This is a genomic window from Sinomicrobium halophytocola, from assembly GCF_052983395.1.
Genome location: NZ_JBRKIT010000036.1, coordinates 57,672 through 98,824, shown reverse-complemented (window position 1 = coordinate 98,824; position 41,153 = coordinate 57,672). Strand labels below are relative to the sequence as shown.

Here is a 41,153-nt window from a genome sequence, read left to right as displayed (position 1 = left end):
TGTCTCGTCCTGAAATAGCGTTACACTAAAATGAAAGTGTAATGAAAAAAGAACCACAGACGACTTATGTAAAGCGCACACAGAAAGACTATACGATGTCTTTTAAACTTCGAGTAGTGGGCGAAATAGAGCGCGGAGAGCTTACCCGATCACAAGCGTTAAGCAAATATGGGATTCAGGCTAAATCGACTATAGTGGATTGGTTGAAAAAATATGGTAATTTTGATTGGGATAATCAAAGTTATAACCCCATGCCCAAGAGTCCAGAACAACGAATCATCGAGTTAGAGCAAAAAATAAAGCTCTTAGAAAAACAGAAAGCCCGTGCAGAGCATATCGCCGAACGAGCAGACAAAAAGGCTATTTTGTTCGATATGATGATAGAGCTTGCTGAAAAAGAATATAACATTCCTATCAGAAAAAACTCCAAACCCAAGTAATCGATATGTTTAGGGCATATTATGATGAAAGTATCTCATCGACCTGTGAGTTACTTGGGGTCAGCAGGCAGGTGTATTACAGAGCAATTACATCCAGAAAAAAACGGCAAGCCACGGCCGAAAAAGTCCTCGAACTGGTCAAAGAGGTCCGTATGGAACTTCCTAAGGTTGGAACAAGGAAGCTGTACCATATCTTACAAGACCCCTTACAAGATCTGTCCGTAGGGAGGGATCGTTTATTTGCTATACTTAAGGCTAATCATTTGTTGATAAAGCACAAGCGAAGTTACCATATAACCACCAACTCGCACCATCGCTTCAAAAAGCATAAAAACCTGATCGAAGATAAGGTTATTGATAGACCAGAACAACTATGGGTAGCGGATATTACCTATATAGGAACCAGGCAAAACCCCATGTATTTATCGCTTATCACAGATGCATATTCCAAAAAGATTGTTGGATACTCCCTATCCAATACCTTGGAAACAGATAGCTCTGTTAAAGCATTAAAATTTGCTATTAAAAACAGAAGTTACCCTAAAAAGCGATTAATACATCATTCCGACAGAGGTTTTCAATATTGCAGTAAAGAGTACCAGAAAATATTGGCGAAAAACCACATAAAATGCAGTATGACTGAATCCTATGACCCTTATCAAAATGCTGTTGCCGAACGTATCAATGGTATTTTAAAGCAGGAGTTCTTGATCGATATCCAAAAGTTAGATATCAATACCGTGAAACAAATCGTGAAACAAAGTATCGCTATTTACAACGCAAAAAGACCACATCTGTCATGTGCTATGAACACGCCAGAAGACATGCACAAACAAAATGAAGTAAAAATAAAATCGTACAAAAAGAAAATATCCCATCAAACGATCGTTTGATGGGATATTTAGTATTTTTAATCCTGTTAATCCTGTAACGCTTTTTTAGGACGCTACAATAAGTTTTAACGCTTATATGTCGTCAAAACTCAAATCTGTAAAACTTTCGTTGGCTGAAGCTTCTCCGTTAGACCCGACTTCTTCTTCTTCTTTTTTGAAGTCTTTCTGGTGACGCTCGGAAATTACTTCTTCTCCTTTTTCGTCTATAACGTAATCGGTCATTTCCCCAAGGATATCTCTAAAGGCATCGAAATCTTCCTTGTACAGATAAATTTTGTGCTTTTTGTAGTGGAAAGAACCATCGTCATGTGTGAATTTTTTACTCTCCGTAATGGTTAGGTAGTAATCTCCTGCTTTGGTCTCCCTTACATCAAAGAAATAAGTTCTCCTTCCGGCTCGTAATACTTTTGAGAATATTTCATCTTTCTCTAGTAAATCTTTTTCACTCATAATCCCTCTAATCTTAAAAATTAGTTGTATAGTTAAACAGAACCAAAAATGTGAAAAAAAATGAAATGAAGCAACAAAAAACTCACATTTCTTTTTCCGAAAGCTGGCTCAGATACAGGTCTTTGTAATATCCTTCCGCATTTATAAGTTGATTATGAGTGCCTTGCTGAACAACCGAACCGTTTTCCAGAATAATGATTTTATCGGCATTCCTGGCTGAGGAGATTCTATGGCTTACAATAATGGTTGTTTTTTCTCTTGAAACCTTATGCAGGTGTTTCAAAATCTTTTCTTCGGTTTCGGTATCTACCGCCGAAAGGCAATCGTCAAACAAAAATATTTCCGGGTCTTTAATAAGTGCCCTGGCTATGGATACCCGCTGTTTTTGTCCTCCACTGAGCGTAATACCCCTTTCGCCCAGTACCGTATCGTATTTTTTGGTAAACTTTACAATGTTTTTGTGTACCTCCGCCCGTTTGGCGGCATCGATAATCTGCTCGTCGGTAGCATTTGCCTTACCGAACCTGATATTGTTTTTTATACTGTCCGAAAAGAGGAAAGCTTCCTGGGGTACGGCACCGATGGCTTTTCGCAGGTCGTACAGGTTGAGTGCTCCTATCGGGGTGTCATCAATACGTATTTCTCCTTCGCCCACATCATATAACCTGCCTATAAGGTCCAGTATGGTCGATTTCCCGGACCCCGTTTTGCCGATAATGGCCAGGGTTTCTCCCCTGTCCAGCGTAAAGGACAGGTTGTTCAATGCGGTTATATTGGTATCTTCATAAGTAAAGGATACATTCCGGAATTCGATCCTTCCCCGGATAGGAGTAGGGTCAGGGTTGCTGTTTTGTATTTGAGGTTCCGTGTTCAAAAACTCGTTGATCCGTTTTTGGGATGCTTCCGCCCGCTGTACCGTTGAGGTTACCCAGCCTACAATGGCCACAGGCCAGGTAAGCATAGCAATGTAAATGATGAATTCTGCGATAATCCCTACGGTTTCAATCTCCCCGTTTATGTACTGGTTACCACCCACGTATATGGCAATGGTGCTGCTTATACCGATAAGCAGGGTCATCAACGGCATAAACCATGCCTCTACTCCGGCCAGGTCCATACTTTTTTTCCTTCCGTCTTCTGCCAGGGATTCGGATTCCCGGTTGATCCGGGGTTCTATGTTATAGGCCTTTATTACAAAGATCCCCGAGAAAGTTTCCTGCGAAAATGTAGACAGCGTAGACAGGTATTGCTGCACTACCGTACTTTTCTTATGGATAACCCTGCTGATCCTGTAAATTAAGAAGGAAAGAAAGGGGAGTGGTATCAGGCAGTAAAAAGCCATGGTAGGCGATTTGTAAAACATAATGGGGATCACGCATACAAAAAGGGTCAGGGTCTGTATGCTGTACATAACCGCAGGCCCTGCATACATACGTACCTGGTTGACATCCTCGCTGATACGGTTCATCAGGTCCCCCGTCCGGTTCTTTTTATAAAAATTGAGCGATAACTTTTCATAATGCCGGAATATCTCGTTTTTCAGATCGTACTCGATATAACGGGATATGTTAATGATGGTCTGCCGCATCAGGAATGTGAAAAAAGCCGATAACAGTGTAGAACCTATGATAATGAGAATATAGGTGAGTAAAGTAGACTGCAAAACAGCCTTATCTGCATTTTCGGCAGATAGAAAATCCTCTACAGCGGCGATGGATTTACTGATATAAGGTGGCATGACCAGTGAAAATATCCTGGCTATGATAGTGATAATGACACCGATAAGGAGTTTTACCTTATATTTTTTAAAGTATTTGTTAATGTATTTTAATTCCTTCATAAAATATCGAAAAGAACAGTTGTTTTATTAAATCGTCATTTTTAGATATTCATTTTTAAGATATTGTCAATTTCTATGTATTTTTGTGTGTTGATTTTATCAAATACTCAAAAAAGAAAAACTCTAATACCAAAGAATAATGACGACAGATCTCTTACATCCCGACGAACTTAAAAAAGTTGACCCTGTTTTTGGCCAACTTTCGTTTGACGATCATGAACAGATCGTATTCTGTAATGACAAAGATACAGGATTAAAAGCAATTATCGGTATCCACAACACGGTATTAGGACCGGCGCTTGGCGGAACGCGGATGTGGAACTATAACACGGAATGGGAAGCATTAAACGATGTACTTCGCCTTTCCCGTGGAATGACGTTTAAATCTGCCATAACCGGACTGAACCTGGGCGGGGGAAAAGCGGTTATCATAGGAGATGCCAAAACACAGAAAACACCGGAACTGATGCAGAGGTTCGGTGAATTTGTGAACTCCCTCGGAGGGAAATACATTACGGCAGAGGATGTAGGTATGGAAACTTCCGATATGGACCTCGTAAGGGATGTAACCCCTTATGTGACCGGTGTATCCGAGTCCAGGGGAGGTGCGGGAAATCCTTCGCCGATCACGGCATTTGGTGTTTATATGGGGATGAAAGCTGCGGCGGCATTCAAATTCGGTTCGGATAACCTGGAGGGCAAGCAGGTCCTTGTACAAGGTATAGGGCATGTGGGAGAGTCTCTCGTAGAGCACCTGACCAAAGAAGGCGCTAAAGTATTTATAAGTGACATCAATGAAGACCGTTTGCAGGAAGTGAGCAAAAAGTACGGGGCCGTAGTGTATGCCGGAGATGACCTGTATACTGCCAATGTGGATATTTATGCCCCGTGTGCCCTCGGAGCAACCATAAATGACGATACGGTATATAAGATAAATGCCAAAGTTATTGCCGGTGCGGCCAACAACCAGCTTGCGGACGAAAACAGGCACGGTGCCATACTGCGGGAGAGAGGTATTGCCTACGCCCCCGATTTTCTTATCAATGCAGGTGGTATCATTAACGTTTATGCCGAACTGGAAGGATACGGAAAAGATGAGATCTGGCGAAAAACCGAGAATATCTATCATACTACCGGTGAAATTTTTGCACATTCCGAGAAAAACGGATGTACAACACACCAGTCTGCATTGCGTATGGCACAGGCCAGAATAGACGCAAGAAAGCAGGAAAAAAACGCATAAATCCGATCACGAAGATCAAAATTCCAATTTGGTAACATAAAAAACTTGGAATTTGCGACCGGAAAACCTTATTTTTGCAGGGCGAAAGAATATTTCTTTCGCCTTAATTTTTTTAAAGGCAATAAGTTCTTTTCATATGTTAACAAGACGACATATTCGGGTTAAGGTAATGCAGTCCATCTACGCGCTGACCCAAGCCGAAAAAACCGACCTGGATAAGGAAGAAAAATTCCTGTCCATGAGCATGGAGAATATGTATAATCTATACCTGGTGCTGCTGGGCCTTTTGGTAGAAATGCAGAAAATGGGTGCTTACAGGTTAACTGCTTCCGGAAAAAAATATCTGGCAACGGAAGAAGAAAAAAATCCTAACCGGAAGTTTGTAGACAACAAGGTGCTGGCACTCCTGGGGAGTAATGTGCTTCTTGCGGACGAGCTGAAAAACCGAAAACTCAATAACTGGTACCTGGACGAAGAATATGTGAAAGTCGTGTTTAGAGAAATGGAAGAGAGCGATTTCTATACGAAATACTTGTCTACCCGTACTTCTTCCTTTAAAGAAGACAAAGAATTTTTGCAGGACCTCTACAAGGAAGTAATAGCTCCCAACGACAAACTCTATGATTATATAGAAGATTTTAATCTTACGTGGGTTGACGATCTCCCCTTGGTGAATACCTTTATCCTGAAGTTGATACGCAAAGTAAAACCCGAAGATAACGAACGCTATTTTCTTCCCCGGCTTTTCAAGGACGAAGAAGACCGCATGTTTTCGAAGGACCTTTTCCGTAAAACCGTACTCAATGAAGAAGTACTTCAGAAAGAAATAGCCGGAAAAACCCCCAACTGGGATACCGACCGGATTGCGGAAGTGGACGAGGTTTTACTGAAAATGGCCATCTGCGAATTCCTGAAATTCCCTTCCATTCCCATTAAAGTGACTATCAATGAATATCTAGAGATTGCTAAAGAATACTCCACGCCTAAAAGTAGTATTTTTATAAACGGAATACTAGATAAAATGGTTAAGGATTTCGAATCCAGGAATAAATTGAACAAAGTGGGGAGGGGATTAATGTAATAATCCTTATTTTTATGCCCGTAAACAAAAAAACAATTAGTTAATCTGAAAAATAACAAAGGGATATGAAAAAAATTTTGTTGATCATAGCACTTGTGGCAGCGGTTTTTACCTCCTGTAAAAAAGATGCCGCCAGTAAAGTAAAAGCAGAAAACGTAGCTCAGGCAGCCGAAAGAGATAAAGCTGCAAGTAAACTCCCTGTTCTGGAATTCGACAAAAAAGAGCACGATTTCGGTACTATTCAGCGGGGAACTGCCGTAGAAACCGTATTTGAAATTACCAATACAGGAGATGCGCCCCTGGTGATAACCAATGCAACAAGCAGTTGTGGCTGCACTATTCCGGAATATCCTAAAGATAAGCCCATAGCTCCGGGAGAAACCGCGGAATTACTCGTAAAGTATAATGGCTCCGGAATCAACCAGGTAACCAAAACAGTTACCGTAACCACCAATACCGAAAAAGGAAGTGAGCAGGTAAGGATCAAGGCTTTTGTAGAAGAGCCGGCGAAATAAGAAAATTTTAAATTTATATATGGAATCAATCAGTAGTCTGGCCCCCTTTTTATTAATGTTTGTGGTGATCTATTTTTTTATGATCCGTCCACAGATGAAACGTCAGAAACAGGAAAAGAAATTTGCTGCAGAGCTTAAGAAGGGAGACAAAGTAGTAACTAAAAGCGGTATGCACGGAAAAGTCGTTGAATTGAATGACAGCGATAATTCCTGTGTTATAGAAACGCTTGCGGGAAAGATAAAGTTTGAAAGATCGGCCATTTCCATGGAAATGAGCTCAAAATTAAACACCCCGGTAGCAGACAAAAATACTGCTAAAGACAATAAGAAGTAAGCTTAAGAGCTTTTATAACGTAAAAAGCCACTTTTTTTCGAAGGTGGCTTTTTTTATTTGGGTAAAGTATCTGTTTTTAGGAGATATGGTTTTGGGATGAGGTTGAAGATTAAGACCCTGTAATCTCCCTGTGGTCATTTTGAATTCTATAAATTTTCGCCACTGATACACGAATAATTTTTAGAAAACTAATCTTGTTATCCGTGTATCAGTGGCTATATCTAGACCTTGTATTTCTTCGATGTCAGTTCGGCAATCTTCACAATAACCTCCACGGCTTTCTGCATACTTTGTACGGGTACGTATTCGTATTTGCCGTGAAAATTATGTCCGCCGGCAAATATGTTGGGGCAGGGTAGTCCCATATACGACAGTTGCGAACCGTCCGTGCCACCCCGTATCGGTTTTATAAACGGCTCTATCCCCACATCTTTCATGGCCTGTTCCGCGATATCAACGATGTGGAAAACAGGTTCTATCTTTTCGCGCATGTTGTAGTACTGATCTTTGATCTCCAGTGTTATGGCGTTACCGTGTTTAAAGTTCAGTTCATTGGCAATTTTTTGGAGAAGGTCCTTCCGGGCTTCGAACTTGTCGAAATCATGGTCCCGTACAATACCTTCCAGCACCGTGTTTTCCACATCGCCCTTTATGCTGTAAAAGTGGAAGAAACCCTCCGTGCCTTCCGTACGTTGTGGCACCTCATTGGGTGGTAGCATATTGGCAAACTTGTTGGCCAGGAGCAGGGAATTCACCATTTTTCCCTTTGCATAACCGGGGTGCACACTTTTCCCTTTTATTTTTATGGTAACTCCGGCAGCGTTAAAGTTTTCGTATTCCAGTTCGCCGATCTGGCTGCCATCCATCGTATACGCCCATTCCGCCCCGAATTTTTCTACATTGAATTTGCTTGCTCCCCGGCCAATCTCCTCGTCGGGCGTAAAAGCTATGCGTATTTTTCCGTGTTTTATTTCCGGGTGATTAATCAGGTATTCCATTGCCGTGACAATCTCCGTAATACCGGCCTTATCATCTGCCCCCAGCAGGGAGGTGCCATCCGTTACAATCAACGTCTGGCCCTTGTATTGCAGCAGGTCCTCAAAATAGCGCGGCGACAGTATAATATTTTCCTTTTCGTTCAGCACAATATCTTTCCCGTTGTATTTCTCTATGATCCGCGGTCTTATATTGGTACCGTTAAAATCGGGGGAAGTATCCATGTGTGAAATAAAACCGATTACAGGTACTTCATGATCTGTGTTGGAAGGGAGCGTAGCCATGACATAGCCGCTCTCGTCTACGGAAACGTCCTGCATGCCGATGTCTTTGAGCTCTTCTACAAGCTTGTTTGCCAGGATCCATTGCTTCGCCGTACTCGGCGTGGTATCCGATTTGGGGTCAGATTGCGTGTCTATAGTAATGTAGCTTATAAAGCGGTCTGTAATGTTTTGCATGCGGAAATTTTTTACGAAAGTACTACGAATAGAGGTAATTTTAAAATTTTGTTTCGCACCTTGTAGCACATTTGTTTAACGACAAATTTCCTTGGATGTTTTGTAGGAAATAGAGTATTTTTAAGAAATTATAAAACCCCTGAAAAAAAATGCATCGCGATATTCTTAGCCTTTTAAAGCGAATACAAGCTATAACAGATACAGGACTTTTATACGCCAAAGATGAGTATGACATCGAACGATATGAAGAACTCCGTGAAATTAATACGGAATTATGGCAGCAATATAGCGGCCATAAAGCCGAAGATATCGGCATCATGTTTCCCGTAGTGAAAGATTACCCTACGGCAAAGGTTGACATCCGGGGGCTGGCACTGTCTCCTGAGAAGGAAATACTGTTGGTTCGGGAGAGCGCTGACGGCAGATGGTCATTGCCGGGCGGTTGGGCGGATGTTGGTTTTACTGCTTCAGAAACCATAGTAAAGGAATTTAAAGAAGAGACCGGCCTGAACGTAAAACCTGAACGACTATTGGCGGTCATGGATAAAAAAATGCACCCCCACCCCCCACAGCCCTTTTATGTGTATAAAATGGTATTTCACTGCAAGGTACTGTCCGGTAAAATAACAAAGAGTTTTGATATACTGGATGTGGACTATTTTAAAATAGACCAACTGCCGCAACTGTCGGAAGACCGGATACTGAAAAGCCAGATAGAGATGCTGTATACCAAAGCGACTTCCGGTGATCATGAGCCTTATTTTGATTGAGTTGGGGCGTTATGGAGTTATTTAGGTAACGTGGGATATAGTGATTGGACTAATGAGTTTAGGTTATACATAAAAAATTAATTCAATAAGTTATCAGTCTAAAATCCCCTTATACTTTAACATAGAAACTCATAATAGCACAAAAGGACAAAAGGGCGCAACATCCTGCGATGCTGCGCCCTTTGCAGTTAAAAAAATCCTGTTAACTACATAAGTCCTCCGCCTTCTTTGGTGTTGTCGTCCCGGTTCTTTCGTTGCACCTGCCTGTTCTTTCCACTCCCGAAACGGTAGGAAAGCCCGAGGTAAACCGAGTTGCTTTCCCAGGTAAACCTGCCGGACTGGCTTATCGGGCGGTCACTGTCGAACGCAAAACGCATGGTATTGAATATGTCGTTGATATTCAGGCTTACACTTCCCTTACCGTCAGCAAAGGCATACCGTGCACCCGTGTTTATGAAATACATGGGTTTGGCATCAAACTGTAGCGACTTGTTTCTACCCCGGTAAAATCCGAAGAGGGACAGGGTGAGCTTTTTGGTGACCGTAAAGTTATTACTCATCCTGAAATTGTATGAGGTGTTTTCAACCTCTGCGTATTCCGTGTCAAGGTATCCTTTTTGAGTCTGTGTAAACAGGTCGAAACTGGTGTTGAAATTCCACCATTTTAACGGTTTGTAATTTCCGGACAATTCCAGCCCGTAAGAAGAATTATCATCGAAATTATCAAACGTAAGGATCAGTCTGTTCTCGTCTGTCGGGTCTGCATATAGCGTCTGATTGATCTCATCTTCGATACGGCGGTAAAACACGCCGGCAGTAATGCTTCCCTCTTTGAGACGCCTGGTGTAGTTTACTTCTATGGAATTGGTAAACTGGGGTGTGAGACTTTCATTACCGAACTGGGATACCAGCGGGGTACTCCATTTGCGTATGGGGTTGACCTGTCCTATTCCGGGCCGGTCTACCCTGCGGCTGAAACTTACCTGGTACTGGTTCTTTTCCGAAGGGGAATAGGTGACAAAAGCCGACGGGTATACCTGGGTGTATTTATCCGTAAATGCTCTTACCGTATTGGTGTCGGCCTTAACCTCAACATTTTCAAACCGTGCGCCCAGTTGGTATGACCATTTCTCGAAATTTTGTCCGAATGTGGCGTAGGCCGAGTAGATGTCCATAGTATAATCGAACTTCGTGCTCGGTGTGGGAACGAGCTCCCCTTCTGAATTGAAAGACATCCCGGTGGAGTTGAAATCCAGGTTGGTCTCAAACAATCTTGCTTCTGCCCCTAGCTCGAGTTTGGATTTCTCAGACAAAGGGTTTACATAATCCAGGTTAGCCGTGGTCTGTTGTCTCTTCGTATCCGTATTATCTATAAAGTCCGGCACTTCCGATGGCCCGCGGAAGGTATTGTCCATCATACCGTCATCTGAAAAACGGTTGTGGTCCACCTCCAGTTCTATATTGTGTCCTTCTTTGGCAAAGTCCCTTTTGTAGTCAAAATTGTATTGCTGGCTGTGGTTGGAATTATCCGAAAATATAGATTGCATGAAACTTCTCGTGTCGTCATCGAAATAATTAATATTGGAACCCCCGTCTTCCTTTCCGTCAAAAGTATTTTGGTTGGTGAAGAAAGAGATGGTGTTCTTATCGTTCAGGTAAAAGTCCAGTCCTGCTTTGTAGAGATGCGACTTGTTATTGCTTTTGAACGTGAACCGCTGTTCCATATTTTCTTCGTCCCGGAAAAGCCTCCCTTTATTGTTGTACTTCCCTATGTTGTTACCGTAGCTACCGTATACATTGAATTTTCCGTTCCTGTAGTTCAGGTCAACAGAGGAGTTGAACTTGGCGTTCTCTGCTTCGGTTAATCCCAGGTTGACGTTCCCGTTGAACCCGATATTGGCGTTTTTGTGCAGGACGATATTGATAATACCACTCATACCTTCCGGGTTGTACTTGGCACTGGGATTGGTGATAAGTTCTATCTTTTTGATAGAAGTGGACGGAATTTGTTTCAGCAACTGGGCAATAGGTACGTTAGACAGTTTACCATCTACCATAACCCTGACATTCTGGTTACCGCGGAGCGAGAGGTTACCGTCCTGGTCCACATTTACCGAAGGAATGTTGTTCATGATCTCCGAAGCCGTTGCCCCGGTCGTGGTGAGGTCTTTCCCTACATTAATAACCTTGCGGTCTATTTTCTGTTCTATCGTAGAACGTTCGGCTACCACGTCGACACCTTCCAGTTCGGCCACATTCTCTTCGAGGGTTATGGTCCCCAGGTTTACTTTATGGCTGTCTGAAGGAATGTTTACCTGTTTGTGAAAGGTTTTGTAGCCGATATACTGTACTTCGAAGATCAGCTGTCCGTCGGGAAGGCCTTTCAGTTCAAAGGTCCCGTCGTCGTTCGTAATGCCCCCGGTGATTATTTCGTTGTCTGCGGCAGAACGCGCTACTACCGATGCATATGGTATTGGCTCCTGAAGGCCTTCGTCTATAACCTTCCCTGTAATGATCCCGGTTTTGGAAAAGGTGGTGGGAGCTGTGGATGCTTGTGCGGTGAGTGCATAGGAAATCAGTAATGCACACCATGTAAATACGTGTCTCATTAGTAGTTTTAAGTTTTTTGATTGATGATGATGTATTGCCGTTTTTTATTCCGGCGTTTGTTAAATGGACGACAAAGTGTCTGAAGTGTTACAAGGATCAATTTGTTTTAACAGTTTTTAACAGTTGGAGGGTGGGCCAAAAATGGAGGAAAATATGTTGCTTGCCGGTAGTGAAAATGTTGTGTTCGGGGTGATTAGGTTATCGGATTATTCAGGAAATACAGAAAAAATTTAAACGAGTTCTATAACTGAAAAAACAATTTCTGAATCGTGCCAAACTGGTGCTCGTTTGTAACGAGTACCCATTTTCTCCCGCATTTGCAATGCCACTTTACTATCAATACGTTAATTTCTATACCCTGCTCTCCCGGCGATCGAATAAACGAGCAATCATCCTGTCATGTCTTCTAATTTGAGGTCTTACAGGCCGTGATCTTTCAGTTCGAGCCGCAACCTTGGGATAACAAGCTCGTCAAACCAGGGATTTTTGGCCCTCCAAATGTTATTTCGGGGAGAAGGATGGGGGAGAACAAAGTACTTGGGAAGATATTCTTCGAAGTTTTTTACCGTTTCGGTCAGGGTCTTTTTTCTTTGCTCCTGCAGGTAGTATTGCTGGGCATATGTGCCTATTAAGAGTATGAGTTTTACTTCTTTCATCTGTTGCCACAAGGCATCGTGCCATAAGGGAGCGCATTCTTTTCGCGGGGGCAGGTCGCCGGACTTCCCTTTCCCGGGATAGCAGAACCCCATAGGGATGAGGGCTATTTCTTCCGGGTTGTAAAAAGTATCGTGGCTGACCTGCATCCATTGGCGGAGGTTATCACCGCTTTTATCGTCCCACGGAATACCGCTTTGGTGGACTACAGCCCCGGGAGCCTGGCCTATGACCACTATTTTACTATTCGGATGTGCGGATACTACGGGATTGGTGCCGAACTCCAGGCGGGGTGCGCATACGTTGCAGTTTTTTATATCTTTGAGGAGTTGATCCACTTCCACAATTTAAGGGTTACCGATTCCTATTTGAATATAACTGTCGTTATACCATTTTATGTCTAAAGGTTCTCCTGCATCTTTAATGGTTTCTTCGCTCACATCCCTGCCCGTACCATAGTTTACCTGCCAGTCCGGATTTTTATTGATACCGAGTACCAGTAATAACCTGCTGCCTTTACGCAACTTCCGGGATGTAAAGAAGGTATTGGTAATGAGGATAGATTCTTTCTGCCCCGGGGTAAGGAGTTGTCTTTTGGTGTTGTCTTTGGTATAGCTGGCCCTGGCTATATAATTGGAGAGGGAGAAGTATTTGCCCGAGGGGAGTACTTCGTAGAGAGACATGGTTATATCCATATCCTTTTTATTAATAGCTGCCTGGATTTCACCGGTGAAAGAACCGTTTATCACCAGGTCTTCATCCAGGGGCTCCGAAATATATGTTATGCCGTTGCCCGTGTAAATGTCGTCCGACAAAATACCTGAAGAACGTTTGTTGTAGGCCTCCAGGTCTTTGCGGTCACTCAGGTCAATCTCATGCCTTACGTATTCCGCTTTATCTTCTTTTCTGGGAATCAGTTTGTAGTGTTCTCCCTGCCGGATATTGCTCAGGTACAGGGTAAGGGAATCCGTGGTCATGTTCTGTAATGAGGGGGCATGCCTCCATTCGTCCGTGCCCATCACCTGGTAGTTTATTTTGTCTTTTAAGGCGGCCGGAAGCGGTCCGTTCTTTAAAACATGATCAAACCATTCATAAACCACTTTGTAGATACTGATGTTGGCAGATTTGTCAATGGTATAATTACCTATGGTCTTGTTGGCATAAGACTGTCCCCCACCGTGAGAATAAGGGCCGATCAGCAGGTAATGTTGTGCTTTCGGATTATACTTATAGTGTTCTTTAAAATAGTACATGGCGCCGAGCTGGTCGACATCGAAATATCCTGTGGTGGTAAGGATAGGTATATGGATATTGGCAAAGTCTTCCCTGTAGGGGACCATGTTCTGCCAGAATTTGTCATATCCCGGATGATCGAGCCAGCGCTGAAAGATTTTATTCGGGTTGCCGTTGAGGCTGTCCAGCGTATGGAATGCAGAACCTTCTTTATACCATTTTTCAAATAATTCCGACCAGTGCTCGCCGTCGAAAAATGATTTTTCATCGGTAAATTTATTGTTGATGACATAGTGTATCCAGCGTAACATATAACTCATAAAGACATGGTTCTGCATAGGGTAATCCACACCTATGCCTACGGCTACCTGCGGTACAATGGTCTTTAATGCGGGATGTAATTTTTTTACGGCAGACCATTGGCTAAACCCGAGATAGCTTCCGCCCATCATACCTATTTTGCCGTTACACCAGGATTGTTTACTTATCCAGTCGATAACATCATAGGCATCCCGGCCGTCGTGTTCAAAGGGGGCTATCTTGTCCGGACTCTTTCGTTTTCCCCGGGTATTTACTGTGACCCCGACATAGCCGTTTATGGCAGCTCTTTTTGCCGTTTCAAAATCGTAATCGCCGGCATATATATTATACACCAAAATCACAGGCAGGGGAGTGGTATTTGTTTTTTTTCTGATAATGGTTGCGGTGAGTGTGGCATTTTCACCGGTTTTTATCAGGACATCTTCTTCTATGATAAATGTAGCTTCGTCCTTCTTTTTAAGGAGTTTCCGTGCCAACGGGTCTGTTTCGGAAAATACCGCATAATTATTATAGGCCTTACATAGCGCTTTTGCCTGGGCAGTACTTATGCTGTCCTTATCTTTGAGTGTTTCAAGCTGCTTTTGCAGTTTTTCTTTCAGAACCGGGATATCTTCGTCTATATTTCTCGATATGGAGGGGGTGAGGTGTTTGGGAAATTTGTCATAGCAACGGTCAAAAGCCTGGATAAAAGCTTTGTCAAAGGGCATGTGTTGCGTGTTTTGTATTTGCTTAGCTACGGTATAGACTTCATATACAAAAATGTTGGGCTCGTACATCCGGTCTATGGCATAGGCATCCAGGTACTTATTGATGTTTTGCTGTACATCGTCGAAATGTCCGGCAGCCATTTGCATTTGATAAAGATTATCGTAGTAGAGGAGTGTGGTGTCTTTTTCGGTGTGTTGAAGTACTTTTTCCGCAAGAGGAGGAATAAATTCCCGAAGTGCTGAACTGTCGTTCACCACCTTCTTTTCAAAATAGAATTGCTGGGCAAAAGTGCACGTTATTGCCAACGTGGCAACGGACAATGCGATGTAGGTCTTCAGGTTCATGTTTATGCGAATATTAGTTGTTGTTGGTTGTGTTATACTTTTGGGAATATTGTTTTAAAAGTATTAAATTTTTACTCACTAAGTGAGATTTAAATGCTCCGACGCTTGCGTCGAAAAGTAATCTATAGTTTCCGCCTCATGCCTCGCGTCCCGATAATTATCGGGATTGTCCCGAGGTAGTTGACTTTTATTAATAATGGATTTATTCTTCGTCAACAGGAAATTCATAAACATCCAGAAAGCGCCGGGAAATTTTACTTGGCTTCCGACGGATCACCGAACCTCCCATTTTGTCATAAAATCCTTTGGCATTGGGATCGGAGGAAAGGGACACGGACCTGCCGTTCTGCTGTTTTATGTGTTTGAGTATCTGCTCGAAGATCCGGGTGCCGAAGCCTTTCCGGATGTAATCGGGCAGCAGCCAGAAATGATCTACCTCCCAATGGTCATTGCCTTTGTGTACCAATCCGTAAAAACCTATAAACCCGTCCGGGTTTCCTATTTTTACCACTTCGTTACGGGTAATGTATTCCGGGGTAATGGTAAGGTCTTCCCGCCAGAGTTCCATAAGGCGGTCCGCATATCCCCAATGTCTTTTGGAACTCATGGCAGTTTGCGTAAGGAGTTCGTGATCTTCCGGTTTGGCTTTGGTGTATTTCAGTGTGCGGGTCATTTGATACGATGTATGAGGTTGTCCATCATTTTTACGATCCTTTCCGCCCGGACATCTTCTTGTTTGACTTCGTATATCCATTGCAGCCATTGCCGCTTTCGGTCTTCCGGCAAATGTTGAAAGCTCACATAGGTTTCCGGGGGCTCGTTTTTGAAACAGTCCAGGATATCTTCCGGAATTTCCAGGGGAGTGCCTTCGGAAAACTCCGGGGTATTTTCTTTAGTTAAGGGTTCTTCCGGGTATAGCTTCAGGTATACGTAATCGCCTTCGGTCTTTCCAATTGCTTTACGGATGGTTGCATTGACAGGGAGGAACAACACGCCGTTTCCCTTGGGCATCAGGGTTTTTCCGCTAAGCGGGTGCCCGTCTATTTCGCCATACACCCTGAGCATCCCGAAATACCTGTCTCTCGGCTGGTCGATTTCAGGAATGGCAGCATAGGTCCATCCTCCTCTGCCCGGGAATTTTTCCAGCAGGTATTTTTTATCCGCCAGGGGTCTTGGTGCCATGTATTGTAATTTTAAAAAATGCTTTGGAGATATAAATGTATGGATTCCTCACGAATTATGTGATGTTTTTTACCGAAGCCCCGTTAATCTTATGGAAATTGGAGTATGGTAATGAGTTTGTTTGATCATCGGGTTAATGATGTTAACAGAATGTATTGCTTACCGCCTCCGGGTGCCAAAACGACGGTTAAAACGATTGAAAACTCTGCTACTCCTACCTTTTCAGCGTAAAAATTTTGTGTACCTTGTAGATTGCTGTAATAAGAAACTTAAACGTAAAAAACTATGGGAAAAAACAATGGAGCAATAGCGTGTAACGGCCTGGATGACTATTATACCAAAGCTACAATTGGTAAGCATGCTTTTTATATCGACGAACCGGAAAAAGTGGGTGGTAAGGATAAAAAACCCTCCCCGACGGATTATGTGCTGGGAGCGCTGGCTTCGTGTACGGCTATTACCATGCGTATGTATGCCCAGCGAAAAGGGTGGGAACCGGGCGTTATAAAAGTGCATGCGGCTTTTGCCCCGGTCATGACGCCCGATGGTATAAAACAACGCATAAAAAAGGAAGTAGCATTTGAAAAGGAACTATCGCAGGAGCAGGCGGACCGGTTACTGGAAATCGGGGAAAAATGCCCGGTGAGTAAAATGCTTAAAACAGAGGTGGAGATGCTGATGGGACAGACCGGGTATACAGACGAGGGATGATGCAAGATAGTATGCGTGAAGAGGGGAGTGGTGGTTATTTGTATTTTTTTAGATGGAAAGATGTTATAAAAAAACCTCTTTGTTAAAATACCCGGATGCTAAAGTGTTGATCTAAGATCGTAAATCGTATATTTGTCCCTTTGTAATTGCAACAAGCTGTTTTTTTGAAAGATATTTTTTAAATGGGAATTGTTAAGCTTCACGATAAATATTTTAAACCATTTATATCTTCTGCGGAAATTGACAGGGCTATAAGGCAACTGGCGCAAGGCGTGAGTGCGGATATGCCCGGCGAAGTACCTGTGTTTGTAGCCATACTGAACGGGGCTTTTATGTTTGCAGCAGATTTTTTAAAGAAATACCCGGAAGATTGTGAAATATCTTTTGTTAAATTAGCATCGTACAGCGGAACTGCTTCCACCGGGGCGGTAAAGCAACTGGTAGGTCTCGGTGAGAACCTGGAAGGACGGACCGTTGTAGTGCTCGAAGATATAGTGGATACGGGGAATACCCTGGTGGAAATACACCGGATCTTTTCGGATATGAAGGTGAAAAGCCTGAAAATAGCCACTTTGTTCTACAAGCCGGAAGCATATAAACAACAATTGAATATAGACTATATAGGGATGGAACTCCCCAATAAGTTTATCGTAGGTTATGGCCTGGATTACGATGGACTGGGAAGAAACCTGCCCGAAGTGTATCAACTAAAAGAAAAGGACATGATAAATTTAGTTCTCTTTGGAAAACCCGGAGCGGGGAAAGGAACACAAGCCACTTTTTTAAAGGAGAAATACAATCTGGTACATATTTCTACCGGAGATGTTTTTCGTTATAATATGAAGAACGAGACCGAGTTGGGAAAACTTGCCAAAACATATATAGACAAAGGAGAACTGGTGCCCGATGAGGTAACTATAAACATGCTGGAGGCCGAAGTGGAGAAAAATGAAGATGCCCGAGGATTTATCTTTGACGGTTTTCCGAGAACCACGGCCCAGGCAGAGGCTCTGGACAAATTGTTGCAGAGCAAAGGTATGGAAGTCAGTGCTACGATCGCCCTGGAAGCGGATGACGAGGTGCTTATAGGACGTCTGCTGGAACGTGGAAAAGTAAGCGGAAGAAGTGACGACCAGGATGAAAGTAAAATAAGGAACCGTTTTGAAGAGTACAATGAAAAAACAGCCCCGTTGATCAATTATTACAAACAGCAGGGTAATTTTTACAGCGTAAACGGTATCGGTTCCATAGAAGAGATCACAGCGCGTCTTTCGGAGGTTATTGAAAGCCTGGAAATCGTAAACAGTAAATAATTTACGGGCAACCATCGCCTGAGGAATATATTGCGGAGACGTACCGTCGTGCGTCTCTGTATTTGTAAAATACCGGCGGGTTGTAATGCAGGCATCAGGCATAAGACACTATACACAAACCATAGCAATAAGAAGATGACGGAGGGGAATTTTGTAGATTATGTAAAAATATATGTGACTTCCGGGAACGGGGGTAAAGGGTCTACCCACCTTCACCGGGAGAAGTATGTTCCGAAAGGAGGGCCGGATGGCGGAGATGGCGGCCGCGGGGGACATATTATTCTCCGGGGCGATAAAAACCTCTGGACGCTTTTTCATTTTAAGTTTAAAAAACACTTCCGGGCCGGTCACGGAGAACACGGTAGTAAAAACCGCAGTACCGGGGCAGACGGGGAAGATATTTATATGGATGTGCCCCTGGGGACCGTAGTGAAAGATACGGAGAGCGGGGAAGTACTGTTTGAGATCGCCGAACATGGCGAGGAGAAGATAGTAGTAAAAGGAGGTAAAGGCGGACAGGGAAACTGGCATTTTAAAACATCTACCAATCAGACACCCCGTTATGCGCAACCCGGATTGGAAGGGGAGGAGAAGAATATTACCCTGGAAATGAAGGTCCTTGCCGATGTGGGATTGGTAGGTTTTCCGAATGCAGGTAAATCTACCCTGCTTTCTGTGGTTACCGCAGCCAAACCCAAGATAGCCGATTATGAATTTACGACGCTGAAACCCAATCTCGGAATCGTACAAAACAGGGATTATCAGACCTTTGTTATGGCGGATATTCCGGGGATCATAGAAGGTGCGGCGGAAGGTAAAGGACTCGGGCATTATTTCCTGAGGCATATCGAGCGGAACTCTGCCTTGCTGTTCCTGATACCTGCAGACAGTAAGGATATTAAAAAAGAATATAATATCCTGCTGGATGAGCTTCGCCGTTATAACCCGGAGATGCTGGACAAAGACCGTTTTATTGCCATCTCCAAGTCCGATATGCTGGACGAAGAACTGAAGTCCGAGATGAAAAAGGAACTGGGGAAAGCTCTTGACGGAGTGTCCTATATGTTTATATCATCCGTGGCACAACAGGGAATACAGGAGTTAAAAGATAAGCTGTGGGAAATGTTGAACAGGGAAGAAGTCTGAGCTGTAGCTATGACCTTCTTAAAATAGTCTAACTATTAATATGCGGATATGCTTTTCAAAAACGTACACCTGGAAGGTATCCGGTCCGGTAAGGTTACCCTCGCTTTTCGCAAATGGAAAAAGCCTGCCGTAAAAAGCGGTACTATACTGAAGACTGCGGTCGGCCAGGTGGAGATCACCGGTATATCCCCCATAAATGAAGAAGAACTCACCGAAGATGATGCCTTGAGATCCGGTTTTAAAGATGTACCGGCCTTAAAAAAAGAACTTCAAAAAAGGCCTTCGGGCGCATTGTACAGGATAAATGTTCGTTATCATTCCCCTGATCCGCGTATGGCCCTCCGGGAGCAAACAAAACTCGGTAATGAAGCGTTTCGGGAGCTACGGGAAAAATTAAAAAGGCTGGACACCTATAGCAAACAGGGCAACTGGACCCTGGATATCCTGATAGCTATACAAGAGTTCCCCAAATTGAAGGCAGCCGACCTTGCCCTGAAAACAGGAAAGGAAAAAGAATGGCTGAAACCGAATATCCGCAAACTGAAAAACCTCGGGCTTACCGTAAGCCATAATCCGGGATATACACTCTCTCCGCTCGGAGCCGTATTTCTGCAAAAATATAAGGAGGAATAAAGGACCCGGAATACCGGGATTAGTTGCTGTAAACTTTTACTTCACTCAGTTATTAAGCTCATAGATTATTGAGTTATTGGCTAGTTGAGAGTTAACTAAATAACCAAGTAACCTGATAACTATGACAATTTCCCCGCCTACCGGATAGGCAGGATTGCCACTTCCTAACCTCGGGACTTGCATTCCGGAGTGATTTAGCTACTTCCATCCCGAACCGGATCATGGCTTATTCGGATCAATTCTATATGCCTGTACTACAGTTCATTTTGTTGTGATCATTAAAATGTTTTTATTACATTTATAGGGATTAACCATAGAAACATTAAAAAAAGGGTGCTTAAATTATGAAAAATTCAAGACGAAAGTTTTTGCAATCGGTAAGTTTGCTGGCGGCCGGGATGGCCATGCCTATATCGGCATTCAGCTTCGGAGCTTCGAAGAAATTACGAATTGTTCTGGTCGGTACCGGGGTCCGGGGGATCAGCTTCTGGGGGAAAAGGCTGGCAGAACAATATTCGGATATTCTTGAATTTGCAGGGCTTTGCGATATTAATCCCGGAAGACTGGAATTCGGGCGTAGGCATATCGGGGTAAGCTGCCCTACATTTTCCGATTTTGAAAAAATGATCCGGGAAACCAAACCCGACCTCGTGATCGTAACCACAAAAGACTCCACCCATCATGAATTTATTATCAAAGGACTGGATATGGGGTGCGATGTACTCACCGAAAAACCGCTTACTACGGACGAGGATAAATGCCAGGCTATTATTGATGCCGAGCGAAGGTCCGGAAAAAAGCTCATCGTAGGGTTTAATTACCGGTGGAGCCCGTATAATACCAAGATCAAGGAATTGCTGGCTGATAATTCCATCGGAAAAATAACTTCGGTGGATTTTCATTGGTACCTGAACACCTATCACGGGGCTTCTTATTTCAGGAGATGGCACGGATTAAAGAAAGAAGGAGGGACGTTGTGGGTGCACAAAGCTACGCATCATTTCGATCTGTTGAACTGGTGGATAGACTCCGAGCCATCTGAGGTATTTGCCTACGGGGACCTGGAGCATTACGGGGCAAACGGCCCTTTCAGGGGGAATAAATGCAGGACCTGCGAACACAAGTCTGAATGCGATTATTACTGGGACATCACCGAAAACGACCATATGATGAGGCTTTATGTGGACCATGAAAAATACGATGGGTATATCCGTGATAACTGCCTGTTCCGTAACGAAATAGATATTTATGATAAGATGTCTGCCCAGGTGAAATATAAGAATAATGCCATACTAAACTATTCGCTTACCACATATTCGCCCTTTGAGGGCTGGCGGGTTGCTTTTAACGGAACAGAAGGGAGATTGGAAGCCTGGCTGGATATTCCTTACCAGAGTGGAGAAACTGTGGACCAGAGTGAAATGCATTCCAGGGAGATGGACCAGTCGGGGGAAGAGGACAAAGACCAGGAGCCTATTATAGTGCATAAATTATGGAAAGATTTTAATACCGTAAAAGTACCCATGGAAAAAGGAGGTCACGGCGGAGGTGATATGCGGTTGCAGGACAAAATGTTTAAAAACCCGGATATACCCGATCCTTATGGCAGGGCAGCGGGCCTGAGGGACGGGGTGATGTCGGTGTTGATCGGTATTGCGGCCAGAAAAAGCATAGAAACAGGCCGGCCGGTGAAAATAGGGGAATTGACGGACCTGGAGCCCAGGATAAAAAGAGCATAGGGAGAATACTCTTAAGAACTTGCTGCTTTTTGATAGGAAAAAGGATTATTTCCGGCTTCTCCGGTGAAATCTTTTTGTTCGGTTCCTGAGCGAAGTCGAAGGATTTCCTTAATTTTGAGAAAAGCAATGTACTATGCGACTTTTAAAAATTTTTCTTCTGGCCCTGCTTTTCGGAGCATGTTCCGCAGCAAAGATAGATTACGACCGGAATACGGACTTTTCTGTATACAAAACATTTGATTTCTACCCGGATATGAAATCCGGGCTTAATCAACTGGATGAAAAAAGAATTACCGCCCAGACGGAAACCTTTTTGAAAGGGAAGGGGATCGTAAGGTCGGGCGCTCCTGATATGTATATTAATATCTTTACCAAGCAATACGAAACGCCTTATAACAGTTCTGTGGGAATCGGAATAGGTGGTGGCGGAAGAGGTGGAGGTTTCGGTATATCCGGAGGCATTCCCATACGCTCCAATTCCATGACGCAGGAAGTTACTTTCGATCTTATCGATGCCGAAAGGGATGAGCTTTTCTGGCAGGGTGTCGTTGAGGCTAAAATGGGAAATAATACCAGCCCTGAAATGAGGGAGCAGATTTATCGTAAGGTTGTGGAGAAGGTTTTTAGTAAATATCCACCCGGGAAAAAATAGGATCACTCCCGGAAATTTCGGAGTTTTTTAGTTGTTAGTTTTGGAGGGGTGTGTGCAAAATGAACTCCTGGAATATTTACCATAAAGATATCAGAAGGTGTCGGGAAGCTGGTATTTGTATGAGTGCAAAAAACACATTTTTCCCCGGACAAAACATAATAACTGCTTTGAAATAACTCAGAACTCCCAACTCATAAACCCTGTATGCCGGAGAATACAAAAGAAACAAAAAAATCCCTGCGATAACACAGGGATTTTTTCATTAAAACCAATTAACTAACTAAACTAACTTCATCTGACATTATGAAATTTCGATAACCTTCTTAGGTTTCGGAAGGGCTTCTTCGCGTTTTGGGAGGGTAAGTTTTAAAATGCCACTCTCATAAGCCGCGTTGATGTCTTCTTCGTTTACGCTGTCGGGAAGGTTGAATGACCTTCGGAAAGCGTAGTGACGAAATTCCCTTCGGGTGTATTTGTCATTGTCTTCTGTCTTTTCTTCCTTGTGCTCGGAAGAAATGGTCAGGACTTTATCGTCCACTTCAATGTTAAAATCTTCTTTGCTTTTTCCGGGAACAACCAATTCCAGGGTAAAATCTTTTTCGGTTTCCTTAATATTCACGGCAGGAACATGTGTATTGTGATTTTGAATTCCGCCTAACCAGTCGGGTTTTAATAATTCGTCAAAAATGGAAGGAAACCAAACGTCGCTATTTCTTTTTACGAGGCTCATAATGCTATTATTTTTTAAGGTTCAACATTTTTATTTTGTTTACACCTTACCTATAACAAATAGAGTTCCATTTCCATAAACAGGACATTGTGACATCATCAGAAGCTTTTTTACTGACATAATGACGTATTTCTTCTAGTTAAATATGTTTCTTTAGTGTTCCCGGATTAATGAGTTTGTGTGTGTTGCTTGAATAACTCATTAATTAAAAAAAACCTTTCATTGCTTACGAAAATCTATAGACTTCAGGTCCGGGTGGCGGTTTAGTTGTAATATGTTTTAAAAATCTGTACCAGGACGTCAGGAGGGATGATCTTATGGGGGTATTGATGCATAATTTCCAGGACTTTATTTGTAGCCAGCGGGTTCAAACCCATATGGATACCAAGGTCTTTTATTTTTTCAATTTCCTGAGGAGTCGAGGACCGGTCCACATTCATAAGAAGTACCAGGCGGTGGAATTGCAGGATGCGTTCGGATTCGGGTTTAAGCGGAACACTTTCTACTTTTGTAAAGAACAGGTGGTCCAGGGTTTTCTTTTCTACGCCCAATTGTTCGGCTACGGTGACAAGAAAACGGTATTCAACGTCTTTGATGTCGCCATCGGATTTGGCCAGGGCGATCATATCGGCCAGCAGGCTCAGTTTTTCTTTTTCGGTATTCATGGAAGGTTGGAATTATGATGGGTTGTATTGTTCGGAATTATTGTTTTTGGGTTAAGTGATGAAATTAGTCAATATGCCAATGGGATAATGAGGCAATGTGCCAATTGGACAATTAGCTGAGGATTTTGCACTCAGGGACTTATTATCTCATAGACACATTAATCTATATATAAAACAAAAACTCCCGAGAATTATTTTCCCGGGAGTTCGAATTTTATCATTTATATGAAGTTTAGTTCAAAACTTCTTTTACTTTGTCGGCAGCTTCCTGGAACTGAACTGCAGAGTGCACGGCAAGTCCGGAGTTGTCGATAAGTTCTTTGGCTATTTCGGCATTGGTACCCTGCAGACGAACAATGATCGGCACCTTAATGGCATCTCCCATGTTCTTGTATGCATCTACGATACCCTGGGCTACACGGTCGCAACGAACGATACCCCCGAATATGTTGATTAGGATGGCTTTTACGTTAGGATCTTTCAGGATAATGCGAAAAGCGGTTTCTACACGTTTGGCGTCTGCCGTACCTCCTACGTCGAGGAAGTTGGCGGGTTCACCACCGGCTTGTTTAATAAGGTCCATAGTGGCCATGGCAAGTCCGGCACCGTTTACCATACACCCTACGTTACCGTCAAGGTCCACGTAGTTAAGTCCAACGGCCTTGGCCTCTACTTCAATAGGGTTTTCCTCGCGAAGGTCACGCATTTCCGCGTAATCTTTATGACGGAACAGGGCATTGTCATCCAGGGTAACTTTGGCGTCGACCGCCATGATCTTGTCATCGGATGTTTTTAACACCGGGTTTATTTCAAACAGGGAAGCGTCGGATTTGATATAAGCTGTGTAAAGAGAGCTTACGAACTTAACCATTTCCTTGAATGCGTTACCGCTCAATCCGAGGTTGAAGGCAATCCTCCGGGCCTGGAAAGGCATCAGACCTACTGCAGGGTCCACTTCCTCGGTGAAGATGAGGTGCGGGGTTTTTTCCGCAACTTCCTCGATATCCATACCACCTTCGGTAGAGTACATGATCATGTTCCTTCCTTTGGCACGGTCCAGCAATACGGACATGTAGAATTCCGAGGTTTCACTATCTCCCGGATAATATACGTCTTCGGCTATTAGTACCTGGTGTACCTTTTTTCCTTCGGCGGAAGTCTGGGGAGTAACCAGGTCCATACCGATAATCTGTTCGGCGATTTCTTCTACCTGTTTCAGGTCTTTGGCCAGTTTAACACCGCCTCCCTTACCGCGCCCTCCTGCGTGTACCTGGGCTTTGATAACGTGCCATCCGGTTCCTGTTTCCTGAGTAAGTTGTTTGGCGGCAGTAACGGCTTCCTGAGGATTATGGGCTACGATGCCCCGTTGTATCCTTACGCCGAAACCTGCCAGTATTTCTTTTCCCTGATATTCGTGTAAATTCATAACAAAGATTTCATCTGTTTGTATTTATTTGCTTTTAATAGGTCGGATGGAATGCCGGATGACTTGTAAGTCAGATAGCAGATAATGTTGCTAATAGGCATTTCAATTAAACGAGTGACAAAAATAGCAAACCTGGCATAATTACCCTAGTTTAAACACATTTTTTTGTATTCCCCGTAAAATAGTTTTATTTTGTCAGGAACGTATTAAAAAACTGATTTCCAGTATAGAATATGCCCGGTTCCCGAAGAAGTATGTGCGGAGGTATCTACGGAACTTGCAATTGTTTATATTATCACAAAATGTTTATTTTTTATTGAATGTCTAAGTTTTTTCGATCTGAATAAGGCTAATACCTTATATTTGTGGGCTTAAACAGAGGAACCGATCACTAACACACAAAGTTAAAACATGAATAATCAGGATTTATTACATATTGCCCGTGAATTCGGTAATCCGGTCTATGTATACGATGCGGAAAAAATCATATCACAGTATCAAAGACTTACAGGTGCATTCAATAAAGTGAAAAACCTGAAAATAAACTATGCGGCAAAAGCCCTTTCCAATATTTCGGTACTGAAACTGCTCAATAACCTGGGTAGCGGACTGGATACGGTTTCCGTACAGGAAGTACAGCTGGGGTTACAGGCAGGGTTTAAACCGGAAGATATTATCTTTACGCCGAACGGGGTCTCTCTCGAAGAGATCGAGGAGGTGGCCGCTCTCGGGGTGCAGATCAATATTGATAACCTTTCCATTCTGGAGCAATTCGGCACCAAGCATGCGGACATACCCGTATGTATCCGGATCAACCCGCATGTAATGGCGGGGGGAAATACCAATATTTCGGTAGGGCATATCGATTCCAAATTCGGGATCAGTATTCACCAGATGCCACACCTGTTGCGTATCGTGGAAAATACGAAAATGCATATTAACGGTATTCACATGCATACCGGTAGTGATATCCTGGACATTGAGGTGTTCCTCTATGCTTCGGAAATTCTTTTTGAAACGGCAAAACAATTCAAAAATCTCGAATTCATCGACTTCGGAAGTGGTTTTAAAGTACCGTATAAAGAAGGCGATATTGAGACGAATATAGAAGAATTGGGTAAAAAACTGACCAGGAGATTCAATGATTTTTGTAAAGAATACGGCAAAGACCTTACCCTGGCCTTTGAGCCCGGAAAATTCCTGGTGAGCAAAGCCGGATATTTCCTGGCCAAGGTCAACGTGGTAAAACAGACTACTTCTACGGTTTTTGCCAGTATAGATACCGGGTTTAACCATCTGATCCGTCCCATGCTTTACGGTGCGTATCACGAGATAGTAAATATTTCCAACCCGGAAGGGAGAGACCGTTTTTACTCGGTAGTAGGATATATCTGTGAGACAGATACGTTTGCCAACAATCGGAGGATAGCGCAAATAACCGAAGGGGACATACTGTGCTTTAAAAATGCAGGAGCGTATTGCTTTACAATGGCAAGTAACTACAATTCGCGTTTCCGTCCGGCGGAGGTACTTTGGTACAAAGGGCAGGCATACCTGATCCGCAAAAGGGAGTCTTTCGAAGACCTGGTAAGAAACCAGGTGGAAGTAGATCTGACACTTTCCGGGGACAAAAAAGAGAAGCAGGAAGCCGTAGCGGTGAAAAACTAAAGAATGAGAAAAGACAGGATTTGTACCTGTACATAGAATATCTGTCATTTCGGGCAGCATGGAAAATTCGTTTCTTTGCTGCCCGACATACAGATAGATGTATCCTGGTTTTTTCTCCTAAATATTGAAATTCACATATACGGATAGGCGATTTTTTACTTCCACTTTACCGTTATTGAGGTGTTGGTTGATCGTAATACCCAGGGATCAGTTCCCTTCCGAACCTCATTTTCCAAAAAGCACATCTCCTTTGGTATCGGCAACGGATTGTTCGTTTTCCGTATAGATTTCCCCGGTAATACCGATTCAGGAAAATAAATTATTTTGCGTTCAGCAGCTTTTCAGCCTTTTCCATGCTTTGATTGATAAGTTCGTGAAGCTCATAGACTTCATTTTTTTCCTCTTCGAGGATATTCACTTTAGCCGTGATTTCTTCCGGGGTTTTGTCTTTAGGATTGAATTCGCCGTAAGGAAATTTTTCACTGAAATCCTTCATCCAGTCCATCATGGCTTTGTGAGACATTTCCAGGCTGTCCAGGACGCCGGAGCTATTAGTGGAGTCTGCTTCCTGTTTCAACCTTTTTGACAGTGAATTGAGTTTTCCCATTGCGGGCATAATTTCATCATGGACGGTGATTACTTCGTCGAAAAGCTTGTTGTATGCTTCTGCTTCTTTGGACGGTTTTGTATTGCATGCGATGGCCATAGCGATGACCATAAACAATATTGCGTATAATCTGAGAGATCTCATTGTAGATAAATTTAGATTTTGAATGGACGGAAATCTCCTGTGTATGTCGGTTCGGACTTTGCATTACATGGTAACACAGGCTGTTCCGGCATTTTTGGTGAAATCCTAAATAATGGGATATTATCTCCTGTTAAGGAAAAAAAATTAAAGCAATGAAATAGGTGGTTTCAGCGGACTGTCCACGGATAGGGAAGTGTAATTAACGGTAGGGAAATAAGTATTTACGGCCTGAACGTGGGTAGAAGAGGGAATGGTAGCTACTTCTTCCGTATTCCGGAAGAATAAAAGCTGATGTTCGAATTTTAATACAGGTTTGTCTTTCCGGTCGTTTTCACCCTCCTTTACCGCTTTCATCAGGTAACACTTACCGTAGCACTGCATTTGAGGTTTGTCTTTGTTAATGCAAAGCACTTTGGAAATATAATCGTAATTGGCAGCATATTCCAGGAAAGGAAAAGCCGGTCTGAAACAGATAAGTAATGCTAATATGAGAAAAGCGTGTTTCACACGGTAAAAATAAATAAATGTTGTAATTCTGTCGAGCTTATAGTTGTTAAAATAAAAGGGTTTTCAGGAAATAGCTCAGACTTTCATTTGCCTGGTCATTTCGTACAGGGCGATCCCCGTAGCCTGGACTACATTCATGCTGCTGTTGCTGCCAAACATTTCTATGTGGATACAATGGTCCGAATTCCGGATGATTTCCGGTGAAATCCCCAGGTTTTCATTGCCGATGATCAGTGCGATTTTTGGGAAATCGCTGAAATCGAAACGGCTTACCGATGAGCTTTCCCCCGTAATTTCCAGGGCTATCAGGGTGTATCCTTCTTCTTTTAGTCCGGCAATGGTGTTTTTGGTATCTTCGTTATAAGAGTAAGGAACGTATTTGTCTGCCGCGCGGGCTGTCTTTTTCATTCTTGGGGAAAATTCCGGTGAACGACTGCCGCAGAAGCGTATTTCCCGTATCCCGAATGCTTCGGCAATGCGAAATAGTCCGCCTACATTGGCAGGCCCGGTAACGGTATCGCAAACGATGATCAGGGGAAATTCTTTCTTTTGGAACGGATTGTTGCTGTGGGTAAGCTGCATGGTTCTAATTCTCAAATACGTATTGTACGATGTTAGCTCCCATTTGCAGGGCTTTTTGCCGTACTTCTTCCGGGTCGTTGTGCACTTCCGGGTCTTCCCACCCGTCTCCGAGATCGGATTCGAAGGTGAAGAGGAAAACAAGTCTGCCTTCGTGAAAGTATCCGAAAGCCTGCGGACGTTTATTATCGTGCTCGTGTATTTTGGGAAGTCCGTTCGCAAACCTGAATTTTTGCCGGAAAACAGGGTGATCGGGAGGAATTTCTGTCCACTCTTTGTCAGGAAATACTTTTTTCATCTCTTTTTCCAGGTACGGTCGCATCCCGTAGTTATCGTCTACATGCAAAAATCCGCCGGAGAGAAGATAATCTCTCAGGTTTTCCGCTTCCTCATCCGAAAAAAAAACATTGCCGTGCCCGGTCATGTGAAGGAAAGCATACTGAAATATGTCTATACTGCCTACCTCTACAGTTTGTGGTTTCCCGTCGATCCTGGTCCCCAGTTGCTGATTGCAGAACGCTATGAGGTTCGGCAGGGAGGTAGGGTTGCCATACCAGTCTCCTCCGCCACCGTATTTCAGTACGGCAATTTGCTGGGCTGATACCAGGTGGCAGGTGAAAAGCAGGATTATAATTAATATTTTTTTCATATCATATTTCCTTATAGAGCATTGGGGACACAGGGGACATCTTTACTGGTTGATGAGGGTTACGGTATGGCAGGCTACGACGGCTGCGGTCTCCGTACGGAGCCGGGTGTTTCCCAAAGATACGGGAATATATCCTTTGTTAAGGGCCAGGGATATCTCTTTTGTGGAAAAATCACCCTCAGGGCCGATGAGTATGGTTGTTTGTTGCCCCGGGCCAACTTTTTCTTTTAAGAGGTGCCTTTTTCCGTCTTCTTCGCAATGGGCTATGAACAATTCTCCTTTTGTTTCCCGTTTCAGGAAAGATTCCAGTGCAACAGCGGGATTTAGCTTGGGAAGAAAAGCGGAAAGCGATTGTTTCATGGCAGACTGTAAAATTTTTTCCAGTCTTTCGGTTTTTATCACTGTTCTCTCCGAGTGTTCACAGATAACCGGGGTGATCTCGTCAATGCCTATTTCCGTTGCTTTTTCCAGGAACCATTCATAACGGTCGTTCATTTTGGTAGGGGCTACAGCCAGGTGTATGTAATAATTTCGGGGTTCCTGTTTGATTTTTTCCGTGATACGGGCAGTACAGTGCCGGATATCTGCCAGGGTGATCTCCGCTTTAAATATGCTGCCTTTACCATTGGTAAGGTGTATGCTGTCTCTTTCTGACTTTCGCAGTACTTTGACAATATGCCGGCTTTCTTCTTTGTTAAATGTAAACTGCTTTTCCTCCCCGGTAATGTCCGGACTGTAAAATAAATTCATAAGTGCAAACTGTACTGGTTGGTGCGAATATATAAATTATTGGTACAAGTAACCAGCCTGTTCTTCGTCTTAAGCCATCCTTTTAATAAAAAGGACCTGTTCTGCAGATGCATCGCCCATTTGAGCGCGTTCGGTTTTATAGGATTCAAAACCGGCATTGCGTATGATTTTCTGGGGGATATCATTGGTCTTGAAGGTACGGATAACCAAAGCATCGTGTTTTTTCTGCCGAGCGATCTCTTCCGAGCGCTGTAAGAGTTCCGCCAGGCCTTTCCCCTTTGTGTTATGCAGCATTTTGTGTACCAGCAGAGGCTTGTCACTGTCTTCCGGTTTTTCTTCTTCGGACAGGGATGCTATGAGTTCGGCAGAGGCGGTGGGGGCAGATTCTTCAAAGGCCATCAACATTTGTTTCGAAAAATCGTTATGGCTTTTAACCAGGGGTTCCAGCATATAGGTTTCGTCCAGGTACTGTTGTATGTCCTTATATTTCTCGTGATCTTTGAACAGTCTTTTATATTGTACTTTGGTATTGTCTATGATCCAGTTCGCATGATCTTCGGTAAGGACTACATATTTTACTTGAATTGGCATCTGTCATTTTTTTGCGGTTATACTTCGATGTGCTCCGTTGTTTTCTTTTTCCGGAACATGTAAAGCCAGATGGTACGGGATAAACGGAAATTAAATGTGCTGCATACCACGGCCATTATCATAATAATAACAAAAATGTAGCTATTTCCCAAACCTATGACAAACTTACCCAGGATGAGCACAGCTATCATCTCGGCCATGGTAAGGGCATAACTTACATACATGGCCCCGAAAAAGTAACCCGGTTCCCTGATAAAATTATAGCCGCAGTGATGACATCTCCGGTGCATTTTGGGCATACGGAAGAGAAAGGCATTTCCTTTGGATTCGAAAATATCCCCTTTTTCACAATTTGGACATTTTTCTTTCAGAATATGTGCAATATCAGACATGATTTCCTGTGTTTAAAACTTGACAACAAAGTTGATGAATTAGTAAAAACAAGTCATTATACTTTTTTCGCTTTAATTTGTACTTTTAGGACATCATTTGTACGGAGATCAAATTACGGAATAGGTATCACAGGTAAATAAAGGTTGTGAAAGATATACAGGTATTGCATATAGGTGAATTCGGAAAGCAGGAAGGGTATCCGTATTTTTACAGCAATACTTTCCGGGAGCATGCAGGCAGTTTTCACGAAACCATAACTGTTCCGCATAAGCACGATTTTTTTATTCTGGTACTGTTCACCAGCGGGCATGGTGTTCATGAAATCGATTTTAATTCATACGAAATAAGGCCCGGAAGCGTCTTTTTTATGTACCCGGGACAAACCCATTACTGGGAATTTTCGGAGGATACAGATGGTTATGTAGTATTTCATACTCAGGAATTTTACGAGATGCACTATGTAAATCGTTCCATACATGGTTTTCCCTTTTATTATTCTCCTCAGAACCCGCCCTGTTTGTTCCTGGGCGAAGCGGATATGCTAAAAGTGGTAACTGTTTTCCGGGAAATCCACTCCGAATATGAAGGCGAGGGTTTTATGAAAATGCAGCGCATAGCAAGTTTTCTGGACCTGTTGTACATAGACCTGAGCCGTTTGTATCTCGGGAACAATACTGCCGAAAGCCCGGTTTCCATGACCTATATGCATAAGATCAGGCAGCTGGAGCAGTTAATAGAAATGCATTATGTTGAGGAAAAATTACCCTCGGCCTATGCGGATATGATGCACATTAGTCCTAAACATCTGAATCGTATGGTCAAGGCTTCACTACGGAAAACCACATCCGATCTTATTGCGGAGCGGGTCATCCTGGAAGCCAAAAGGCAGCTGGTACATTCACAGAATTCGTTTACTGAAATAGCAAGGGGATTGGGATATGAAGATTACGCCTATTTTTCGCGCCTGTTCAAACAAAAAACCGGGCTTACACCATCTGATTTTGTACATAAATATGAATAGATGGCTTTGGCCCGGGATCTTTTACCGAAACCGGATAGACGGTTTATGTCTTCTATTAATCCGAAATTCAACGTCGTGAAGTTTGACCTTCGAACGCGATCATTTACAATGGCAGCAGTTGACACTCCGGTTCAGCACATTGCAGGCCGTATTCGGAGCAGGTGGCAGGGGGGCAATCGCCCCACGGATCATCGCATATAACGGGTACGATACATTGTCTTTTCCCACCGGTGATGCCTCTTTGCTGTTCTTTGTTCAGTGGAATGCCCAGATTCAGGATGTGTTTTTTCATGGTAAAAAAGTTTTAGTTGATTAATGTGTTATCCCGAACCTTTATGGACACTCGGGATTTGTGTCCTTAAAACTTAAGGATATAGAATGATATTTGAAGTGGATGTTCGGAGCTTCATGTATAAACAGAATAAGATTCGGGGTGTATAAACGAGTATGTAGGATACAAAAAATATTAAATCTACATCTAAATCTTTGGAAAATAATACTTAAAGTAATGTAAATCCCCTTTGAGATAGGATTACGGGGTTTATACTTTAAAACGTGCTTTTGCGGTAACGGTTTGTTCGGAAAAATCCTTCTCCTGGTATTTCAGGTACCCGGTAATACCTATCATCGCAGCATTATCGGTAGTATATTCGAACTTTGGAATAAAAGTTTTCCAACCGTATTTTTTTTCGGCTTCTTTCAGGGCATCCCGTATACCGGAATTGGCAGAAACCCCGCCACCTATGGCAACCTGTTTTATTCCTGTTTCCTTACTGGCTTTTTTGAGTTTGTCCATCAGGATATTGACAATGGTATACTGAATAGAGGCGCAAATGTCTTTGAGGTTTTCTTCGATAAAACCCGGATTTCCGGCCGTCTGCTTCTGTGTGAAGTACAATATGGAGGTTTTGAGGCCGCTAAAACTGAAATTTAAACCATCTACTTTCGGTTTCGGAAATCTGAATGCTTTCGGATCTCCTTCCCGCGCATATTTGTCTATCAGCGGTCCGCCCGGGTAAGGAAGTCCGAGTATTTTGGCGCTTTTGTCAAAAGCTTCCCCCACGGCATCATCAATAGTTTCGCCGATGACCGTCATGTCAAAATAACTGTCCACACGGATGATTTGCGTGTGCCCGCCACTGATGGTCATGGCCAGGAACGGGAAAGAGGGTTTGTCAAAACTTTCTTCCTCTATAAAATGAGCGAGAATATGAGCCTGCATGTGATTTACTTCGATCAACGGGATATTTAGACCAAGTGCCAGCGATTTAGCAAAGGATGTGCCGACGAGCAGGGAGCCCAATAAGCCGGGGCCACTGGTAAAAGCTATGGCAGATAACTCTTTTTTACCGATATTTGCTTTGTCAAGGGCCATATGTACGACAGGAACAATGTTTTGCTGGTGAGCCCTGGACGCGAGTTCCGGAACAACACCGCCGTATTCTTCGTGGATTTTCTGAGTGGCAACAACATTGCTCAGGACTTTCCCGTTAAGTAAAACAGCGGCAGAAGTGTCATCGCAGGAAGATTCTATGGCCAGGATGTATGTTTTTTGCTCTTTCATCAGCACTTTTGGAATAAAAGTTGTTGCGTGCAAAGGTAGACATTTTGTTCGTTGTTTTGCCAACCGATCCGATCACCGGGGATAACCGTAATCCGTATTTCATAACCTGTTAATCCAGTTAGGGCGTATCAGAAAATTCAGGAAAATAGTAGTCAGGACCTTTTTGATCCTGTTTGTGTTACTGGTGGTGGTGAGTATTTTTTTTGCGCTTCCCCCCGTGCAGACAGGTATTGCCAATAGGGTGACCCGTGCTCTTAATGAAGATTTCGGGACCAATATACAGGTGCGCAGGGTCTACATCTCTTTTTTTGGCAGTGTTGGCCTGCGCGGTATATATATTGAAGACCATCACCAGGATACCCTGATCTCCGTAGACCGTCTCAATACATCCCTGCTGAGTTTCCGGAATGTAAAAAGTATGATTGACGGAAAGCTGAATTTCGGCGACATGGACATGGAAGGCGTGTTTTTTAACCTTCGTACCTACGATGGTGAAGAAGATACCAACCTGGACCTTTTTGTGGAAAAACTGGAAAGCCAGGACACTACAAGTACCAGTACGGAGCCTTTTTTGCTTACTACTTCTTTTATACGCCTCGAAAATGCACGTTTCAGGGTGATGGACGATAACATCGAAAACCCGGAAATCCTCTATTTCAGGGAGATTCGTGCCGACCTTCATGACTTTAAAATAGAAGGTCCCGAGGTGACTACAGAGGTAAGACAACTCGGGCTTATGGCCGATCGGGGTATGGAGGTACAAAGACTGGATACCGATTTCTCTTACGGGCTTAACGAAATGCGTCTGGATAATCTTTCCCTGGAAACACCGGGGTCTGACATTAAAGGTAACCTGGCTTTTTTGTATGACAGGGAAGATTTTGCCGACTTTCTGAACAAGGTCAGGATAGAGGGTAATTTTGAGGATGCCACCATTGCTTTTGACGAAGTAAATACTTTCTATAACGAATTCGGCCCAAGTAAGCGGGTGACCTTTAGTTCCGAACTGGAAGGAGTGCTTAATGACCTTCGAACCAAAAATCTTCGTGTAACGACGGAGAATACAAGTATAAGCGGGAATTTTGATTTTAAAGGCCTGTTCTCTTCGGATATCCCGTTCCGGATGGACGCCGATATCGGGTACCTTTCTTCCAATTATTATCAACTCAGAGGGCTGTTGCCTAACATACTCGGAAATTCACTGCCGTCTTCCCTGGAAAAACTAGGGCAGCTTCGTGCACGGGGAAAAGCCGTGATCACGGAAACAGCTATTAAAACCGACCTGGAGCTGGATACCGATCTCGGAAGCAGTGTTTCCGAGTTACAACTTACGGATATAGACGATATAGACAACGCGTCCTATACCGGGACCATAGCACTTACGGATTTCGATCTGGGGAAATTTATCGAAGATGATAGTTTCGGAAAGACTTCCCTGGCCCTGGATGTGGATGGTAAGGGTTTTACCAAGGAAACGCTGAATACTGAAGTGAGGGGAGCGGTGAGCCAGATCGTATATAATGGCTATAATTACAAAGATATGATAGTTTCCGGAGTGGTCAAGGACCAGTTGTTTGATGGCTCCCTGGTATCTAATGACAAAAATTTTGAAATGAGTTTTGACGGCCTGGCCGATTTTTCCATGATCGAAAACCAGTTCGATTTCCGGGCTTCCATAACCCGGGCCGACCTTCATGCCCTTAATTTTGTATCGAGAGATAGTATATCGGTCTTTTCCGGGGATATCAGCATGAATATTACGGGTAATGATATTGATAACCTCAAAGGAGAAATCAATTTCACCAGGACAAATTACAAGAATCAGAATGACGATTATTATTTTGAAGATTTTAAGATCATTTCTGTTATAGACGAAACCGGCCGGGTATTGACCGTAGATTCTCCGGAGATCATCAACGGCTTTATGAAAGGTAATTTCTCGTTCCGGGAACTGGGAAAAATAGTACAGAATTCGGTTGGGAGTATCTATGCTAATTACAGTCCGCATGATATAAAACCCGGTCAGTATGTAGAATTCAATTTTTTTATAAACAGTAAGATCATCGAGGTGTTTTACCCGGAAGTGAAACTGAGTAAAAATACCTATATAAAAGGGGAAATGATAGCGGATGAAGGAGATTTTAAGTTTAATTTCCGATCCCCGGATATCGATGCTTTTGGCAACGTTATTAAAAATATCGACCTGCAGATCGATAACCAGAACCCCCTGTTCAACACCTATGTAGAGATCGGGGAGATCCATACCGGATTCTACGACATTTCACAGTTTAACCTCATTAATACCACTATTAAGGATACGTTGTTCTTCCGTACGGAATTTAAGGGAGGTAATGACTCCAAAGATGTCTACAACCTGAACTTTTACCACACCATAACCCCCGACAATAAATCGGTGGTGGGGCTTAAAAGGTCTGAGGTGGGCTTTAAAGGTAATCAATGGTTGCTGAACAAGGATAACAATCATAAAAACCGGGTGGTGTTCAACAAGACACTGGATACGGTTACGGTAGAAGAAGTGGTGATGAATTATGAGGAGGAACAGGTGAACCTCCAGGGGAAAATGATCGATTCCACATATAAGGATTTTTCAGTGCAATTTAAAAACGTTTCATTGGATAAAGTAACCCCCGATATTGATAATCTCAACCTGAAAGGCTTGATGAACGGGGAGTTTTATGTGTTGCAACAGCGGAAAAATTTTTATCCTTCGTCCAATCTGCGTATCGATGATTTTACGGTGAACGACATCAACTTCGGTAATTTTGACGTGGGCATTGTCGGTAACCGTGATCTTTCGAGCTATGGTATCGATGCGGTCATACAAAAAGGGAGCAAGAAGATACTGGATATCGTAGGAGACGTATCTTTTGAGAACAATACTTCTTCCCTCGATGTGGAAATGTCAATGAACGACCTGGATATAAAAGCCTTTAGTATGCTGGGGTCGGATGTTATTTCGGATCTCAGGGGTATGGCTTCTGGAAATGCAAGACTCACAGGGACATTTACAAAACCGGACCTGAGCGGACAACTGACCCTGAGAGATGCCGGGTTAAAAATACCGTATCTTAATGTTAACCTGGATTTTGAACCGGAAACTACGGTAGATTTGTTTGGCCAGACATTTCAGTTTAATGATATAACCCTTACCGACACGGAATACAAGACCAGTGCTTTGTTTGGCGGAACCATAACCCATAATGCCTTTTCCGATTGGTATCTTGATTTTTCCCTGGATACACAAGATCAGCGTTTCCTGGCACTCAATACCCCGGAGACCGAAGAAGAATTGTTTTACGGCACAGGATTCATCAATGGCGAAGCTCAGATATACGGACTTACGGATGAATTGACTATCAAGGTCTTTGCGACTACCGGGAAAGGAACATCATTAAAAATACCTTTGGATAATGAAGTCACGGTAGGCGATACCTCCTTTATCAATTTTATAGACAAGCAGGGGGAAACCAGTTTTGAGACCCACGAAAGGGAACTGGCCGACTATAAAGGGCTGGAACTGGAATTTGACCTGGATATAAACCCGGATGCCGAAGTGGAGATCGTAATCGATAAGGAACTGGGGAGTTCTCTTAGAGGAAGGGGCGCCGGAAACATACTTCTGGAGATTAATACCAACGGCAAATTCCGTATGTGGGGAGATTTTACCACTTATAGCGGAGACTACAATTTTAAATACGGTGGAATTATAGAGAAGAAATTCAAGGTAAAACCCGGTGGGTTTATGAGCTGGAACGGGGACCCGCTCCGTGCCAACGTGGACCTCGAAGCCGTATATAATCTGAATGCCAATCCTGCCGTATTGCTGGACAATAATTCAGTGACCCGTAAGATAGAAACGGACCTTATTATTAAGCTTAACGGGGAACTCCTGCAGCCGGATATCGATTTCGATATTCAGTTCCCGGGGACCAATGCTGTAATAAATTCGGAGTTGCAGTATAAACTCGATGACAAAAGTAAGCGGGAATTACAGGCGTTGTCACTGCTTTCTCAGGGAGCTTTTATCAATAACGAGATCAATATCAGTGGTGGCGGGGTTGCAGGAAACTTTATAGAATCCGGTTTTAGTATGCTGAACGATATTCTCAACTCCGGTGACGGTAAATTTGATATCGGGCTTTCCTATGAGCTCGGAACAAGAGACCCCAATCTGGATTTTGAAACACAGGACAGGTTTGGTGTAACAGTTTCCACCCAGATAAACGAGCGTATACTGATCAATGGTAAAATAGGAGTGCCGATAGGAGGTGTGGCTGAAACGGCTGTTGCCGGAGATGTGGAAGTACAGATATTGCTCAATGAGGACGGGACACTCAGGGCAAGAATATTCAACAGGGAGAACGAAATACAACAATGGCTGGCGGATCGTATAGGATATACCCAGGGCGCCGGTCTTTCTTACCAGGTGGACTTTAATACCTTCCGGGAGTTACTACAAAAAGTATTTACCAAAAAAAATGATGATTCTCAGAAAGCTTCCGCTCCACAGAAGGAAGCTTCTGCCGGTTCGGAAACCATGGGGAACGGTTTGATACATTTCGGCCAGAAAGGAGATTGAAGTCAGAAATACGAAGCAAACGCTAAAAAACTTCGTACCTCTGACTTCTTACTTCTTGCTTTACAAAATATCACTTTTCATACGGTTCCATACTACGGCCAGTAACACTGCCGAAACGATCATGGCAATGGTCAATCCTATGGCAAGCGGATAATTCCCGTATATCCAGTTTCCTGTGGCAAACATACAGCAGTAAACTAAAATACATCCCAGAACCATGGCGAGGATACCGGAAGGAACAGACCATTTTTCCCTGCTGTCTATAATATTAACGTCCTCTGCCCGTGCCTGGTCCAGTATTCTTTTCCACCCCGGTCCGCCGGGTTGTGTCTTTTGATAGAAGCTATACAATACTTCCTTTTTTTCCGGCTTGGTCGCAAACGTAACAATAAGCCATATGATGGTAGTTATAAGTACTATTGCGGGCAGTGTGGCCCAGGAAGGAAAAACACCCGCTATAGGGGTACCGTCTAATTCACTGTAGCCAAAGAGGTAGTCTCCCAGGGGAGAAAGGGTCAGTACCAGGCTGGTGATGGCTGCCGCAAACATTACGGAAATTTCGCTCCACGCGTTGATACGCCACCAGAACCAGCGGAGGATATATACCAGTCCGGTTCCTGCACCGAACATCAGGAGAATATCGAATAGCTGTTTCGCGTTGGTAAGTAACAAAGCCATTGCAGCACTGGCCACCATGAGCAACACGGTAGAGATCCGCCCTACGTTTACCAGTTCTTTCTCCGATGCGTTTTTGTGTACGTTCTGCTTGTAAAAATCATTTACGATATACGATGATCCCCAGTTAAGTTGTGTGGAAATAGTACTCATATAAGCTGCACCCAAAGAGGCCAGGACAAGCCCGAGAAGCCCGTTGGGAAGTTTGGTGAGCATGGCTGAGTACGCCAGATCGTGCCCCAGTTTGCTTTCTTCGATCCCGGGAAATGCTTCATGGATACTGGCTACATCCGGAAATACCACAAGAGACGCCAGGGCCACCAGGATCCAGGGCCACGGTCTTACACCATAGTGCATGATATTGAAGAAAAAGGTAGATGCTATGGCGTGGTTTTCGTTTTTTGCCGCCAGCATACGTTGTGCAATATACCCGCCGCCTCCGGGTTCTGATCCCGGATACCAGGAACTCCACCACTGTACGGCCAGCGGAATGATAAGGATGGATATAAGGGCTTCCGTATCTGAAAAATCAGGCAAAATAGATAATTTACCTACTACGTTTTCATGAGTCATCAACTTGGTAATACCGCCTACTTCCGGGATGTTTACCAGGTAATAAGCAGCTCCTACAGCACCGATAATAGCCGTAAAAAACAAAATAAAGTCCGTATAGACGACGCCTTTAAAACCTCCTATAGCACTAAATATAACCGTGATCACCCCCCCTATAAGAACCGTTTGTATAGGGGACAGTCCCAACATGATCCCCCCGATTTTTATCGCTGCCAGATTTACCGCCGCCAGGGTGATAATGTTAAAAAATAGTCCGAGATATATGGAACGGAAGCCCCGAAGGAATTTTGCCGGTTTTCCGCCATATCGTAACTCATAGAACTCCATGTCCGTCAATACATTGGATTTGCGCCATAGTTTGGCGTAAATAAATACGGTAGACAGGCCGGTGAGCAAAAACGCCCACCACGCCCAGTTACCCGAAACGCCATTTGTACGGACAATATCGGTCACCAGGTTTGGAGTGTCGGTAGAAAATGTTGTGGCTACCATAGAAAAACCCAGCAGCCACCAGGGCATGCTACGGCCGGAGAGAAAGTATTCCGTGGTGTTCTTGCCCGAACTCCTGGACACAACAATGCCGATGATCAGGGTGATGGCAAAAAAACCGAAGATGAGGGAGTAGTCTAATAATGATAGTTTCATGAAAGTTGTAGTTAGTAATTGTTTCGTGGTTTTATTTGTTTATTCATTGTGAAATTCTTCAATACAATCTGAGGATCAGGATGGTTCATAGCAATTTTCAGGGCTTTTATATCATGTCCTGATTATCTTTAAAAATACTGTCTTTAGCGTGTTTGATGTAGTTTCTTCCTATGGGGATTCTCTTGTTGTTTATTTCGATAATGTTTCCTTCTACCGCTTTTACCTTGTCTATGGCAATCGTATAAGACCGGTGTACACGTATAAAGTTGCCGGAAGGAAGTTCTTCCGTGATGTTGGTCAGGGATTTGTGAACAATATACTCGTCTATGGTCGTTACAACCTTTATATAATCTTTAAGGCTTTCGATAAAGAGAATGTCGTTGAGGTTGACTTTTACCATTTTTTTATCTACCTTTAAGAACATGTGAGGTTCTTGTTGGGCCTTTATGTTTACGAGCCCACCACGTTTTATAGCAATCTCTTTGGTGAATTTGTTTACCGTTTTTGCAAAACGATGGAAAGGGATGGGCTTTACCAGGTAATCAAACACATCGAGCTCATAGCTTTCTACGGCATATTCCCGGTAGGCCGTGGTGATGACAATGAATGCGTTGTAATTGATGTTTTTGATGAAATCCAGCCCACTCATTTTAGGCATGTTGATGTCGAGGAAAATAACATCTATATCATTATTTTCCAACGAGGCCATGGCTTCGACCGGGTTGTTATGACAGGCGGTGATTTCCAGATTCTGGAATTCCCCTGCATGAGATGACAGCACACTTGCGGCAAGAGGTTCGTCATCTATAATGATACATTTAATTTTCATTGGTAGCCTGGTTTAGAAATGCGGTATAGTACCGTTGTCATTTTGTTACCTGGTTTATGGCCAGAATTTTGAAAAATTGACAAAAACATCTCAAAAAGAGCCAAAAAATAGATGTATTTTTACTAATAACAAAATATTTTAAAATAATTTTTTGTGCGCTTAAATTACTGATATTTACTAATATGTAAAATGATGTAATTGATGAGTTTTTTGGTGTTGTTCAGCTAATATTTTTTTGTTCTGTAATATTAAGCTCTAAATTTTTGCGCTT

General features: G+C 43.3%; 38 protein-coding genes. 17 read left to right on the top strand and 21 right to left on the bottom strand.

Annotated elements, in window-relative coordinates:
• The first annotated feature begins 41 nt into the window (after positions 1-41).
• Together ACVBDY_RS15620 and ACVBDY_RS15615 are read left to right on the top strand one after the other, a co-directional pair.
• Entirely contained in the window at positions 42-440 is a 399-nt protein-coding gene (locus tag ACVBDY_RS15620; protein WP_447173800.1) for a hypothetical protein, read from the top strand.
• Positions 441-445: 5 nt separating this feature from the next.
• The gene (locus tag ACVBDY_RS15615) at positions 446-1,333 is read left to right on the top strand and encodes an IS3 family transposase (RefSeq protein WP_447173799.1); all 888 of its coding nucleotides are present in this window, start codon (positions 446-448) and stop codon (positions 1,331-1,333) included.
• Between the two features lie 72 nt (positions 1,334-1,405).
• On the opposite strand, the gene ACVBDY_RS15610 is transcribed toward ACVBDY_RS15615, so the two are convergent.
• Together ACVBDY_RS15610 and ACVBDY_RS15605 are read right to left on the bottom strand one after the other, a co-directional pair.
• Positions 1,406-1,783, bottom strand: coding sequence for a PUR family DNA/RNA-binding protein (locus ACVBDY_RS15610; RefSeq protein WP_447176392.1), 378 nt, complete (start codon positions 1,781-1,783; stop codon positions 1,406-1,408).
• A gap of 82 nt (positions 1,784-1,865) precedes the next feature.
• Complete coding sequence (locus ACVBDY_RS15605) at positions 1,866-3,623, bottom strand: ABC transporter ATP-binding protein (RefSeq protein ID WP_447176391.1); 1,758 nt, start codon at positions 3,621-3,623, stop codon at positions 1,866-1,868.
• A gap of 139 nt (positions 3,624-3,762) precedes the next feature.
• Here ACVBDY_RS15605 and ACVBDY_RS15600 point away from each other — a divergent pair, with 139 nt between their 5' ends.
• The 4 genes from ACVBDY_RS15600 (at position 3,763) to yajC (ending at position 6,796) form a co-directional block, all read left to right on the top strand.
• Positions 3,763-4,866 carry a Glu/Leu/Phe/Val family dehydrogenase gene (locus ACVBDY_RS15600; RefSeq protein WP_447176390.1) on the top strand — a complete coding sequence of 368 codons (1,104 nt, stop codon included), beginning with the start codon at positions 3,763-3,765 and terminating at the stop codon, positions 4,864-4,866.
• Positions 4,867-5,002: 136 nt separating this feature from the next.
• On the top strand, positions 5,003-5,947 hold the full coding sequence (gene nusB / locus ACVBDY_RS15595) for a transcription antitermination factor NusB (RefSeq protein WP_447176389.1): 945 nt from the start codon (positions 5,003-5,005) through the stop codon (positions 5,945-5,947).
• A gap of 65 nt (positions 5,948-6,012) precedes the next feature.
• Positions 6,013-6,462, top strand: coding sequence for a DUF1573 domain-containing protein (locus tag ACVBDY_RS15590; RefSeq protein ID WP_447176388.1), 450 nt, complete (start codon positions 6,013-6,015; stop codon positions 6,460-6,462).
• 19 nt (positions 6,463-6,481) lie between these two features.
• Entirely contained in the window at positions 6,482-6,796 is a 315-nt protein-coding gene (yajC, locus tag ACVBDY_RS15585; protein WP_447176387.1) for a preprotein translocase subunit YajC, read from the top strand.
• Positions 6,797-7,017: 221 nt separating this feature from the next.
• Here yajC and pepT read toward each other — a convergent pair whose 3' ends face one another.
• Positions 7,018-8,250 carry a peptidase T gene (gene pepT / locus ACVBDY_RS15580; RefSeq protein WP_447176386.1) on the bottom strand — a complete coding sequence of 411 codons (1,233 nt, stop codon included), beginning with the start codon at positions 8,248-8,250 and terminating at the stop codon, positions 7,018-7,020.
• Between the two features lie 149 nt (positions 8,251-8,399).
• On the opposite strand from pepT, the gene ACVBDY_RS15575 reads away from it, so the two are divergent.
• Positions 8,400-9,020 carry an NUDIX hydrolase gene (locus tag ACVBDY_RS15575; RefSeq protein WP_447176385.1) on the top strand — a complete coding sequence of 207 codons (621 nt, stop codon included), beginning with the start codon at positions 8,400-8,402 and terminating at the stop codon, positions 9,018-9,020.
• A 206-nt stretch (positions 9,021-9,226) separates the two neighbouring features.
• On the opposite strand, the gene ACVBDY_RS15570 is transcribed toward ACVBDY_RS15575, so the two are convergent.
• From ACVBDY_RS15570 to ACVBDY_RS15550, 5 genes are all read right to left on the bottom strand, one after another.
• Positions 9,227-11,629: a TonB-dependent receptor gene (locus tag ACVBDY_RS15570; RefSeq protein WP_447176384.1), complete on the bottom strand. Its 2,403-nt coding sequence runs from the start codon at positions 11,627-11,629 to the stop codon at positions 9,227-9,229.
• A 420-nt stretch (positions 11,630-12,049) separates the two neighbouring features.
• On the bottom strand, positions 12,050-12,622 hold the full coding sequence (locus ACVBDY_RS15565) for a uracil-DNA glycosylase family protein (protein ID WP_447176394.1): 573 nt from the start codon (positions 12,620-12,622) through the stop codon (positions 12,050-12,052).
• Between the two features lie 9 nt (positions 12,623-12,631).
• The gene (locus tag ACVBDY_RS15560) at positions 12,632-14,890 is read right to left on the bottom strand and encodes a CocE/NonD family hydrolase (RefSeq protein WP_447176383.1); all 2,259 of its coding nucleotides are present in this window, start codon (positions 14,888-14,890) and stop codon (positions 12,632-12,634) included.
• A gap of 202 nt (positions 14,891-15,092) precedes the next feature.
• The gene (locus ACVBDY_RS15555; protein WP_447176382.1) at positions 15,093-15,563 is read right to left on the bottom strand and encodes a GNAT family N-acetyltransferase; all 471 of its coding nucleotides are present in this window, start codon (positions 15,561-15,563) and stop codon (positions 15,093-15,095) included.
• Positions 15,560-16,072 (bottom strand): YdeI/OmpD-associated family protein, encoded by a 513-nt coding sequence (locus ACVBDY_RS15550; protein WP_447176381.1) that lies wholly within the window; start codon positions 16,070-16,072, stop codon positions 15,560-15,562. The genes ACVBDY_RS15555 and ACVBDY_RS15550 overlap by 4 nt, the downstream gene beginning before the upstream one ends.
• 285 nt (positions 16,073-16,357) lie before the next feature.
• Here ACVBDY_RS15550 and ACVBDY_RS15545 point away from each other — a divergent pair, with 285 nt between their 5' ends.
• The 6 genes from ACVBDY_RS15545 to ACVBDY_RS15520 all read left to right on the top strand — a co-directional run bounded on the left by ACVBDY_RS15545 (position 16,358) and on the right by ACVBDY_RS15520 (position 22,266).
• The gene (locus ACVBDY_RS15545; protein WP_447176380.1) at positions 16,358-16,783 is read left to right on the top strand and encodes an OsmC family protein; all 426 of its coding nucleotides are present in this window, start codon (positions 16,358-16,360) and stop codon (positions 16,781-16,783) included.
• A gap of 182 nt (positions 16,784-16,965) precedes the next feature.
• The gene (locus ACVBDY_RS15540) at positions 16,966-18,096 is read left to right on the top strand and encodes an adenylate kinase (protein ID WP_447176379.1); all 1,131 of its coding nucleotides are present in this window, start codon (positions 16,966-16,968) and stop codon (positions 18,094-18,096) included.
• Between the two features lie 135 nt (positions 18,097-18,231).
• Positions 18,232-19,242 (top strand): GTPase ObgE, encoded by a 1,011-nt coding sequence (obgE, locus tag ACVBDY_RS15535; RefSeq protein ID WP_447176378.1) that lies wholly within the window; start codon positions 18,232-18,234, stop codon positions 19,240-19,242.
• Between the two features lie 48 nt (positions 19,243-19,290).
• Positions 19,291-19,875: an ASCH domain-containing protein gene (locus ACVBDY_RS15530; protein WP_447176377.1), complete on the top strand. Its 585-nt coding sequence runs from the start codon at positions 19,291-19,293 to the stop codon at positions 19,873-19,875.
• Between the two features lie 344 nt (positions 19,876-20,219).
• Complete coding sequence (locus ACVBDY_RS15525; protein WP_447176376.1) at positions 20,220-21,614, top strand: Gfo/Idh/MocA family oxidoreductase; 1,395 nt, start codon at positions 20,220-20,222, stop codon at positions 21,612-21,614.
• 133 nt (positions 21,615-21,747) lie between these two features.
• Complete coding sequence (locus ACVBDY_RS15520; protein ID WP_447176375.1) at positions 21,748-22,266, top strand: DUF4136 domain-containing protein; 519 nt, start codon at positions 21,748-21,750, stop codon at positions 22,264-22,266.
• A 301-nt stretch (positions 22,267-22,567) separates the two neighbouring features.
• Here the strand turns inward: ACVBDY_RS15520 and ACVBDY_RS15515 are convergent, their stop codons facing one another.
• The 3 genes from ACVBDY_RS15515 to sucC form a co-directional block, all read right to left on the bottom strand.
• Positions 22,568-22,996, bottom strand: coding sequence for an Hsp20/alpha crystallin family protein (locus ACVBDY_RS15515; RefSeq protein ID WP_447176374.1), 429 nt, complete (start codon positions 22,994-22,996; stop codon positions 22,568-22,570).
• A gap of 263 nt (positions 22,997-23,259) precedes the next feature.
• On the bottom strand, positions 23,260-23,661 hold the full coding sequence (locus tag ACVBDY_RS15510) for a TerB family tellurite resistance protein (RefSeq protein ID WP_447176373.1): 402 nt from the start codon (positions 23,659-23,661) through the stop codon (positions 23,260-23,262).
• Between the two features lie 232 nt (positions 23,662-23,893).
• Complete coding sequence (gene sucC / locus ACVBDY_RS15505) at positions 23,894-25,087, bottom strand: ADP-forming succinate--CoA ligase subunit beta (protein WP_447176372.1); 1,194 nt, start codon at positions 25,085-25,087, stop codon at positions 23,894-23,896.
• 411 nt (positions 25,088-25,498) lie between these two features.
• Here sucC and lysA point away from each other — a divergent pair, with 411 nt between their 5' ends.
• The gene (gene lysA / locus ACVBDY_RS15500) at positions 25,499-26,755 is read left to right on the top strand and encodes a diaminopimelate decarboxylase (RefSeq protein ID WP_447176371.1); all 1,257 of its coding nucleotides are present in this window, start codon (positions 25,499-25,501) and stop codon (positions 26,753-26,755) included.
• 319 nt (positions 26,756-27,074) lie between these two features.
• Here lysA and ACVBDY_RS15495 read toward each other — a convergent pair whose 3' ends face one another.
• The 7 genes from ACVBDY_RS15495 to ACVBDY_RS15465 all read right to left on the bottom strand — a co-directional run bounded on the left by ACVBDY_RS15495 (position 27,075) and on the right by ACVBDY_RS15465 (position 30,974).
• A complete protein-coding gene (locus tag ACVBDY_RS15495; protein WP_447176370.1) occupies positions 27,075-27,506 on the bottom strand; it encodes a hypothetical protein in 432 nt (143 codons plus the stop codon).
• Positions 27,507-27,650: 144 nt separating this feature from the next.
• On the bottom strand, positions 27,651-28,013 hold the full coding sequence (locus ACVBDY_RS15490; RefSeq protein ID WP_447176369.1) for a hypothetical protein: 363 nt from the start codon (positions 28,011-28,013) through the stop codon (positions 27,651-27,653).
• 75 nt (positions 28,014-28,088) lie between these two features.
• Positions 28,089-28,610: a TrmH family RNA methyltransferase gene (locus ACVBDY_RS15485; protein WP_447176368.1), complete on the bottom strand. Its 522-nt coding sequence runs from the start codon at positions 28,608-28,610 to the stop codon at positions 28,089-28,091.
• Positions 28,600-29,241 (bottom strand): DUF4159 domain-containing protein, encoded by a 642-nt coding sequence (locus ACVBDY_RS15480; RefSeq protein WP_447176367.1) that lies wholly within the window; start codon positions 29,239-29,241, stop codon positions 28,600-28,602. The genes ACVBDY_RS15485 and ACVBDY_RS15480 overlap by 11 nt, the downstream gene beginning before the upstream one ends.
• 42 nt (positions 29,242-29,283) lie before the next feature.
• Positions 29,284-29,991, bottom strand: a complete 708-nt coding sequence (locus ACVBDY_RS15475) for a 16S rRNA (uracil(1498)-N(3))-methyltransferase (RefSeq protein WP_447176366.1) — start codon at positions 29,989-29,991, stop codon at positions 29,284-29,286.
• Positions 29,992-30,060: 69 nt separating this feature from the next.
• Positions 30,061-30,582, bottom strand: coding sequence for a hypothetical protein (locus tag ACVBDY_RS15470; RefSeq protein WP_447176365.1), 522 nt, complete (start codon positions 30,580-30,582; stop codon positions 30,061-30,063).
• Between the two features lie 17 nt (positions 30,583-30,599).
• Positions 30,600-30,974, bottom strand: a complete 375-nt coding sequence (locus ACVBDY_RS15465) for a DUF983 domain-containing protein (RefSeq protein ID WP_447176364.1) — start codon at positions 30,972-30,974, stop codon at positions 30,600-30,602.
• A 146-nt stretch (positions 30,975-31,120) separates the two neighbouring features.
• Here ACVBDY_RS15465 and ACVBDY_RS15460 point away from each other — a divergent pair, with 146 nt between their 5' ends.
• Both ACVBDY_RS15460 and ACVBDY_RS15455 read left to right on the top strand, forming a co-directional pair.
• Complete coding sequence (locus tag ACVBDY_RS15460) at positions 31,121-31,996, top strand: helix-turn-helix domain-containing protein (RefSeq protein WP_447176363.1); 876 nt, start codon at positions 31,121-31,123, stop codon at positions 31,994-31,996.
• 82 nt (positions 31,997-32,078) lie between these two features.
• A complete protein-coding gene (locus ACVBDY_RS15455; RefSeq protein WP_447176362.1) occupies positions 32,079-32,312 on the top strand; it encodes a hypothetical protein in 234 nt (77 codons plus the stop codon).
• 225 nt (positions 32,313-32,537) lie between these two features.
• Here the strand turns inward: ACVBDY_RS15455 and tsaD are convergent, their stop codons facing one another.
• Positions 32,538-33,560, bottom strand: a complete 1,023-nt coding sequence (gene tsaD, locus ACVBDY_RS15450) for a tRNA (adenosine(37)-N6)-threonylcarbamoyltransferase complex transferase subunit TsaD (RefSeq protein ID WP_447176393.1) — start codon at positions 33,558-33,560, stop codon at positions 32,538-32,540.
• A 163-nt stretch (positions 33,561-33,723) separates the two neighbouring features.
• Here tsaD and ACVBDY_RS15445 point away from each other — a divergent pair, with 163 nt between their 5' ends.
• Positions 33,724-38,160: a translocation/assembly module TamB domain-containing protein gene (locus tag ACVBDY_RS15445; RefSeq protein WP_447176361.1), complete on the top strand. Its 4,437-nt coding sequence runs from the start codon at positions 33,724-33,726 to the stop codon at positions 38,158-38,160.
• 60 nt (positions 38,161-38,220) lie between these two features.
• Here the strand turns inward: ACVBDY_RS15445 and ACVBDY_RS15440 are convergent, their stop codons facing one another.
• Both ACVBDY_RS15440 and ACVBDY_RS15435 read right to left on the bottom strand, forming a co-directional pair.
• On the bottom strand, positions 38,221-40,053 hold the full coding sequence (locus tag ACVBDY_RS15440; protein WP_447176360.1) for a sodium:solute symporter family protein: 1,833 nt from the start codon (positions 40,051-40,053) through the stop codon (positions 38,221-38,223).
• A gap of 106 nt (positions 40,054-40,159) precedes the next feature.
• On the bottom strand, positions 40,160-40,882 hold the full coding sequence (locus ACVBDY_RS15435; protein WP_447176359.1) for a LytR/AlgR family response regulator transcription factor: 723 nt from the start codon (positions 40,880-40,882) through the stop codon (positions 40,160-40,162).
• Positions 40,883-41,153: the final 271 nt, after the last annotated feature.

Coding starts and splice junctions, on each gene's coding strand:
- ACVBDY_RS15615 (WP_447173799.1), top strand. CDS start 446: ATGTTTAGGGCATATTATGATGAAAGTATCTCATCGACCTGTGAGTTA.
- ACVBDY_RS15590 (WP_447176388.1), top strand. CDS start 6,013: ATGAAAAAAATTTTGTTGATCATAGCACTTGTGGCAGCGGTTTTTACC.
- ACVBDY_RS15560 (WP_447176383.1), bottom strand. CDS start 14,890: ATGAACCTGAAGACCTACATCGCATTGTCCGTTGCCACGTTGGCAATA.
- pepT (WP_447176386.1), bottom strand. CDS start 8,250: ATGCAAAACATTACAGACCGCTTTATAAGCTACATTACTATAGACACG.
- ACVBDY_RS15545 (WP_447176380.1), top strand. CDS start 16,358: ATGGGAAAAAACAATGGAGCAATAGCGTGTAACGGCCTGGATGACTAT.
- ACVBDY_RS15435 (WP_447176359.1), bottom strand. CDS start 40,882: ATGAAAATTAAATGTATCATTATAGATGACGAACCTCTTGCCGCAAGT.
- ACVBDY_RS15570 (WP_447176384.1), bottom strand. CDS start 11,629: ATGAGACACGTATTTACATGGTGTGCATTACTGATTTCCTATGCACTC.
- ACVBDY_RS15575 (WP_447176385.1), top strand. CDS start 8,400: ATGCATCGCGATATTCTTAGCCTTTTAAAGCGAATACAAGCTATAACA.
- tsaD (WP_447176393.1), bottom strand. CDS start 33,560: ATGAAAGAGCAAAAAACATACATCCTGGCCATAGAATCTTCCTGCGAT.
- sucC (WP_447176372.1), bottom strand. CDS start 25,087: ATGAATTTACACGAATATCAGGGAAAAGAAATACTGGCAGGTTTCGGC.
- ACVBDY_RS15610 (WP_447176392.1), bottom strand. CDS start 1,783: ATGAGTGAAAAAGATTTACTAGAGAAAGATGAAATATTCTCAAAAGTA.
- ACVBDY_RS15515 (WP_447176374.1), bottom strand. CDS start 22,996: ATGAGCCTCGTAAAAAGAAATAGCGACGTTTGGTTTCCTTCCATTTTT.
- ACVBDY_RS15440 (WP_447176360.1), bottom strand. CDS start 40,053: ATGAAACTATCATTATTAGACTACTCCCTCATCTTCGGTTTTTTTGCC.
- ACVBDY_RS15475 (WP_447176366.1), bottom strand. CDS start 29,991: ATGAATTTATTTTACAGTCCGGACATTACCGGGGAGGAAAAGCAGTTT.
- ACVBDY_RS15495 (WP_447176370.1), bottom strand. CDS start 27,506: ATGAGATCTCTCAGATTATACGCAATATTGTTTATGGTCATCGCTATG.
- ACVBDY_RS15530 (WP_447176377.1), top strand. CDS start 19,291: ATGCTTTTCAAAAACGTACACCTGGAAGGTATCCGGTCCGGTAAGGTT.
- ACVBDY_RS15605 (WP_447176391.1), bottom strand. CDS start 3,623: ATGAAGGAATTAAAATACATTAACAAATACTTTAAAAAATATAAGGTA.
- yajC (WP_447176387.1), top strand. CDS start 6,482: ATGGAATCAATCAGTAGTCTGGCCCCCTTTTTATTAATGTTTGTGGTG.
- lysA (WP_447176371.1), top strand. CDS start 25,499: ATGAATAATCAGGATTTATTACATATTGCCCGTGAATTCGGTAATCCG.
- nusB (WP_447176389.1), top strand. CDS start 5,003: ATGTTAACAAGACGACATATTCGGGTTAAGGTAATGCAGTCCATCTAC.
- ACVBDY_RS15620 (WP_447173800.1), top strand. CDS start 42: ATGAAAAAAGAACCACAGACGACTTATGTAAAGCGCACACAGAAAGAC.
- ACVBDY_RS15510 (WP_447176373.1), bottom strand. CDS start 23,661: ATGAATACCGAAAAAGAAAAACTGAGCCTGCTGGCCGATATGATCGCC.
- ACVBDY_RS15520 (WP_447176375.1), top strand. CDS start 21,748: ATGCGACTTTTAAAAATTTTTCTTCTGGCCCTGCTTTTCGGAGCATGT.
- ACVBDY_RS15540 (WP_447176379.1), top strand. CDS start 16,966: ATGGGAATTGTTAAGCTTCACGATAAATATTTTAAACCATTTATATCT.
- ACVBDY_RS15600 (WP_447176390.1), top strand. CDS start 3,763: ATGACGACAGATCTCTTACATCCCGACGAACTTAAAAAAGTTGACCCT.
- obgE (WP_447176378.1), top strand. CDS start 18,232: ATGACGGAGGGGAATTTTGTAGATTATGTAAAAATATATGTGACTTCC.
- ACVBDY_RS15480 (WP_447176367.1), bottom strand. CDS start 29,241: ATGAAAAAAATATTAATTATAATCCTGCTTTTCACCTGCCACCTGGTA.
- ACVBDY_RS15525 (WP_447176376.1), top strand. CDS start 20,220: ATGAAAAATTCAAGACGAAAGTTTTTGCAATCGGTAAGTTTGCTGGCG.
- ACVBDY_RS15550 (WP_447176381.1), bottom strand. CDS start 16,072: ATGGCACCAAGACCCCTGGCGGATAAAAAATACCTGCTGGAAAAATTC.
- ACVBDY_RS15465 (WP_447176364.1), bottom strand. CDS start 30,974: ATGTCTGATATTGCACATATTCTGAAAGAAAAATGTCCAAATTGTGAA.
- ACVBDY_RS15470 (WP_447176365.1), bottom strand. CDS start 30,582: ATGCCAATTCAAGTAAAATATGTAGTCCTTACCGAAGATCATGCGAAC.
- ACVBDY_RS15555 (WP_447176382.1), bottom strand. CDS start 15,563: ATGACCCGCACACTGAAATACACCAAAGCCAAACCGGAAGATCACGAA.